Below are 57,671 nucleotides of genomic sequence, written 5' to 3'. Positions count from 1 at the left end.
CTGACCACCAGAAACGATGACAAGATCACCTTTCCAGTTGAAGTGAGCTGTTACTTCTTCGCCACTGTCTTCAAGCATTTCAGCGCCGTCTTCGTCGAGGGTTTCAATTTCGTTGTCTTCATTGACGTACTGCGCACTGCCATACTCGAAGTTTTCGCCGTCAATGTCGAAAGAGTCTTGATAAACGCCATCGATTTGACCCGTCACGGTTTCATCCGTTACAACAGCAATACCATTTTCCTCGGCATCTTCGTTAAAGAAAACAAGGTCGTTTTGCTGGATGTCATCAACAGAAATCTGTTTACCGTTCTTCACAATGAGATGGTCTGAGAGGTCGACTTCATCGGAATCGAAACCAAGTACATAGTTGCCATCTACTTCATTATTAAGGACGCTGTCTTCAAAGTTATAAGCATGAACAGCTTCTACATTGTCATTGTTATCAAAGTAGACTTTAGCGTAGTCGTACTCTGCATCAGCTTCAATATCTGCACTGTCACCATTGAGGTAGAAGTTAAAGTCTTCTTCATCAGCAAGATCGTAAGTGTCGTTGTCTCCATTTGGATTAACAACATCGATTTCATCAGCATCGCTGTTGACTTCAATAGCACCTTCTTCTACATCTTCATCTTCAAACTCATGATCAACAATGTTGTCGTCCTGGTCGTACCAGATGCTGATTTCAGCTCCAAGCGCTTGATAATAATCGAAGTCTTCGGCTTCAACATTATAAGTAGCGCCGCCGGCACTGATTGTTTCATCATCCAGATCAACGTCCGTCACGCGGACTTCATCAGTGAATCCTGGACGGATGAATGTTGATTCCAAATCACCGACTTGAATGTCGTATTCCTGAAGACGTTCAATTTCTGGATCAGCATCTTCGTCAGTGTTGTCAAACAGAGTGACCTGAGCAGTAAGACCATCTGGGGATACGTCTACGCTTTCAACACCTTTGCGCTCTCCGCTGTCACTTTCCGAGATCATAACATCGGAAGGATCGATGTCTTCACGGTACGGTCTAGTGAAGCTTACTTCAAGGACATGACCGTCATCGGTAAGGGCATCTACGTTTGCAATTTCAAGCGGCTCCTGTACTTCGAGAGCACGGTCAAGGAATGTTGCGAACTGAGCACGGTTAACCGTTTCTTTCGGACGGAACATGTTGTTCTCAGTAGAAGTGATTTCATACTGAGCCAGGATTTCGATGTTTTCCTGGTGGCTTGCGTTTGCTTCGTCAAGGTCAGCAACTTCTGCGTCGCTGTCTTCTTTCGCTTCAAGATCAAACGCGCGTACCAGGATGGTAGCCATCTGCTCACGGCTGAGATCCATGCCGGCAGCGAATTGTGTGCCGTCCTGGCGGCCTGTGATGTAGCCTGCTTCGGTTACTGCTTCCGCGAACGGAGTGTAGTAACTTTCATCAGTCAGGTCATCGTAGCTTGTTTCTGCGTCTTGATTTACTTCGAGGTCAAACGCGTTCACAAGAAGCTCCGCTACCTGGCCGCGGTTGATCTCTTCTCCTGGGCCGTATGTACCATCTGGGTACCCGTTGATGATACCTTCGTCAGCGAGACGTTGGATAGATTCCGAGGCCCAGTAATCGTTGGATACATCACTGAAAGATTCAGCTGCATCCGCTTGCTGTACATCCGCAGGTACCGCTGCTGCTGCAGACGCTACGACTGCTGCAGATACGGAAGATGCTAGAAATCTGCGGTAAGACTTAGGTTGATAAGCCATATGCAATATTTCCTCCTTTTGTATGAAGCACTCTACCTCAGTTTTGGTAGAATACTTGTTTCTAACTTTCAGAGACGATATCACGTCATCTGGTTCCTCAACGATCTATCATCGGGTCATCGGAATCATCTATGAAAGCGTCTCCGTCCGTTAGTTTTACATAAATCTTCTAAAAAACTGCAAAAATTATTATACGTGCCAATTCGCAGGCTGTCAATTCATGGTTGGGTAATTATTCCGATGAAAGGCACTGTATAACGCTACTCTCAGATTTCTTCATATTATGACGCTATTTACAAGAATTCTACAACATTTTCCTCAGTATTACTACCCTGATTATATGTTTGTAATCGCATCTTAATAGAATAGTAGGTTTTCAGTCCTTGGATGCCGGATTTTAATCGGCGGGAATACTGAAATCTTCATTAATAAAAGGGGCTGGCGGCTCTTTTCTTACCATATTAAACCATGAATTTTACAGATCTGTCACGGAAATATTTCAACTCTGTTATAAATGTACATAAAAAACCGGCCCTCGTATGTGTACGCGGACCGGCTTTCTTTTATGCAGGGTCTTCGGACATTTCCGAATCATTACCTGATTCCTGTTGTTCCATCTGTTCCTGCTCGATTTCCCTGACTTTTTCCTGGATGTATTCTTCGAGATTTTCTCCTACTTCATTATGGTCTTCGTAACGGACGTTCGTTCGTTCATCAAACGTGCGGAGTTCGCCGCCGAGCTCAAGCGTGAAGGTGAAACGGGTGTCGTAGCCGTTCAGCCGTCTCGTTTCCTTATCAATAAATGCGGTCATTTCGATCCGGTCGAGTTCCATCCCGTTCAGCTGCTCTTCACTCAATCCGTCTTCCGGCATCACCCCGAGCGAGTCCAGTTTCTTTTCGGCGAGTACTTTGTGGCGTTCTTCCGTTCCTTTAAAGGACACTTCATAATAATCGGGAGTGTCTTCGACGTCCGTCACTTCTTTCATTAAAAACTCGTTCTTAAACTCGAGGAAAAAGGAAAGGTCTTCATTCGGGCGGAGCATCGACTGGATTTCTCCCGTGTTTGTATCATGCGCTTCCCATTCTCCGTCCTGGCGGATCTGGATATCCTCCCCGTCGACCCGGATGTCAAGTTCCACCGGTGTATCAAGTTCCACCAGGTTCATGTTTGATTCCATGTAGCCCTGGATGGGATCACTGTAACGCAGCGCGCCTCTTGTGAAGGTGCTGATGCCCTCTTCCGCCGCGTTCAGGGTGTTGGACTCGGTGAAATAGACACTGTCCAGGTTCTCCATCGTTTCCATTGCATCGCCGTACACTTCTTCCGGCAACTCCTGCTCCCCGCATGCGCCGAGGATAAGCAGGACAGAACCCGCTGCTGCGGATGCGGCTTGTTTCCAACTTTTCATATGTATGATCTCCTATTGTTCGTTAGTGTTGGTGTTCCCTGTACATTTTACAGCGGCTGCGGGGAAAAGGCAAAGGCCGGATGGAATGCAGGACTTTAGATTCACAAAATCAGAAAGGTTGCAGGAAATCATGTGAAAAATTTGTGACAATGTTATTCATGTTACATGAATGTTACACGGGGTACCCAGCATTTAACATCCCGTCCATGCGGGATTCCAGACGTTTTTACGTCGGATGGAGTGGAAATAGGACGAACTGTGGCGGGGGAGTTTATAGGTTTTTTGTATCATGTTGTCTTTTAGTTGTTATTAAACTGTAAACTCAAAAGGCGTTTAATCATGCTAGACTATGAATTGTGTTTTCAAGACAGACCACGACATTTCAACCCAAAACACAGCATGACATATGCGCATCCATAAAAAAACATTACATAATGAGAGGGGTGGCCATTTTGGTCAAGAAGAGCATGGCAGCTTTGCTGAGCGCCGTTTTGCTTCTTTCTGCTTTTGCCTTGCAGCCGGGGGCGGCTGACGCGGCAACCGGGGATCAGATTGAAGCCGAAGCAAGAGAGCACCTGGGAACACCGTACCGTTACGGAGGTACGACACCGAGCGGATTTGACTGCTCCGGATTCACCAGTTATGTATTCGCACAGAACGGGGTGGATCTGCCGAGAACGGCTGCAGCACAGTACAACGTTGGAACGCAGGTATCGAAAGGTAACCTTCAGAAAGGGGACCTCGTCTTCTTCTCGCACGGTTCCGGAATCGGCCATAACGGCATTTACATCGGAGACGGACAGTTCATTCATTCGTCCTCTTCCAACGGAATCAGCATCTCGAGCGTGAACGACCCGTACTATTGGGGCGACCGTTACGTCGGTGCAAGACGAGTGATCTCAAACGAATCCGCGGAGGAAGAAAAAGAAGCGCAGGCTTCCGCCGTAAAATCAGAGACATTTGAAGAACTGCCGGACGGTGAGTACCATGATGTCGATGAAGACTACTGGGCGTACGGCAGCATTACAGAACTCGGTAAAGACGGCATCATCAGCGGGTACGCGAACAGCACGTTCAAGCCTTCCGACAGCATTACAAGAGGACAGGCTGCCACCCTTCTGATGAAAGCTCTTGATCTGGAACGCACAGGAAACGACACCGGCTTCAGCGATGTATCTGCCGACCACACACACGCAGCAGCGATCAAAGCTGTAGATGACGCAGGCTACATTACCGGTAACGAAGAGGGGAACTTCATGCCGGACGAGCCGATGACACGCCAGCAAATGGCCGTTGTTTTCTACCGTGCTTTTGACCTGAAAGGGACAAGCTATGACGGATCATTCGCTGATGTAGGCGGAGATCACCGCTACCATACACAGATCCAGGCGCTTGCCGGAGCCGGTATTACAACCGGAAACGCTGACGGCGAATTTATGCCGGGCCGCGAAACAACACGTGCCCACTTCTCCGTCTTTCTCGAAAACGCATTGGAACAATAACACGAAAACCATAAATTCTTGGAAGATCCGCCACGGGGATGGCGGATCTTTTTTATATGGAATCGGGCACGAAAAGAATGGTGGGGGTGGCCATTGGGGAATAACCTTCTCTGCCCGTATCCTTCGTTGTTCCGCTGCCTTTTCGTTTCACAGAAAAGCAGGCACTCCAATAAAATGGGGGCTTTATTATGTCTTTCTGGTTATAGGTATTACCGGTTCGGCTTTCTCTTAAACATTGAAATTAAAAATTTTTTTGGAATGTGAAACTTTTTCCTTCTGGGTGCGTTAAAAATCTGTATGCGCTTCTATTAATCTAAGTTTTCTTCCTTTATGATAGAAGAATGTGGCATTTATTACTAATAGAGAGGATGGTAGGGATGCAGCAGAAGGTACGGAGCGCTGTAATGGCTTGTCTTTTTTTGGCTGCCTGGCCGGCGGGAACGACGCTTGCGGCAGACACAGAGGAACATACATATCTGGTAGGGTTTGAAGAAGAGGTGTCCCCGGAGCTGATTGAAAACGCCGGCGGGGAAGCCGGAGATATGTGGGAACGGATTGAAGCTGGTGAAGCGCTGTTGACGGATGAGGAAGCGGCACAGCTCTCGTCTGAAGAAGGCGTGGAGTATGTGGAACCGGACCAGGACGTCGAGATTCAGGCCGTCGATGATCTCGAGAACTGGGGGCTCGAAGATGTAAAGGTTCCGGATGCCTGGGATGAGAACGTAACTGGTGCGGATGTGGAGGTCGCTGTGGTGGACACCGGCATCAGCACGTCGCATCCATCGCTCGATGTGGCGGACGGCTATTCCGCGGTCTCCTACACCGACTCCTACAATGACGACAACGGCCACGGCAGCCATACCGCCGGGATTATCGGCGCCTATCAGCCGAGTGCAGGACTCATGGGAGTGGCGCCGGATGTGGAGCTGACGGCGGTCAAAGTTCTCGATGAAAACGGCAGCGGCGCGCTCTCGCAGGTGCTGAGCGGGCTGGAATGGGCAATTGAAGAAGAGGTCGATATCATCAATATGAGCTTCGGGACCTTGACCGATTCGAGCTCGATGAAGGCGATGCTGGATGAAGCGTATGAGAGCGGCATTATCGTAACATCGGCCTCCGGCAACCGTGGAGAAGGAGAAGACGAAGATACCGACCGCGTCGAATTTCCGGCCCGCTATGACTCGGTCATTGCCGTTGGTGCTGTTGATGAAAATCACGAACGGGCTTATTTTTCTGCCTCCGGGGATGCTGTGGAACTGAGCGCGCCCGGCGTGGATATCGTCAGTACATATGAGGGCAGTTCGTACGGGCCCCTGAGCGGAACTTCCATGGCCACCCCATTCGTCTCCGGGGCGTTTGCTCTGCTGAAGGAAGCTTATCCGGAAAAAGAGGGGCCTGAACTTCGGAAAATGCTGCAGGAAGAAGCCGTCGACCTTGGCCCTGACGGCCGTGATGACCGCTACGGCTACGGGCTGCTGCAGCTGCCGGACCTGTCGGATGCGGATGTGGAAGAAAAAGAAGATTTCGGGGAAGATAACCGGGAAGCTCCGGTGGAAGAAGATATCGATGAGAATCCAATCGAAGATGACCCAATTGAAACACCAGCCGATGAAAAAGAGCCGGATGTACCGTCCGGCGTAGAGACCGAAGTGATCGAAAATGACGACGGCACGCATGATGTGTATGTGTTCTGGAACCGCTCCGATGAAGAGGTACTGTACCATCAGATCTATCGGAACGGAAAAGCCTACGGCACGAGCGACAACGGCAGGCTGTTCAAAGATGAAGGCGTCCGTGCCGGGACGTATGAATATGACGTGACGGCCGTTTCGGTTGATGACGTGGAGTCCGGGCGCAGCGAAACCGTCGAAGTCGCGATTGAGGAAGAAGGATTTACCTGGCCGGAGGAAGTAACGGTGCCGCCGGATTTTTCGGATATCGACGATGACTACTGGGCGGCGGCTTCGATCCGGGAACTGAGCGCACGCGGCGTGATCCATGGCAGCGGCAGCGAGTTCCGCCCGGGCGAAGCGGTGCGCCGCGGCCAGGCGGTGACGATGCTCGGCCGGGTGCTCGACTGGAGTGACGCCCCCGCCGCGACGTCCTTTTCCGATGTGGACCGGGATTATTTCGGATCCGGTTATATCGCGGAAGCAGTCGATGCCGGTGTGATTGCGGGATTTGCAGATGGAACATTCCGCCCGAATGACAGCATCACCCGCGGACAGATGGCGGCCATTCTCGGCAATGTGTTTGATTTTTCCGGCGGCGAGACGGCGGATTTCCGTGACGTCGATGAAGAGACGACCGGCTCGTCTGCGATTGCCTGGCTTGCGGAGCGCGAGTTGGTGACCGGCTATGACGACGGCACCTTCCGCCCCGGCAGCACATTAACACGTGCCCAATTTGCTCGTATTTTTTATGAATTGGGAGAGCATATGAAAGAATAATGTGAAATGTGAAACGGCCCGGGCGGCGGCATCGCTCCGGGCCGTTTTTTATATCGATTCTCTGAGTTTCTCTATCGATTGGATGATTTCTGCATTGATTCTCGGTGATTTTTGGGATTTATCGATTGATTCTTCGGATTTCTGCATTGATTCTCCCGCTTATTGCGTTGATTCCCGGAGGTTCTGCATTGATGTCTTAGAGACTATCCCCAGTTGCTGCGTTCGTTAAGGTGGAGAAGCCCCGGACCGTTTCTGTATTGATTCTATGAATTTCTCTATTGATCGTAGGATTTCTGTATCGATTCTGCGAAGGTTCAGGGGTTTATCAATCGATTCTCTGTATTTCTGCCTTGGTTCTCTGAATTATTGTGTTGATTCCCGGATATTCTGACTTAGAGATGGTTGCTGTCGGGACTCAGGATGCCATATCCTGGCATACATTCGCGCAGTGGTGGCAGGCTTTGGCGCAGCGCTGGCAGTGGTCGTGTTCGTGTTTGGCGCATTCATCGCCGCACGCCTGGCAGATCTCGGCGCAGACCCGGCAGATGGCTTTGGCGTACGGGCTGTTGCGCTGCATCGCCTGTGCGGCGAACCCGCAGATGTCGGCGCATTCACGGTCCAGCCGGATGCATTCTGCCATCATGTTCACGTCCTGTTCCTGCAGGCACGCATTGTAGCAGTTGTTACACGCCTCCATGCACTCGAGGCAGGCCTGGATACACTCTTCATACGTCATGATCATTGCCTCCTTTGGGGGATTAGGTTTCTGTCTATTGGGATTCCCTGTGATAGGAGATTTCATGCATGAATTTTCAGGTATCACTTTCTGCAGGGAGGGCTGATTTCTGCATTGATTCGTGAGTTTCTCTATCGATTCCCACAGTCATTTCCTTTTTCTTCCTCGATTCTCCGGATTTCTCGATTGATTCTCCATATTTCTGCGTCGATCATATAAAAAAATGCCGGCATAACCGGCAGTTTTATTATGATTCCTGGCTGTTTTTTATAGTTTGAACGGTTTCGTTATCCAGCCCGGTAATCCTGCAGACAACTTCCACCTCAAAGCCTTCCCGCAGCATGGAAGCCGCCACGGACCGTTTATTTTCCATTTTCCCTTCTGCCATACCCTTTTCTATACCTTTCTCCATGCCTTGTTCTATCCCTTTTTCCATACCTTGCTCCATACCTTTTTCGAGCCCTTCTTTTTCCGCATCCTGGACCCGAAGCTCGTATTCTTTATCTTTCGCGGCGGCGTCCATGATCTGCTTCAATCGTCTCTCGTAAGCAATTTTCTCCTCCACGCTGGCACTCAGATATTCCCATTGTTCAAAGGCGCCTTTCAATGATTTGTCGCTCATTGCGATCTCCTCCAATGCATGGTAAATGTCTTCATACATCTTATGATTTCGGCGGTCGACCATCCCAAGAAGCAGCAGCCATCTGGCGAGCAGGTGATGCGTAATGTCGAGCGTGCCTTTCCGCCATTTGCTGATTAACGTCGGTATCTCCAGCATGTGGAGTTCGAGCTGGCTCGTTATTTGGTGGTGATGAGTGCGATTTTTCAGTACGTAGGAGTGATGAAAGTCTGGTGCTTTCTCTTCCGGCAGCGGAAAATTTAGTATATTGATGATAATAACGGGCTGGAGTGTTCGGTACGGTTCTCCTTCTTTGATACGGGCCCGGTACAATCCGGCCCAGTAATAGAGGGATCGTTTGACCATATCATACTCATTTGTAAACTGAATTTCAATGTTAATATATTCCCCTTTTTCGGTGAGAGCCACGATATCAAGCCGCGATTTTTTATCTCCCTCGTGTTCTCCTGCGAATTCGGTGTTTTCGAAGGTGATGTGCTTGATTTCTTCTTCCTTCTCCCGCTGGAGAACGGCATTCAAAAACACAATGGTCAAATCCTTATTCCGTTCCACTCCGAAAAGCTGCTTGAATGCATAATCAATTTTCAGATCCATCAGTTGTTCCGGACGCAACCACTTCAACATACTGCTTCGCCTCTATTCTATTGTATTGGACTGCATCGTTTTATTATAGCATAAAAAGAGAACAAATGTTCTTTTCGTGAAGGTAGATTATCTATTGATTGCGGCATTTTATTTATCGATTTGCGGGTTTCTCTATTGATTCTCCCCCATTATTCTATTTTCTCTATCGATTTTCCACATTTATCAATTGATTCTCCGGATTTCTGCATCGATCTACCATAAAAAGACCCTGCTTCTGCTGAAACAGGGCCTTCTTTCTTCCATTATTTCCGGTAGTCTTTGTCGAGGAAATTCCAGAAATTATCGTGGAACATGGCGGCGATGTCGTTTTCGATGTCTTCTTTGGTGACGGGCCAGCCGGTGCTGCGGACGTCTTCGTATTTTTCGGTGAGAACGTCTTTAAGCACCGTTTTCGTGTGGCGCCATTTGTAGACGACCTGTTCGAGGACACGGGCGTCGGAGTGCTGCGGGATGAAGCTCGTGTTGAGGAGCTCGAGGCGCATGCGTGTCACTTCGTTCACGATGACGGGGTTGTTCATGAACCACCAGCACCCAAAGATCATCAGATGGCGGAATTTACGCGCGAGCACGGCGAGTTCGTGCTGGTTCTCACGCGACAGCATCGTGACGAGAAATTTATTCTCCTGGTTTTCGGCGAGCAGGTTCTCTAGCGCGCGGATGTCGGCTTTGCCGACGAAGTCGCCGGCGTCGATCAGATCCGGGTTGACGCGTTTTTTCACGCCGATCATGAGCGCGAACGGGATGTTATGTTTTTTCGTGACCGGCAGGATGCAGTCGCGGATGACGCGGCCTCGGTCGCTGTCTTCCGGGTAGGCGAAGCTCGGCGGAAGCGACACCGCCATGTAGAGCGGGTTCATGATCTCAATCCAGTCTTCGAGGAAGCGGTTCACTTCCTTGATGGTGCGGCCGTTCCAGTCGTCCTGGATCTCGTATCCCCATCCCCGCAGCTTTTCTTTTGTGTTCTGGAAGTCGTTCAGGAGCGGATCGATCCGGAGCACGGCGTGAAAATCATCCTGGGGGCGGGTGCCCTCGAGCCAGATGGCGCGTTCCTGTTCATCAAACGGGTCGTTGGTCATGACGATATTGGAGACGTTCGCCTGCTTCATGACGGCGCCGACCTGTGAGGCCGCGGAGCGTCCGGCGAATTCTGCGCGGTACGTATCGAGATTTTTCGTTTTCGGATCAATGCCCATTTCCTGCAGGGTTGTCAGCACGCCTCGGGCTGCTTCGCTGACCGGGGTGCGTTCGACGAACAGTTTCTGCCAGATGAGTTCGGCCTGTTCTTTTTTCTCCATTTTCCAGAAGAGCTGCGGATCCATATCTGTCCAGCGCATCACTTCGGCAACGAGGTAGTGATAGGTAAGCAGTTCGTCGATGTCCCACAGCAGGATGTCTCCGAAATTGGGAGAAAACAGATGCGTGTGAATGTCGGTGATTTCCTGGTTCTCAATGGCGTTTTCGACGGTCTCGCGGATTCCTTTTTCTGTCGTTATGGTCATTGGATCTCCTCCTTAATGTTTTGATGAAACTGCTCGAGTGTCTGTACGGCACCGTTCTCGAGGAGCGCATCGACGAAGCCGCTGATCAGGTGCTTTCGGGTCTCATCGGCCGGCAGTTCCCCCTGTCTGGCAAGAAACGCGTCCACCAGCGCGGTAGTGGACAGGTTCCCGTTTCGATGTTCGTTCCATTTGTCATGCATAAACGTAATCATCTCTTCGGATTCGCGCAAAGGGAATTCGCGGCCGAGCGCGGCGCCCTGCACTTTTTCCTGTCCTTTCTCCTGCGGCTGGTAATAAACGATGACAGCCGCGAGGGCGAGAGCAAAATACTGGTTCGCCGGATTGCCGCTGTCCCAGCGCTGCCAGATCGGCTGCACGCGGGTGCCGAATTTCTGGATGGCATTCTGGCCCAGATCGGTGAGCTGGTGGCGCTGGTACGGGTTTTCAAAGCGCTCCAGCACGCCGGCAGCAAAGTGGTCTTTTTCGTCCTTGTCATACGGCAGCACCGGTTTGATGGCGTGATCCATCGCTCCTTCAACAAATGCGCGCACCTCTTTGTCCCGCATGGCCTCATAAACGGTGTCCACGCCGTACAGATGGGAGAGCGCGAACATCATCGTATGAGGGGCATTCAGAAGGCGGATTTTCAGCTCGGCATAGTCTTTTACATCCGCGTAGGCTGCGTTCAGTCCTGCATCCTGGAGGGGCAGAATTTGTTTCGCCTTTTCTCCGCCTTCAATGACAAACAGGTGGTACGGCTCCGCCACGGTGAAAAGGCGGTCTTCATAGCCGAGTTTCTCCTGGAACTGTTCGATATTCGCAGGATAGCCTGTCACAATCCGGTCCACGAGGGTCTGGCAGAATTCGTTATGGTCCGTTACCCACTGCCGGAATTCCTCCCCGAGCGACCAGTCCTCGATTTTGCGGAGAACGATATCTTTCAGTACGTCTCCGTTCCGCTCGACGAGTTCACAAGGCAGCAGTACAAGCCCTTTATCCGGATCCCCGTCAAACGCCAGGAACCGTTCATACAGAAGCTGGACCGTTTTTCCCGGAAAAGAAAGCGGCGCCGCGGCCCGGTTCCAGTCTTCTTCCTGATACACGAGTCCCGCTTCTGTCGTATTAGATGCCAGAATCTCCAGCGTCGGTTCCACTGCAGCCGCTACGGCCCGGTCCCATTCTTCATACGGATTGACCGAGGTGGAAATGGCTGTCACGACATCGGCGCGGTCGACCGTTTTTCCGTCCAGCCGGCCGCGCAGCTGGACCGTATAGGCATGATCCTGCGCCTTCAGATCCGGCAGCTTGCGGCCATGCGGCGTCGGCTGAAGTGCTGCGACACTGCCGTTGAACAGCCCCTGCCGGTTCATGTGTTCAATCATCCAGTCGAAAAAACCACGCATGAAATTCCCTTCGCCGATCTGCAGTACTTTCACCGGCAGACCGGTCTGGTCCCGCACCTGCTCCGGATCCTTTGTTTTCAGATAATCATAGGATAACCTCTCCATCATCTACCTCCTTTACAGAATAACGCCGTCTTTGAAAATCGCGATCTCCTTGAAGTTGTACATTTCATTGCGGGTCTGTTTCGTGCCGGATGCCCAGGCGATCATTTCCTCCATGAATTCATCGGTCAGCGTCTCGAGCGGTTTGCCCTCAACGAATTCACCGGCGTTAAAGTCGATCCAGCGTTTTTTCTTTTCAGCCAGGGCGGTGTTCGTTGAAATTTTCACCGTCGGCACCGGTCCGCCAAACGGGGTGCCGCGTCCGGTCGTGAACAGGACGATGTGGGCGCCTGCCGCGGCGAGATTCGTGACGGACACAAGATCATTGCCCGGTCCCTGCAGCAGATTCAGCCCTTTCGTTGTCGCGCGCCCGGCATATTCGAGCACATCGACCACCGTCGCGTTTCCGCCTTTCTGCACGCAGCCGAGCGACTTTTCCTCCAGCGTCGTGATGCCTCCGTCCTTGTTGCCGGGCGATGGATTCTCATAGACGTTCTGGTCATGATCGAGAAAGTATTGCTTGAAATCGTTGACGAGTTTCACCGTGTTATCAAACACTTCTTCGTTTTCCGCGCGACTCATAAGCAGTTTTTCGGCACCGAACATTTCCGGTACTTCGGTGAGAATGGTCGTGCCGCCGTGGGCAATCAGACGGTTGGAAAACGAGCCGACGAGCGGGTTGCCGGTAATGCCGGAAAAGCCGTCGGAGCCTCCGCATTTCAGGCCGACTTTCAGCTCGGACACCGGAATCTGTTCACGCTTGAACCCGTTCGCGTACTCGGTGAGCTCTTCAATCAGACTAAGGCCTTCCTCGATTTCATCCTCTACATCCTGCGCGCCGAGGTAGACGACTTTCCCGTTTGTCTTCTCACCAATCATCTCCTGAAACGACTTGATCGTGTTGTTTTCACAGCCAAGGCCCATGACCACGACGCCGACTGCGTTCGGGTGCAGCACGAGGCTGGAGAGGACGCGCTGGGTATTGGTCAGATCATCGCCGAGCTGCGAACAGCCGAACGGATGCGGAAAATGGAACACGCCGTCCACTTCATCGCCGTCCCCGAGTTCCTTGGACGCCATATCGGCAAGGAGTTCCGCCGATTTGTTAATACAGCCGACCGTGTTGATGATCCAGATTTCATTGCGGATGCCGACTTCTCCATTCGGGCGCCGGTACCCCTGAAAGGTAAGCTCTTCTTTCGGCTTTTCGGTCTCCACAGGCTCTCTTGGCTCATACGTGTAGTCGAGCTTGCCGCTCAAATTTGTCTTCGTATTGTGGGAATGCACCCATTCGCCGGTGTCGATGTCTCTTGTCGCGTGGCCGATCGGATTGCCGTACTTCAGGATGTCCCCGCCTTCTTTGATCGGCTGAAGCGCCACCTTATGCCCGGCCGGGATAGTTTCAAGGGGGGTGACAGAAATGCCCCCGGAGGTCACCCCCTGTCCTCCGGCCGCTTCATCGATCGCCACAGCCACGTTATCCAGCTCATTGATACGGATGATCGGTTCCTTCATCGTTATCCTTCCTTCCTTGATTTTTGAAGCGCTTTCAAAAATGACACTGGAGCACATCAGCGCACCGCCACCGTGTCCCGCTCCAGAAAAGCTGGAGCGTATCGGTAGACAGCCGGCCGGACCGCTTCTTTATCTTCATTCATCTGTTCAAACAAAAGCGATGCTGCTTTTTCGCCGATCTCAAACGCCGGTTGATCAATGGCCGTGATCGCGGGATTATAGACACTCGCCAGCGGCATATCATCGATGCTGATAATACTCAGGTCCTCCGGAATGCGCACTCCTGCTTTCTTGCAGAAATTCAGTACCTCCATCAGCGTAAGATCGTTGCTGGCCAAAAGTGCCGTTGGCTGATCTTCCTTCTGAAATTCCTCTACAAGGTATTCCGCCATACCGGATAACGGTTTCTCATAAATGAAGGTGTCGTTCCCACCGAGCCCGTGTTTTTCCATCGCTTTCTGAAAACCAGCCAACCGCTCCGTTCTTGGTGTCATCATCGGCTTCAGCGTAGGAACGGCAAGACCTATCCGGCAGTGGCCGTGCTCCCTGAAATGGTCCACAGCCATGGCAGCTGCCTGCTCATTATCAGTTAAGACTGTACTGACCGGAAGTTCCGAAATGATCCGGTCGACAAATACAAGCGGAATCTCCTTCTCCAGCAGTTCACGGTACATTTCTTCATTGTCCCCCGCCGGAAAAATGATAAAGCCGTCCACCTGCTTGGCCTCGAGCATCTTGACATATTTCTGTTCCTTCGCCGGGTCTTCATCGGTGTTGCATACAATGACATGGATATTCTGCTGATTGCAGGCATCTTCCACCGCCCGGATCACATGGGTCGAAAAGCCGTGCAGAATGTTGGCGACAATGATGCCGATCGTAAATGTTTTCTTCTGTTTCAAGCTTCTTGCGAGAAAGTTGGGGGAATACTCCAGCTCGACGATACTTTCCCGGATCCGCTGCTTGGTTTCCTCCCCCATGTATTCAAATCGTTTATTCAAATACTGGGATACCGTGCTTTTGGAAATGCCGGCGTGCTTTGCTACATCGGATATCGTTATATTTCTGCCGTTTTTCATGGTTGATTCACCTTCGATCGAGGGGAACTAAACCGATTTATCTAGACCGGTTTATCTGCATTTTAATGGAAGTCCGGCTGGAAGTCAATACTCCTTCTATCCGAAGGTTCAATTAACAGTGGTCTTTGTTTACTTCCTCGTTTCGGAGCGTCTGCCGGATTTTTTCATAGAGTTCCTGCGACTGTTCCCTGTCCGAAGCTGTCAAAAAAATGACGCCGCTGGTCACGGGTGAGCACTTTCAGCAGATGGCGGTTTCCCGATTCGTTCAACAGCATGGGAAACCCCTCCAGTGACACCTGTTTCTATGACTTTATCACAGGCAGGAAGACCCGGCACTTAGAGCGCTTATGTTCACTCAAAAAGGACATTGTTTGTTTGTAGGAAACATAATACGTGCCGGGTCTGTTCTAATTCCTGCCGGATAGGTAGAATAACATCAGGTGATACATTCCATGGAAAAACGAACCTTAGGAAATTATGTAAAAGAACTCCGACTGCAGAATAATTTATCCCTCCGCGATCTTGCCGGAGAAACAGATATCAGCTATTCCTACATTCATGCCATCGAAAGCGGCCGGGTTACGCCTTCGCGTGAAGTGGCAGCTGCTCTTGCCGAGGGGCTGCAGGGGGCGCTTCCTGATGAATTGATGCGGCTTGGAGGCTACCTTCCCTCTCCCGATTCTCCGAAAGACCTGGATGGAGCCATCCGGCTGGATGTGTTCGCTTCCCGGCTGCAGAAGCTTATAAGCGATGGAAATTGGGGGCTGGAAGCTCTGGCGGTGCGTACCAATATTGAAAAAGCATCCCTCGGCCGCTGGCTGCATCCCGAGAGCTATAAGACCTCCGCAGACCGTCCTGATGTTATCAGCCTTTATAAACTGGCGTCGGTCCTTCATGTCACCCCGGATTATCTCGCCGGGTACACGGACAGCACCTCAGGTTTTGATGCAGCCGCGCCCCGGCCGAGAAACCTGAGGGATCTGCTGTATCATGAACCGCTCGTTCTTGATCACATTCCGCTGGATGAACAGGACAAAAGGAAGTTAATCGCCATGATTTATGCGGTGTTTGATCCGGAATGACATGATTTTGTTTTTCAGATTGGCAGCAGTCCTTTTTCCTGAAGACGGGTCAGCGATGCGTCCCAGTCTTCGGGATGAAGATAGCCCTTCACCCGGACCAGGCCGGGTTTTTTCGTCTGCATCAAAACGATCAGATCGATGATAAGCGGCGTGGACAGCCTCCCGTGTGCATTGCTGACACCAAGCAGAATCAGCGCTTCGGTTTGATTGGCATAGGAAGACAGGTCAGGGTACAGCAGAATGACATCCGTCGTAAACGCACGCTTAATCTGAATATGGATATGGTACGCTTCTACTTTGCTTAGCACTTCCGCCTTTTCGGGATAATGAACTATGTCATGGGCTTCAAGGTTGTGCAGATACCCGGAAACGTTCCGGTACAGATCCGCCCATTCCATCTGGGTGATGCAGCCCGGCTGCAGATACACTTCCACGGCTTCCAGGTCAAACGGGTACTCCGGTGTCATATCATTACCTCCTGTGGCGAAAGTCTACTGGTCTCTATTATTATATAATATTGTTCATTTGAAAAACACATTCAGGGCTCTTTTTTCCCGGAAAAACAGAAATTCCCGTGTCATAAAAAAAAACAGTCCGGAAGCTCCGGACTGTCTAATAACGTTTGGCACCGATATAACGCTTCTCCCAATAATCATCCGTTTTGTCGCTGACCGTGACGCCGGTCGAGGTACCGGCGTGAATGAACTGATCATTTCCTGTATAGATGCCGGCGTGGGAAGGACCGTCCTTATACGTTGTAAAAAATACGATATCGCCGACCCGCGGCTTTTCCACCGATTCTCCTTCCTCGTAGATCTCCGAAACGGAGCGGGGCAGTTCCACCCCGTTTTCCTGGAAAACATACTGAAGAAATCCGCTGCAGTCGAATCCGGATTCCGACGTGCCGCCCCATACGTACGGCGTTCCGATATGTTCGGCTGCATCGGCAACGAGATTCGTCGCATTGACCTTCTGATTGGAAGACTCTCTGGCGGCTGTTTCCTGGTCCGGCTCGTCCTCACTGTCCGCATCCCCCTGCAGTACAGCTTCCATCTTTTCCATTGTCCGCGGGCCGGCGATGCCGTCAGCGGTCAGATCATGATCTTTCTGGAATGATTTTACCGCATTCTCCGTCACTTCCCCGTAAACTCCGCTCGGCTCCATTTTCATATAATCCAGTTCGCGCAGATCTTCCTGAAGGGTCGTAACCTCATCACCGCTGGACTCGTAGCGGAGCATCTCTGAGGAGTCGGAAGCCGGCCCGGCTGCTTCTTTTTTTTCAGCTGCTGAGGACGCCGGCACCGGATCGCCGCGGAGCGCATTGAACGTCTTCGGTCCGGCGAGACCGTCTGTGGCAAGCTCCTGCTTCTGCTGAAAACGGCGGACCGCTTCTTCGGTCATCGGTCCGTAAACACCGGTCACGTCTTTTTTGTAATAGCCGAGGTCTTTCAGCTGACGCTGGAGCAGCGACACTTCATTTCCTTTATCTCCGCTTTCCAGAATGCGGAACGTGGATCCGGATTTCCGGCTGGATGACTGATCTCCAACCATGGCCGCTGCAGCCGAACCAATGACGCCGTGCATAGCGGCAAACGTCTGCGGTCCCGCTATGCCATCCACCGTGATGTCGGCCCCGGACTGAAAGCTCCTTACCGCCCTGGCGGTTTGGCGTCCGTAATAGCCGTGCTCCTCTCCGCTGTAAAATCCAAGAGCCTTCAGGCGGCGCTGCAGCTCTTTCACTGCCGGGCTTTTTTCTCCGGTCTGCATCATCGTCGTCGAGCCAAGTCGTTCTTCCTCTTGTCCGTTATCAAACGATCCGGACGTTTCGGAGGCAGGCTCCGATTCTTCGCGCAGCAGAGCGCCGAACGTTACCGGTCCGGCAATGCCGTCCACCGTGAGCTGATGGTCACGCTGAAACGATTTTACAGCTTCTACCGTTGCCTCATCGTATGTTCCACTCACGGTTTCGTATGTATAATGACCCCGCTCCTTCAACAGTTCCTGCAGCTGTTCCACCTCGTCGTTTTCCATGCCGTGCGAGAGGACGTTGTCGCCGACTGCCGCATCGGCTGCCGCCGGTACAGCGACGAGACCCGCGGCAGCTGCCGACGCTGCCACAATTTTTTTCGTATCAGCTGTTGCATCGAACACAGTCATTCCCCCTGATTCTGCATATCTTGACACACCGATTGAATATTCTAACTATTATTGTACATGCTTCGCCTTATTTCTGCCATCCTTTTTCACTAAATCGAACAATATTTTATGATTAAAGGGCTGAAAAAAAAGGTATTCTGTAGTATTGCAGTATTATTTCAGGAGAGAGAAAGGGTTTAACAAATATGAGACGACAAAAATGGTACGTGCACCTGCGGGAGAAATTCTGGTTTCTTCCTTCTATATATGGTTTCGCCTCTCTCTTGGCGATTGCCCTCTTCACCTATTTAACTGGTCTCGTTCCGCAGACATGGCTCATCCAGGCGCCAAGCCCATTTCCGATCAGTACGACCACCGCCAATTATCTCTACAGTTCGCTGGTAACAGCACTGCTTACCATGACCAGTGTGAGTTTTTCCTCAGTCATGGTGGTTCTGACCACCTATTCGACCCAGTTCACGCCGCGTGCGCTGCAGGACTTCATGCAGAGCCGCATCACCCAGCATGTGCTCGGTGTATTTACATTCGGATTTATTTTTTCGCTTGTGAACCTTCTGCTCCTGGCTCCGTCTGAAACCACTCATCTGTTCATGCCGATTCTCATGATTGGCGTTTCCATCGCCTGCCTGGGTGCTTTCATTCTGTTTATTTATCATTCGACCAAGTATGTCCAGGTCAATCATTTAATTGGAAAGATCCGCACTGATGCATCCAAGGTGATTGAAGACGCGTATTACCTGCCGCATCTTACCGCTTATGCAAATTGGGAAAATCCGATCCCGGATGAGGAGCCGAATGTAATTTACGCGCACAAATCCGGGTACGCGCAGCTCCTTGAATTCGGCAATATCGTCAACTGGGCATCCCGTCACGATGTCCGCGTGGAAAGCCTGATTCATGTCGGTTACTACGTGCATAAAGGAGAACCGATTTTCCGGTACTGGCCGGGCGATGCCGAGCCGGATACAGCGGAGCTGCGGGAGTACCTGCTTGTCGGCAATGAACGCAGCAACGCCCAGGATATCGAATTTTCGATGCAGAAACTCGTTGATATTGCGATACGGGCGATTTCCCCGTCCACCAATGATCCGCACACCGCGCTGAACTGTATCAACCGCCTGGCCGCCCTGCTTGCAGAAATCAGCATCCGCTATCAGGCGCTGACCTACTTCACCGATGAGGAAGAAAATCTGCGTTTCATTCTGTATCCAAAATCGTTCCGCTCCTACCTTCACGGCTGCTTTTTCCAGATACGGATGTATGGGAAAAACGACATCTCCATTATCGGCGGCTGTATAGACGCGTTGACCGTCGTGGCCCAGACCGGCAAGAATACCGTTCACGAAGAGCTGCGCTCCTTTTTTGAATATATGAAAGACGCCGTCGATGAGGACGAGTTAAGCGAATGGGATTATGAGTATTGGCAGGAACGCCTCCGCCGCTTTGAAGCGGAGCTGGAAGGGTAAAGGGAAGAAATAAAATCTGCAGGACAGGGGCTTGGGGACACTAGAGAAGTGAAATCTATCCGAAGTGGGTTCCGGGCGGATGCCTGGAACCACTAAGCACCCATAATAGAGTCTTAATGTCTTCCAGGACAACTTCCATAGACACTAAAAGTCCCGCGGGAACATCCAGTGTCCTCCACCCCCATAACCCCTGGTGCATAAACCGTTTTCCTATGTCCCCACCTCGTTTCACCCATCCTGCTCGAGGTAGCGCCGGGCGCTGTGGTAGCTGCCGGCGTATTCGGATTCGGTAATGGTGACTTTTTCGACGGTGCTGTCTGAATTCGGGGAATGGATCATGCGGCCCTCGCCGATATACATACCGACGTGATGAATCTCCCCGGTGCCGCCGTTATACGCGAAAAAGACAAGATCACCGGGCTGGAGGTTTTCACGCTCCACCGCTGTTCCGCTGCGGGCCTGATCCTTTGAATCACGCGGGATGGTGATACTATGGGCTTTATAGATCGTGTGGGTAAAACCGGAACAGTCAAATCCAAATCCGGACGTTCCCGCCCACAAATAAGGAAGATCGATGAACATGTCCGCCGTTTCCAGCAGATCCTCCGCCCCCGGCTCCGGTATGGCCTCTTCGTCTTCATAGATCGAGACATCTTCTGCGTCCATCCACTTGTTGCCATCCGACGGTGTCGCGACAAGCAGTTTATCTTCTTTTTCAAAAATAACCGGCAGCCGCGTGTTAAAACTGACTTCAAGACTTTCCGTCTCGAGTGCCCGCTCCTCATACAGATGGGCGGTCGGTTCCGTGACGGACGCTGTTTCTGCATGCTGGAGCAGTTCAAACCTCGGGCTTTCCGTAATCTGGTCTTTCGGCACCCAGCCCGGATAGCCCGCTTCATTGCGCGGTGTCTCCTGTTCTTCCACCGCTATCTTCGCCCAGTCTCCCTCTTCTTGCAGCACTTCCACTTCCATGCCGTACAGCGCCTGGGTGTCGAGGTTACCAAGCAGCCCCCGTTTTTCGGAAGGGGACATGGATTGTGTCCATTCCCACGGCTGTACCGGGTTGGTCAGGGCCGGTGCATCCATTTCTCTCGGCGCTTCCGGGTCCGACCATACCGACATCACGGATACATCCACATAATGCGAATAATCCTGCGGCAGAGCGTCTGCCTGCTCCGCCGCTTCCACTTTTTCAGCAAAAGGATGCGGCAGCATCAGGCCGGCTAACGTTAATGCAGTAATAGGTCCAGAAAAAATAAACGTCCTCTCCTTTATCCCGTGATCTCCCTCTTTGATCTTTCTCCTATTCTATCAGAATAAAAAATTTTTAAAAAACTGAATCGCAACCGGATCCTGTTCCGTATATCTTTTTTGAGGAAGTTGTTAGTTATTTATGGAAATACCAGACAGTTTCATAGTATACTAACAATGGCAGGTTACACTATTTCAATTTTTTCCAGGAGGGTACTACATGAAAAAGTTTTACGGCATTGCTTTATCAGCAACGCTGGCTGCTTCGCTGGCACTGCCGGCAGCAGCTGGAGCACAGGATTCTTTCAGCGACATCGGGGAAGATTTCTGGGCAAAAGATGCGATCGATTATCTTGAAGGCGAAGGAATCATTAACGGCTATGAAGATGGTTCGTTCGGTCCGAACGACAAAGTGACACGCGGCCAGGCTGCGTTGATGCTGACTTCGGCATTGGAGCTGGAGACAGCCGACCGTCCGGATCCCGGCTTTTCAGATATTGAAGACGGCACCGAGCTCGCCGGAGCTGTAGCAGCGGTGGCGGATGAAGGAATCATTGAGGGGTACGAGGAAGAATTCCAGCCCAACGATGAGTTGACCCGCGCACAGATGGCGAAAGTCCTCGCCGAAGCGTATGACCTGAATGGAGAAGGAAGCAGTGAATTTTCCGACGTGACGGACGATTTCTGGGCGTATGACCACATCGACGCTCTTGCTTCAAACGGCATTTCCACCGGCTATGAAGACGGTTCGTTCAAACCGGGCGCTTCCACGACAAGAGCTCAGTTTGCAACCTTCCTGTGGAATACCACAGAAGACGAAGCACCTGCTCCGGAAGTTGATGAAGAAATCGCCGGAGTGCTCGAAGATGTGATGGAGACCCAGCAGAACCTGGACAGCTATACCTTTGACGGCAGCGCAGGAATCATTCTGGATGTTCCGATGGGAGACGAGGAACTGTCCGAGGAAGAGCAGCAGATGCTCGAAGAATCTATGAACATGGAGATGGATATCCGCGGTACATTCCAGAAAGATCCGATGCTTTCAGAAGTCATCGTTGAACAGAACATTCCGCAGTTTGATGAGACGGTCGAGAATGTATCGCTTTCCACCGAGGAAGCAAGCTATCAATATATTAACGACGCCGCCTTCATGGGCTACCCGGAAGAGTGGCAGGGCAAATATATTGAAATGAACTATGATGACCTTCTGGGCGGTCAAAGCTCCGGAAATCCTTTTGATATGGAGCAGCAGCAGGAAATGGCTCACGAAATCTATGATGTATTCATCGAAAACTTCGGCACGGAGTACTTTGAACTGCAGGAGAGTCACGCAGCCATTCCGGACGATGTAGACTATGAGCAGGTCCTCAGCTTCTCCCTGGAACACGAAGACCTCAGTGATGTCATGAACATCCTTGAAGAAGATGTCATTCCGGAACTTGAACCGATTCTTGAAAATCCGGGTGCCGCGTCAGCTCTTGCCAGCGTTACCGGCTCCAGCTTCCAGGCTCTGAATGACGATGGAAACATGCCGGAAGGCGGTGTGTCTGAAGAAGAGATCAACGAGGTTCTGGAGAGCTTAACTCTCGAAACCTTTGAAATGCATCAGGCCATCAATGAAAACAACCAGGTCGTGTATGACGCAGGTGAAGTGGAAGTCAGCTACACCGATGAGCAGCAGGGCGATATGTCCTTTGGCTTTGACTACGGCGTTGCCTCCAGCAACTTCAACGAAGACGTTTCGTTTGAATACGGCCTGCCGGAAAGCGACGAGAACATCATTTCCTATGATGAGCTGATGGATTGGCAGGAAGAGCAGATGCCAGACTTTGAAGAAATTGATGAAAAAGAGCTTCAATCGGTTGAATAATACCTCTTCATCGAGCCGGCCCTTTACAGGGGCCGGCTTTTTTTCATACATCAACCCTTCTTTGTACATTTGTTATTCAAATATTCGTTTGAATATTGACTTTCCTGTTTTTGAACCATACACTAAGGAATAACAATCAAACGATTATTTGAATGATATATAGGAGGAGAATGTATGAGCCACGGGAAAAAAGAAAATGAAACAACCTGCTGCACCGAGGATACACAGCCAACGATGATTCCCATAAAAACTTCCTCCGGCAGCGAAATACAAAGCAGCAGCAAGCTGGAATACAAAATCAACGGGATGGACTGCCCGTCCTGCGCCGCAACGATTGAAAAAGGATTAAAAAAGAACGGCAGCATTCAGTCCGTAGAGGTGCATTATGCCGCGGGGAAAATGACTGTCGGCGCCGAAGATTCTTCCGTTTATGATGACATTCCAGGACAGGTGCGGAAACTGGGGTTTGAAGCGGAGCCCTTGGCGAATGACACGAACAAAGAAACGTATCATGTGGAAGGCATGGACTGCGGGAACTGTGCCGTGACCATTGAAAAGCATCTCGGTAACGTCCAGGATGTGCAGCACGTTCAGGTAAATTTTTCTACGGGGAAGATGCAGGTCCATCACTCCTCCAGTCCGGAAAACATTATGAAAGAAGTGCGGAAAGCCGGCTTTGAGGCAATCCCGGATACCGGCTCACAAAACGATGACAGAAAGAAAAAACGGTTTCCCTCCACAACTCTGTCAGGACTCTTTCTGGCTCTTGGTTTCGCGGGTTCCTTCACCGCCCTTCCCGACCTTCTCCTTACCGCTCTATACGCCGCCTCCATTGCTGCAGGGGGATACAAGCCGGCGAAAAGCGCGTTTTACGCTCTGAAGAGCAGGGCGCTCGATATGAATGTGCTGATGGCATCTGCCGCCATCGGTGCCGCGTTGATCGGAGAATGGTTTGAAGGTGCGATGGTGGTATGGCTGTTCGCGCTGGGAACAACGCTGCAGAACCGTTCCCTGGAGCGTACGAGAGCATCGATCCGCAGCCTGATGGATCTTGCTCCGGCTGAAGCCGTCGTCCTTTCCGGCGGACAGCAGGTTCGTAAAGCTGTCGAAGAAGTGGGGGTTGGAGATATTGTCCTCGTAAAACCAGGCGAAAAAGTTCCACTCGACGGCGAAGTCGTGAGTGGAACCTCCAGCATCAACCAGGCTCCCATCACCGGTGAATCGATACCTGTAGACAAACAGGAAGGAAGCACGGTGTACGCCGGAACGGTAAATGAAAGTGGATCGCTCGAGATCAAAGTAACCAAACTGGCGGCGGACACGACGATTGCCGGAATCATTCACCTCGTCGAAGAAGCTCAGGAGAAAAAAGCACCAACCCAGGCGTTCATCGACAAGTTCGCTGCTGTCTACACGCCGGTTGTATTCGCGCTTGCCGTCTCCGTCATCTTGTTTCCTCCCCTTCTCGGACTCGGTACCTGGGGAGAATGGTTCTATAAAGGGCTGGCGCTGCTCGTTGTCGCCTGTCCGTGCGCGCTCGTCATATCCACTCCTGTCGCCATCGTTTCCGCCATCGGAAATGCCGCGAAAAACGGGGTGTTGATCAAGGGAGGAACATTTCTAGAAAAGGCCGGTATCATCGATACAGCAGCGTTTGATAAAACAGGAACGCTGACCGAAGGAAAACCGAAAGTGTCAGAAGTCCACGCTTTTCATGGCAGCAACGAAGAGCTCCTTGCTGTTTCGCGGACCATTGAGGAACATTCCACCCACCCTATCGCCCGGGCGGTAATGATGTACGCAGAAGAACACGGAATTGCAGCAGAGCGGGGAAGCGACTTTCAGTCGGTGGCCGGCACAGGGGCCAAAGCTTCCATCCATGGTGTTGAATACTTTGCCGGGAGTCCGGCGTGGTTTCAGGATATGGGGGCTGCTCTGGATGAATACAGGGAGCTCATTCATAAACTCGAACAGCAGGGAAATACGCTGGTCGTCGTCGGTACGCGTGCTCGTATTCTCGGCGTTATTGCCGTTCGGGATACCATCCGGGATAGGACCGTCCACTCCATCCAGGCATTGAAAAAAGCAGGCATATCAGACACGGCGATGCTGACCGGGGACAACCGCGGAACAGCAAAACGGATCGCCGGAGAAGCCGGTGTCGACCGCTTCTTTGATGAACTGCTTCCCGAAGACAAAAGTTCGGCTGTAGAGACCCTTCAGGCCGAAGGAAAGCGTGTGGCTATGGTGGGGGATGGTATCAACGATGCGCCGGCCCTGGCCGTTTCCGACCTCGGCATCGCTATGGGCGGGGCAGGAACCGACACGGCAATGGAAACCGCCGATATCGTGCTCATGGCCGATAATCTGGAGCAGCTTCCGCACACGATCCGTCTCAGCCGCAGAGCCCTGACTATCATAAAACAGAATATCTGGTTCTCGCTGCTGACAAAAGCAGCCGCGCTGGTTTTAATCTTCCCGGGATTTTTGACGCTGTGGATGGCTGTACTGAGCGATACCGGCGCCGCCCTGCTCGTTATTCTTAACAGCATGAGGCTTATGAGGGCACAATAGATTGGATCAAAGGGAGAATCGATGCAGAAATGCATAGAATCGATTGGGAAATGAGTAGAATCGATAGAGAAAACAATCATCACCGCGGGAATCGATCGAGAAATGAAAGAATCAATGCCATCAAGCTCGGGGTGGATACAAAAACCCGCCCGCTTCAGAGAGGAAACTCGCGCGGCTTGTAACAGACAAAAGGAGAACCCCGGCCTTAACTAGGTAAAACGCTCCCGATTATCCCCAGGATATGCCGGTAGCGTTTTGTTCTGTTCCGTACCTTTTAAGCAGCAGAGGTCCTGCGTATGGCAGCGTAATACCCATAAGAGCCGTCTTGTGGATACTATGGTGTTGAAACAACGCCGCAGTGGTCTCAAGCAGAACGTCTGAGAAGACTAATCGCCCGACATGGAAACTCAGCGTCTTCCGGAACCTCCTTTGCGGACACTAAAAGCGTCATGCGGAACTCTTTTATCCTCAAGCCCTTGCCCCGGAAAACGACGGCAGGCCGCTGTCATACGAAAACCCCGGACAACGGGTTTCTTCCAGCAGCGCGGAAACCTGTTGTCCGGGGTTACTATCATCCCTGTTTTTTGTCTCAAGTTCCTTTTCTGTTTTCCCATGTCATTAGTCCGAGCAGAATGGCGCTTGACAATATGCTTCCAACGACCGGCGCGATAATGTGGGCCGGTTTAGGATTCGATGCGCCGAGCAGCGAACCGATAAGTGTCATGATAATCAGGACTATGGCTCCAATCATAACGGCTTTCACCGCGACGCCCTCCTTTTACTCTTCCGGATTCTGTATCGCAAACATCAGCTCCAGCTCACAGACGACGGTGTCTCCTACTTTTGCCGTACCTTTTCCTTTTCCGATGCTGCCGCGCAGTCTGGTGATTTCGGTTTCCAGCGTCAGCTGATCGCCGGGTTTCACCTGGGATTTAAACCGGCAGTTTTCGACACCGGCGAAAAACGCCAGCTTCCCCTGGTTTTCCTCTTTTTTCAGAATGGCAACGGCTCCGGTCTGTGCCAGTGCTTCAATAATCAGCACACCCGGCATAACGGGATAGTCCGGAAAATGACCATTAAAAAATTCTTCGTTCGCTGACACGTTTTTCAGGCCCACGGCCCGCTCCCCTTCTGTTATCTCCGTGATCCGGTCGATTAAGAGAAATGGATAGCGGTGCGGAATGATCTCCTTGATCTCTTCGGTAGAGAGCATGTCTCTCCTCCTGTCCATCGTTACCTTATATTCAACTTATTCCTTATGGTTGTGTACCATCCGATCGGGAAAAAGGAGGCGGCGGCATTATTCACCCTGAATAAATTCGATCAGCCGCTCCCAGTTTCCCCACCGCAGCACTTCAAGCCCATTGCCGTCCCCGACAAGGGCATAACCTGTTAAAAGTCCGCCAATCAGGCTCAGAATCAGCACGGCCAGTACAATGACGAGCCTCGCCCAGATCGGGACCATCCGGACGCGTTCCCGTTTTCGTCCCTTTTTGCTGGCGGAATGCTCGTTGTTCTCTTCATTCTTCTTTTCCTGCCTGCGTTCCTGTCTTGACTGGGGGTGGGAAGTTTCTTCATTATAAGTCATTATTATAATCTCCGTTATTCAAAATCAAGCGCAGTCATCCTCTTAAACTGTTAATCAGCCCCATCATCTGGTCTCCCTGGGTGACCGCGCGGGCATTAAACGAATACTGGCGCTGTGTCGTCATCATGTCTGTCATAGCCTGCCCAACATCAACGTTCGACTGTTCCAAAGAACCCTGCTTTACGGCTTCCTCTGCTCCGGGATTGAATTCAAGCACATCGGCTTCAGCAAGGCCCAGTTCATCCAGATCCGGCAGAGAGAAATTATTGCCGCCGGCATTTTCAAGCAGCTGCGGTTTGGTGACGCGCGCAAGCTCCAGCTGTCCGATTTCTATCTCTTCCCCGTCCTGGGTTACTGCTTCCAGCGTGCCGTCCTCCTGCAGGGAAAAGTCCTGGGCACCAGCCGGGATATCCATTCGTTCACCGTCTTCGCCAAGCAGATAGTCCCCATTATTATTAACGAGTGTCCACCCTTCCGGCTCTTCCGGATTCTCCGACAGATAGAATGAACCATCCCGGGTATACTGTGTTTCCGCTTCTCCGTCTGCCATGGATTCCACCTGGAAAAACTGATCTTCTTCCGTGATAGCAAAATCCAGTTCCCGGCCCGTTTCCTCGAGAGAACCCTGTTCCATCCGAAGGGCGGTCTGGGCCGCAGCAGCACCGGTTCCGGTGCGGATACCGTCGGGTGTCAGGCGTCCGGCTTCGTTGCGCGGGTCACGCATATTGTTCGTCTGCTGAAAAAGCATGTCAGAAAAAGTTGTTTCGCGGCGCTTATAGCCGGGGGTATTGCTGTTTGCAAGATTATTGGAAATGCCGTCCAGCTTATGCTGCAGCTGTCCCATCGTATTGGCCGATGATAATGCGGATCCATACATGATGGCTGTCCTCCTCTATAGGGTAAAACTTGTTATCTTAAACTTCCGATCTCATTTGCCGCCCGCTGCATGCTCTGGTCATAGGTGCGCAGCATCCGCTGGTTGGATTCAAAGATCCGGTAGGAATTCATCAGCTGCGTCATTGTTTCACCGGGATCCACGTTAGAACGTTCCAGCGATCCCTGGTTAATCGTATAATCAATTCCGTCCGCTCCAATGGCGGTGGGAAGCACAGCGCCTTCCTCGTCACCTTCCAGACGGAGAAGACCGTTTCCTTCTTTCACCAGTTCATTAGCATCTTCGGCATAGGCTACCGCAAGCTGGCCGGCTTCCTCTCCGTCTTCATCAGTAATAACGCCGTTTTCGTCCATCTCAAAGTTATTATTACCCACTTCGATCGGATCACCGTCTTCTCCCAGTACATAATTCCCCTGACTGGTCGTCAGGAAGCCTTCACCATCCACGGTCCAGTTACCGTTTCTCGTGTAACGTTCTTCACCGTCGGCATCTGCCACCCGGAAGAACAGTCCTCCCGGTTCCCCGTCTTCTCCTTCGGGCATCTCCTCCTGCCAGATCGCGGCATCTGTTGCATTTCCGGTCTCACGCAGATCTCCCTGGCTGAAGTTCTGGGTTCGGTCCTGCATGTAGACACCGGTCGCAAGCTCCCCTATCGGCGTCGAACGACTGCCGGGAACCTGCCCCGCATTCTGCGCTTGTATTAACATTTCGGGAAATGTGCGGTTCGAACCCTGGTCCTCTTTGTAACCCGGGGTATTGATGTTCGACAGATTATCCGACAACATCTCTGTCTGCCGCTGCTGGGCAAGCATACCGGAAGCTGCGCCGTAAAAACCTCTGAGCATATTTCGGACTCCTTCCTATATCTTGACTTTCTTGTTCGACATCTTATCAAGATTTTCCAGAATAATTCCCGTTCCGTTTGCTACACAATTCATTGGTTCTTCCGCAATAATGACCGGCACACCAAGTTCATCACCGAGCAGTTCATCAATACCGTGCAGGAGGGCACCGCCTCCGGTCAGAATGACGCCGCGGTCGATGATATCTGCCGACAGTTCCGGCGGTGTCTGTTCCAGAACATTTTTCGCCGCATGGACAATATGGTTTACCGATTCGGTCAATGCCTCGTATATCTCCTTCGAGTTAATCGTAATAGTCTGCGGCAGGCCGTTCACCATATCCCGTCCGCGGATCTCCAGCTCATGGTTGGCACCGTTTGGAGCGACGGTCGCCACCTCTTTTTTCACTGTTTCGGCGGTACGATCGCCGATGAGGAGCTTATAGGTCTTTTTGATATAATTCAAAATATCGAGATCAAACTGGTCGCCCGCCGTTTTAATCGAATCAGCTGTGACGACGGACCCCATAGAGAGCACCGCAACGTCTGTTGTGCCGCCCCCGATGTCAACGACCATATTCCCGCTCGGCTGGAAGATATCCATGCCGGCGCCGACCGCTGCCACTTTCGGTTCTTCTTCAATGAATACATTCTTGCTGCCGCTTTTTTCCGCCGCTTCAATGATAGCTTTCTGTTCAACCGACGTAATATTGGTCGGGCAGCAGATTAATATCCGCGGCTTGGACATCATGCTTTTGGCATTCACTTTTACAAGAAAATGGTTCATCATCGCTTCCGTATGATCAAAGTCGGCTATGACTCCGTCTTTCATCGGCCTTGTTGCCACAATATTCCCCGGCGTACGACCCACCATCCGGAAGGCTTCCCCTCCGACAGCCATCACGCTGCCGCTCTTTTTGTCAACGGCTACGACGGAAGGCTCATCCAGTACGATCCCCTGTCCTTTAATATGTATCAATACGTTAGCCGTTCCCAAATCTATACCGATATCCCTGCCAAACATGCCGTATTCCTCCTCATTGTTTCTATGCCGGACCTTATGAAACGATGGCTTTCTCTGTAGTATGACAACAAAAGACATCGTTCATGCTCTTCTGCGTTAAACGTTCATCTAGCGTACTATTTTATCATATTTTTTTAAAATGAGGAATATATGACAAGGTTCTTCCGGACGGTTTTTTAAAGACTGTCCAAAAATGGGTTTATTCTTTTCAGACAGCCTCTCTTCAGGGGGAGAAATTTAGAGGGAAGGTTCGGTTTCCAGACTCTGCCGGTCCTTTTCGTATTTCGTGCGGGTCGCCTCCCCGCCGCGCAGGTGACGAATGGATTTGTGATACTCCAGGACATATTTCACTTCTTCGGCCAGCTCCGGATTAATATCCACCAGTCTTTCTGTTAAATCTTTGTGGACTGTGCTCTTGGAAACGCCGAATTCTTTCGCTATCACCCGCACCGTTTTGCGGGTTTCGACAACATACCGTGCCATCCTGATCGTTCGTTCTTTGATGTAATCATGCACACCACTCGCCTCCTACTGCAATCTTGGTGAATTAGTACAGTTTATTAAACAAGGGCGGTGGATATACCAAAAAGTCTGATAGGACAAGGGTTGAAAAGGGGTTGCGGAGTACGGGGAGGGGACAGAAGCCAGCGGGTGCGCGGTTGTACGTTGCTTTTCCGAAATCAGGGTATCAGCCTAAAAGCCGCCGTATGCGACAGAATGGAGGGACGTAAGATGCAGGATGCCGCCGCAGATCCATAATGATCTGTACGACAGTTTTCTATTATATCCAGAATATCAGTCGTTTCCACATGGTTTATGCGGTGTCGGCCGGCGGTGCTGCCTGTCAGTGAAGCTGGAAGGGGATCAGGTATTTACCTGCTTGTCCACCTCCCGTTCGTCCTCCTGAATTAATACAGAGCTGGATTTCCCGGTGACTTCCGGGTGATTTCCATCATATCACCCAGTGTATATCGATTACGGTCCTCCAGATACCGGCACAGCTCCACAAACAAAGATGCTGTCGTTTTGGCATCACCGAGCGCGCTGTGGCGCTCATACATATTCGCTCCGAACTGCCGGGCATAGTGGGTAAGATCGCGCATATCCCAGGAGGGGGTCAAGTATCCGATAATATCCAGGGTATCAATATACATCGGTTCATCCATGGTGCACTGAAACCGCTGCAGTTCTTTTTTCAGCACCATCATATCAAACGCCAGGTAGTGACCAATCCATCCGTCACTGCGGTTCTCTGCTGCAAAACGGCAGAACGATTCGACCGCTTCGAGAGCATGAGGAGCGCCGTCCACCTGTTCCTGACGGATGCCGGTGAGGGATGTTATTTCCCGGGGAATATTGCGTCCCGGATTAACATACGTCTGAAACGAGCGATCTGTCACTTCCAGCGCTTCCACCTGGACGGCCCCGATTTCAATCATCCGGTCCCGGCTCCCCACCGCAAAGCCGGTTGTCTCCGTATCAAAAACAGTGAATGACAGCTCTTTCAGAAGCGTATTCAATGGAAGAGCGCGGGACGGTTCATAATCCAGTTTTCTTTTTTTCCAGAACATAACAGAAACGCTCCTTTTCACATGATGCCGAACATGGTCAATACCCGCGACTGCAGCGAACGAAGGGATTTCATGGAGAGGATCAGCGCTTCTTTATCCCTGGTGCTCATCCGGGTGAAATAAATGTCGCTTCCATTCCCTTCATTTCTCTGAAATTGATCCCAGGACTGCTGCATTCGAATCCGCATGATTGTCTCATAAGCAAAACGCAGATCTTCAGCAAATGACGGTTCCCAAATATGCTGTTCCACCAGGGCGTCCATCATTTCCAGCGGTGTTTTCCCAAAAATATGATGCTTCGCAGCAGCAATCTGCAGGCAGTGGTGAAACGGAAATAATGCATCTTTTTTGATATCAATATGGTTTCTTTTCACACCGAACAGCGCCCGTACCGGATGATCCAGCGTCGGAACCGGGTGCTCTTTCTGCTGGGCGGCGGCGCGGTAGAGAAAAATACGGGACCGTTCAAACTGATGGCCGACAGCTTGAAGAAACGCATGATGGAGCGCGTCATCTCCGTAAAGAAATCGAAACGCAAGAAAATTGTGGCCGAGCAGAATATTCTGGTTTGTTGCGCGCAGTCCCCATATCCGGAGACGGTCCCCCCAGTCCGAAACCGTACCGCGCCAATTCGATTCACTGGCCATCATGTTTCCATCACAGCGTTTGTATCCGGATTTTTCCAAATGGTTGACTACAGCATGTCCGAGAGCACGGAAATACGTTTCGGCTTCTTTGCGCTGCTCATCATTCTGCGGTTCCCCGTAAACGAGGAAGTGATCCTGATCCGTCAGCATAAACTGTTCTTGGCGGCCTCCGCTTCCCATCAGATAAAAGGCAAACGGCAGAGGAGGATCGCCGTGTTTTTCCCGGATTTCCTCCTGTGCTGTTTCCAGGCACCGGCGGATGAGACGGTCATACAGCCCGGTTACGATATCCAGCGTCTGTAGCGCTGGTATATCATCCTGAATCAATGTCGCCAGCACATCATAGATCGCTTCCTTGATCTCCGGGAGGGTATCCCATCCGGCTGATTCAATCTTCCGGAGAATATCAAATTTGCCTCGGTTTTTATATTTCAGGAGATCGGACAGTGTGATGATGCCTGCAACCTTCTCGGTCTCTCCTTCTTCAAGGACCGGCAGATGTTTGACTCCGTTCATTAAAAAGGCGGACATGGCTTCGTAATAATAGGCCTGTCTGGAGATCACAAACGGCCGGCGCGTCATAATATCCGCCACAGATACGGTTCCCTCTTTTTTCGCAGCAATAATCCGCTGGACAAGATCTTTTTCGGTGATGATACCGCTTAAGGTTCCGGCTGCTGATGTGACAACAATGGAACTTGCCTTTTCCTGCACCATTTTTTCGGCAGCCTCGGCAACGGGAACATCTTCAGCTGCAGTCACCGGAGGGGTTTTCATGATATCCTGCACCCGCTGGATAAACGGATCGCTTTCACCCCATCGACCGGCAAGATGAACCTGTTCCGCAAGCGAAGTGTAAATGTCACGAAGACGGACCGACACCTGCCGCAGCACATAATCACGGACTTCCTCCCGGTCCCAGACGTTCTGCAGCACATCGTTTGGCACATGAAGGCACACTGCCTTTTCGACGGCCTGGACTTCCACCGTGTAAGGATTTTCCCGTTCGGCAGGTTCCCCGAGAAAGTCGGCCAGACTGGAAAAACCGATGATATCTCCCGCTTCCAGGACTTCCAGCACCTCCTTTTCCCGGCGCCGGTCGTGAAACGACACATAAACTTCGGTCACTCCGTCCAGCATTAATAAAAATCCGTCTCTCGGACTTTGGGAATAAAGCACCTTCTCGTCTTTCTGAAACGTGCGGAACGTGCATAAAGCGATGAGATCTCCAAATTCAGCGGCACTGGTGCCGCTGAATATGGGATGATATCGTACCTGTTCCTGATAGGGATTAGTTTCCTGTTCCATCGTTCATCCAAACCTCGCCGTCTTTGTACGTCATCTGTTCCGGATAGCGTAGATCAATGACATCGTCCTGTAGATGCTGCGGCGGTGCCGGTGTATTTTTGGACACGAGCACACAGACGAGGAAGTTGATCGGTACGCCGATCAGGCCGGCTCCGGTATCCTGAATGCCGAACAGCGTAACACCGCTCATGGCAAGGAAAATATAACCAAGGGTACAGCCCAGTCCGGCGAGCATTCCGGCGATGGCTCCCTGCGTATTCATGCGCTTCCACCATATACCGAGGAAGAGGACCGGGAAAAACGTTCCGCCCGCCAGCGCAAACGCCCAGGCTACAATCTGGGTGATAACTCCCGGCGGATCGAGAGCGACAAGTCCGGCTACGATAGTTGAAATCAGAATCGCAATCCGGCCGGCGCGAAGACGTTTCTCATCCGTCGCATCCGGTCTCAGAAGACGGTAATAAATATCGTGGGCAAAGGAAGAAGATATCGTGATTAACAGACCACCGGCTGTTGAAAGAGCCGCTGCCATCGCTCCGGCTGCCACAAGACCGATAACAAACATGCCGAGGTTGGCAATTTCAGGCGTTGCCATCACGACTATATCCTGACCGACGGACAGCTCTGTCCACTGCAGGACGCCGTCCCCGTTCTGGTCCGCGGTCTGAAGCAGTCCGGTATTGATCCAGTTATCCGTCCATCCCGGCAGGTCATCCATCGGGCTTCCGGCCACCTGCGTCATCAGAATGAAGCGGGAAAACGCCGCATAGGCGGGAGCCGACAGGTATAGAATACCGATGAAAAGAAGGGCGAACGCACCGCTCCAGCGTGCCGCTTTCATCGTACTGACCGTGAAGAAACGGACAATAACGTGAGGAAGGGCGGATGTACCGACCATCAAGGTAAACAAGAGCGCAATGAACTGACTTTTGTCACTCTCAGCAAATGGGGCGAAATATTCCGACAATCCGAGTTCTCTGTCAATTTCTCCAATCCGATCGACAATTCCGCCGTATGTCAACCACGGCAGCGGGTTGCTTGTCACCTGCAGCGACATGAAGACAATCGGAATGATGTAGGCAATAATAAGTATCATATACTGCGCCACCTGCGTCCAGGTAACCCCTTTCATTCCCCCGAGCGTCGCATAGATGGCAATAATTACGACGCCGATCATCGTGCCGTACGCTGCCGGTATGTTAAACAGCCGGCCGATAACCACACCTGAACCGGATAACTGCCCGATAATGTAAGTGAAACTGATAATTACCGTCGCAATCGCGGCAATCAGCCGTGCGGTGTTACTTTCAAACCGGTCCCCGATAAATTCCGGCACGGTAAACCGTCCGTATTTACGAAGCTGCGGAGCAAGCAGAAAGGTAAGAAGCAGGAAGCCTCCTGTCCATCCCATAATATAAGCGAGGCCGTCGTAACCGAGAGCCATCATTGTTCCCGCCATTCCAATGAATGACGCGGCGCTCATCCAGTCACCGCCGATCGCCATTCCGTTCCACATCGGCGGAATACCGCGGCTCGCCACATAAAAGTCCGATGTTGCTTTTGCCTGATTGTACACAGAGATACCGATATAAAGAGCAAAAGTCGCTAAAATAAGGCCTAACGAAACAAGCATTTGCGGATCCATGCAATCATTCCCTCCCGTAATTTACGTTTTGTGTTTTATTCCTGGTTATTTTTCTGGTCACTGATCGCAGCGTTTGCTGAATCATCTATGCCGTATTTTTTATCAATCCGGTCACTTAACGCGGCATTCAAAAACAGGCACAAAATGAAGACAAGCACTGCTCCCTGTGAGCCCATGTAATAATGGAATTCCACACCCAGAAACTTAAATTGGGAGAAAAACTCCGCAAATGCCGCCACGCCAAACGATACGAGAAATCCGATGCTTAAAAAAATAATTACCAGCCTTGTCCTTGTCCGGAAATACGCATCTGCTGTCGCTTTATCAACTTTTTTCAACGTATACACCTCCGTTTAGTGTGTTTTTATCCCGTATGGATGGTTACCCCCGTACCAACCACACCACCTCCTTTTATGTAATCGCTTTCAAATAAGCCAAAAAAATTTACCGCATTCCAATAATCATTTGCACCGTCTCCCAGAATGGAAGCGGAACCAGGATGATCTGGACGAGGACATACAGACCCATAGCGGCAAACGGTACCGTTAAAAGCAATGGTTTTTTCCACTTGATCATGCCGACAATGGAAGCAATCGCAAGGACCCAGAAGGCAATAAGAATACCCACAGCGTTCCTCCTTTCCTAAGACTAAGGACTGTGTAGTTTGATTGAAATTCCATCTGTTCAACCGCAGTTTTTAGTTTGTTATAATACACATTATTTCAAATGTTACGCGCCTCCGTCAACTAATTTTTTCAAAAAATTTCACAAAAAATTCAACTTGTTGTCATACCGTTGCACCTTCTCTGTGTCGATTCCCGGCTGTTGATGTACACAGCTGGAGGGGGTGCGATCCAGGCGTTCATCGGGCTTCAGATATTCATGAACTTCCCCAAACAAAACGCTCCCCATTATCCTTTATGATAATCGGGAGCGCTGTTTTATTCTTCCCAAACCGTTATCGCACACACTTTTTTTCCTGTATTATTCATCATCGTTTTCTTCTTCGTCATCATCTCCGCCTTCCAGAATAGGGAATTCCTCGAGACTGGATGAGTCTTCGTCTTCTTCGGCATCGGTTTCGTCATCTTCTCCCTGCTGCGCGGTACGATCCTCTTCTTCTTCTGCGTCTTCGCTGCTTAACGCGGTGAGCGATTGATGAAAGGCATCGTCCGGATTCAACGGATCCCCGTTTCTGCGTACTTCAAAATGGGCATGAATCCCTGCGTCTCTGTTATACAGATTTTCAGCGGCCATTCCGAGCACCGATCCCTGCGTAATCGTATCGCCTTCCACCACTTCCACATCTTTCAGACTGCTGTAGGAGGTGACGATATCATCGGTGTGTTTCACATCCACAACCTGTCCCAGAATTTCGTCATCTTCCACATTCACTACTTCGCCTGTAGCAGCTGCCGCCACGGCAAAGGATTCTCCTTCTTTGCCCGCAATATCGATGCCTTTGTTCTGATAGTACATATTATTGTAGTATACAAGAGCATCTTGTTGTTCTTCTGCTGCAGCATCATGATCGTAATAATACCCAATAATATCTACATTCTCTTCATCTGTCACAGGCATCTGCATCGTCTCGTTGCCGGAAGCAGCCGGCATGCTGTCTTCGTCTTCCACTGTGCCTTCCTCTGCACTTTCTCCGTCTTCTTCCATCTGGGAAGGCTGATCTTCTTCCGCTTGATCCGTACCCGCCGGATTTTGAATGAGAAAGTACGTGCCAAGCAGAATAGCGCAGGCACTCAGGTAGGCCGCAGGCCAGAACCATTTTTTTCTTGACCAGCTCCTCAGTCTGCCACGCATTCCTTTGGTTTCCCGTGCTGCCGACTGTTGTTTTTCCTTATTTTTCATGTTTATCACCTCAGCACCCATTCTGATCAGGTACGAGGTAAATTATACCTTTGCGGTTGAATTTTTTTTAGCGTCAGGAAAGGCTGGATATTTCCACACCCCGGTAATAATGCTTCAAAATCTCATCGTATGTTTTTCCTTCCGCGGCCATACCGTCCGCTCCGTACTGGCTCATACCGACGCCGTGACCCCAGCCTTTTGTGGAAAAAATCATGCTGCTTCCGTCACGGCTCACGGTAAAATCGGTGGAGTCGAGGTCAAGTTTTTCGCGGATCTCGCGCCCCTCAAAGGTTTCTCCGCCAATCTTCATTTCTTCCACCCGGCTGCTCTCTGTCCGGCTTACAATCGTGCCGGTATCGCCATTCTGAAGCGAAATACCGAGAGCTTGTTCCACTTCTGCCACAGGAATCCGGATACTGTTTTTATAACGGGGTGATTCTTCATCCCAGGGACTTTCCACACTTTGCAGATACGGCTCCGGGTTCTGCCAGTAATCTTCGGCATTTTCCGTGTACCCGTTGCTCGTGGAGAAAAAAGCAGCTGTAATTGGCTTTCCTTCATACGTTAACACCTGACCTTCTGTCGCGCGTACCGCTTCTTCCACCTTATCCATTTTCCACTCAAAGTCTTCGCCCCACGCTTTTTTCAGCTCCTCTTCACTTTGATAAACCTGATGCATCGTTGTGTCGGTAACGAGGGCTCCTTCGGGAAGGTCGATCTTCGAGGGGGAGGCGAGCTGTTTGGCTGCATAGGTACGAGCCGTCAGCGCCTGTGCTTTCAGCGCTTCCATCTCGAATTCCGCCGGCATTTCTGACGCAACAACCCCTGCTACATATTCTTCCAGACCGGTTTGTTCCACCGTTTCTGTTTCACTGCGGAACACCGGGATGCTCCGATCTGACTCCTCATCAAGCTGGGCAAGCGGCTGTTGATCCCCGCCGCCGGTGGACGGAGCTGCTGTATCTGTACCGGATGACGGAGGGGAGCCCGTAAGACTGACAAACAGCACCGGAATAAGAAAAAACAATGTGAAAAGACAAACGGAGACCCATATTCCTTTCTTCATGCCTCCACTGCCCCCTGTTCCTTTCGTTTTGGCGCACACTCTCTATATGTATGCGGCATGTCCGCATGGTATGATCAGAAAAAACAGCAGAACATGTTCCCATGGTGTCTTCCTCCATATTTAAAAAGAGTCTGGGACAAAAGTAAAATAGGCAGAAGAAAACACGAATGTCTTGTATCGCTATTTAGAAGCCACATCGTAGCGGAGCCAAAATGCTTCGACTCCTGCTCAAAACAGCACGAGTCTCAAGACCCCGCAGGAAGGGCTTTTCTTCCGAGGGCCCGCAGGATGCGGGTCAGGTCGGCGTTGGCACAGGACGTGCCGCTCTTAGCCGATCTTCCTCTATTTGAGCCGTGCCCGCGGAAAGCGAAGGATTTTGGCGCAGCGGTTTATCTTAGGAACGAAAAATGCCGAACGATTTTTTAAAATCGTTCGGCATTTTTCTATTTTATAAAGGTTTTGTCCCAGCCTCTTGGTTCTTAATTATTAACAGTCCGGAGCACTTCCTCTTCTTTTGGAGGATCGGCTTCCATTTCTTGTTCTTCGACGCGTTTCACCCGCGCTCCGAGTCCCTGCAGTTTCTTGTGGAAATCCACGTAGCCGCGGTCAAGATGCCTTAGTTCGGTCAGAGCCGTTTCGCCGTCCGCCACCAGTCCGGCGATAATCAGGGCAGCGCCGGCGCGTAAATCCGTGGCGGCGACTTCTGCTCCCTGCAGACGGGTCGGCCCGCTCACTATCGCGGCTCTGCCTTCAATTTTGACATCCGCGTTCATACGTCGGAATTCCTCTACGTGCATAAAACGGTTCTCAAACACGGTTTCGGTGATAACCGCAGTGCCTTTCGCCTGTGTCAAGAGAGCCATGAACTGGGCCTGCATGTCTGTCGGAAAACCGGGATGCGGCATCGTTTTCAGATCGACCGGGCGGAGAATGTCCGGTCCGATTACTCTCATGCCGTTATCCCCTTCTTCAATAATGACACCCATTTCACGGAGTTTGGCCACAAGCGGGCGGATATGCTCATGAATTGCGCCTTCCACAAACACATCGCCGCCGGTAATCGCGGAAGCAATCATTAAAGAACCCGCTTCAATACGATCCGGAATAATGGTATGCACGGCGCCTTTCATCTGGTCGACCCCTTCAATCCTTATCGTTCCGGTACCTGCTCCGCGGACTTTTGCTCCCATGGCATTCAGGTAATTCGCCAGATCGACAATCTCCGGCTCTTCCGCCACATTCTCCAGAATGGTGGTTCCTTCGGCAAGAGTGGCCGCCATCATGATGTTTTCCGTCGCCCCTACGCTCGGAAAGTCCAGATAGATCCGGGCACCCTGCAGGCGGTCTTTTACTTTTGCCTCAATATAACCGTTTCCGATCTCCACGGTGGCACCCATCGCTTCAAATCCCTTCAGGTGCTGGTCAATCGGCCGGGAACCGATAGCACAGCCACCCGGGAGCGCGATATGCGCACAGCCTTTTCTCGCAAGCAGCGGCCCCATGACCAGAAAAGAAGCCCGCATTTTGCGCACATATTCAAACGGCGCTTCTGTTGTCAACGCACCGCCAGCATTGGACGTGAATACCCCGTCTTCAAAACTTACATCTGCGTCCATATAGGTCAGTACATTTTTCATTGTAAATACATCTGCTAAAGTCGGGACATCATATATAGTGCTCGTTCCTTCTTCAGCAAGGAGGGAGGCGGCAATGACCGGGAGCACAGAATTTTTCGCGCCTTCTGCCTTCACGGTTCCTTTAAGCCGCTTCCCTCCTCGTACTAATATTTTTTCCAACGTATTCCCCTCCGCGTCCGTTTATAATTCTATATCGTCTCGGTAATTGTCATGACGATCCCGCCCTGATTTCGTGCAGGCAGGAGTAGTCATCTCTGTATTATGGATATTCAGTCGTTCATTTAGGCGTGCCCTGTCCAAGGAAGAAACGGGTGCCCATTCTTGTCTCGTGTCTGTGTTTATTTCATATTCACTGCGTCATTTTGTCGTCGGAACAGGCAGCCGCGTTACACCTTTTCAAATAAAAAGGATTCAGCAGCCTCCCGTGCTGATGACACGATTCCCTGCTGTTTTCTTTTTCAATCTGCTTTTTTCGACAATATCGGATGTCTTCACAAGGTGCAGTTTCTTCCATCTATGGAATATCACGGCATCTTTCCACGCGGGGTGCCTCTATTCCTCATTTTCACCGCAGGCTCTGAGGACATACATGGAAGTTGAAGGGAGCTTTTTAAAAAAGATACCGAAGTGTCAACGATCCCTGTAAGTATTCTATAAAAAACGAACTGACAAGGTGGCTCAACGCAATAGTGACAAGCACCATGAACAGTTTCGCTTTCGGCCCTTCCGGATTACGCAGAAAAACATCGAACCGGAAAGCCTGCAGACTCCACCATACAATAACCAGAAAAATAAGGTTAATAGTGATATGTAAGACCGCTTCCTGCCCCTCTGGATTCATTGCTGAAAACTCCTTAACAGCCCTTTTTAACAATCCGAAAAGTATAATAGGGCATTTTGCTGAAAGTAGAAAGAGCCCTTCTGCCTATTCGACACACACCGCTTTAGTATAACATATCTGAGGGTTTTCGACAGTGCAAAAAGACGTTTTATTGTACAGGATCGACAAATTCAGCAAAATTTTGACCATCTTTACCAATATACAAAAGATATACCACTATTATAATAAAATAAAACAGTTTTTTGTAGGAAAATTTTATTATTTTTAAATTTACATTACATTCGATAAGAAAGTTGTAATCAAAGTGTAAAGTTATAAACGAACAAGATAACAACTGAACCTACTGCAACAGCGGTATTTTTATCCATTACAATCAATTGTTCGTAGGTCAAAAGTCACTATAAAGGAGTGGGAGGCTGGTTGGAATAAGTTAATTCTGCACGTATAGCAAAAAGCTGCGCCGAAAAATATGGGCGGCCTGTAAGTATGGCGTGATGGCCGGAGGGGATTGGCATTACAAAGCATTATCGAGACGAGCGGGGAAGCTCGATGATACTGCCTCTGTCACATGCTTTCTGTTGGAGCTCCGGGAAAAAACGGCAGGCCTTATGACCGCCGGGGATGTATAAATACATTGGAACAAATGTGGGGATATGGAAAAAAAGACGCGGAACCGGAAGAAAAAGAAAGGTTTCAGCATCTGCTCCAGAAAACCTCACGCCAACAAAGGAACTTACTTGGAAAGAGCCAGACCTTTTGTCAAACTGTCCAATATTTTATGGAATGAGACATTTTGGGGTGTGTCCTTTGTTATTCTGTCCACTAATCTTACATACTGGACTTTTGAAGGGGATTGCATGCTGAAGGTGTCTCTTACGGCCGTATAATGGACAGAATGGGACCAAATGTGTCCACAACCATAACCGCAGCCGGTCTGCCAACTCAGCCAAGCCTGCCATAGAAGAAAAAGGCTGTTCTACCTGTGTAGAACAGCCTTTTTCTTATCCACCGGCTACCTCTATCCGGGTGACGGCGCGTTTCAATGCGAGCTGAGCCCGCTGATAATCGATTTCTTCCTGGGTGGCACGGTCGATACGATCTTCGGCCCGCTCTTTCGCTCTACGAGCACGCTCGACATCGATCTGAGACGGATTTTCGGCCGCTTCAGCGAGTATCGTCACGCTGTCCGGGCGGACTTCTACAAAGCCGCCGCTGACCGCGACAAGATTTATTCTTGATTCGTGTTTGAGGCGGACGGCGCCTACCGAAAGCGGTGCTACCAGTGGAACGTGTCCAGGCAGAATGCCCAGCTCCCCGCTCTGGGAACGGGTGCTGACCATTTCCACATCCCCTTCATAAACCGCGCCATCAGGAGTGACAACATTGACATTAATCGTCGACATGATTCCTCCTCCTTACCGCAATCCCGCTTAGGACATGGCCTTCGCTTTTTCGGTGACGTCTTCAATCGGACCACAGAGACGGAACGCATCCTCAGGCACATCGTCGTGCTTGCCGTCGAGAATCTCACGGAAGCCGCGTACGGTATCCTTAACCGATACGTAGGATCCCGGCTGGCCGGTGAACTGCTCCGCTACGTGGAAGTTCTGTGAAAGGAAGAACTGAATCCGGCGTGCACGGTGCACAACCAGCTTGTCATCCTCCGACAATTCATCCATACCGAGAATGGCAATAATGTCCTGCAGCTCCCGGTACTTCTGAAGGGTCTGCTGGACTTCCTGGGCGACTTCATAATGATCGTTCCCGACAAATTCCGGAGCCAGGGCACGGGACGTGGAATCAAGCGGATCCACTGCCGGATAAATACCCATTTCTGTTAAACGGCGCTCCAGGTTGGTCGTTGCATCCAGGTGGGCGAATGTCGTCGCCGGAGCAGGGTCGGTATAGTCGTCGGCCGGTACATAAATCGCCTGAATGGATGTAACCGAGCCTGTCTTGGTCGACGTAATCCGTTCCTGAAGCTGCCCCATTTCGGTTGCCAGCGTCGGCTGATAACCAACGGCAGAAGGCATGCGGCCGAGCAGGGCGGACACTTCGGAACCTGCCTGGGTGAAACGGTAAATGTTATCAATAAAGAGGAGTACGTCCTGACCATCTACATCGCGGAAATGTTCCGCCAGTGTCAGACCGGTCAGTGCCACACGCATACGGGCACCAGGCGGTTCGTTCATCTGACCAAACACCATGGTTGCCTTATTGATAACGCCGGAATCCTGCATTTCAAAGTAAAGGTCGTTCCCTTCCCGGGTTCTTTCTCCTACCCCGGCAAATACAGAAATACCACCGTGTTCCTGTGCGATGTTGTTGATCAATTCCTGAATCAGAACCGTTTTACCGACACCGGCACCGCCGAAGAGTCCGATTTTACCGCCTTTTACATACGGTGCAAGCAGGTCAACAACCTTGATTCCTGTCTCAAGAATTTCGGTCTCTGTAGACAGCTCATCAAACTGAGGCGCTTCACGATGAATCGGGTCCCTCTTCACTTCCGGGCCTACCGGTTCTCTTTCGTCGATGGTCTCACCGAGAACGTTAAACACCCGGCCCAGGGTTTCTTCTCCGACCGGCACGGAAATCGGACCGCCTTCATCAATGACGTCCGCTCCGCGGATCAGTCCGTCTGTTGAACCCATAGCGACTGTACGAACAGTATCATTTCCCAGATGCAGTGCTACTTCCAGAGCCACTTCGACATCTTTAATGTCGTCGGAATGCCCTTTCTGGGAAACAGTGAGCGCGTGATTCAATTCCGGCAGTTCGCCGCTTGGAAACGCAACGTCAACAACCGGACCCATAACCTGGGTAACGCGTCCATTGCTCATATTTTTCCCTCCTAAAACTGAGTCTTAGCCTTATTCATGTTATTCCAGAGCAGCTGCGCCGCCGACAATCTCACTGATTTCCTGGGTGACTGCAGCCTGTCGTGCCCGGTTATAGGACAGAGTGAGGTTGTCTATAATGTCGTCGGCATTATCGCTTGCCGAGCTCATCGCTGTCATTCTGGCGCCAAATTCACTTGCCTTGGCATCCAGCAGCGCTCCGAATATTAAACTTTCCGCATACTGCGGCAGGAGCTGGGCGAGTATTGCTTCTTCAGATGGTTCGTATTCGTAACTGTACACTGTTTCAGATCCTTCCGAAAGGTCCGTCAGTGGCAGCAGTTTCGTTTCGGTTACTTCCTGCTGGATGGCACTGATAAAATGGTTATACCAAATGAACAGCTCATCGATTTCTTCATCCTCATACATCTTCACAGCCAGCCGTGTAATGTTTTTAATATCCTGAAAGGACGGTTCATCCGGAAGCCCCGTGATTTCATCCATGACCGGAATGCCCCGTTTTTTCAAAAGGTCTCTCCCGATCCGGCCCAGTACAATTACACCGTATTCATCGGTGGAATTGTGGCGCTGTTCAACCTGGGACATGAACGACCGGAGCAGATTAGCGTTATATCCGCCCGCCAGTCCACGGTCGGAAAACACCATGATATAAGCTGTTTTTTTCACGGGCCGTTCTTCGAGCATCGGGTGGGAAGCTCCGGAATTCCCGGAGGCAATACCTGCCACCACTTCCCGGATTTTTTTCGTATATGGTTCATAAGATTGCGCATTGGTCTGGGCACGATTTAATTTCGCCGCGGACACCATTTCCATTGCTTTGGTGATCTGCTTCGTTTTTTTCGTCGAGCCAATACGGTTCTTAATCTCACGTAAAGAGGCCACTTGGTTTCACCACCTTTTTTTCACACCGGTAATTTAAGCCTGCCGGTGTTTGCGCTTATTTGGAAACGTTGAAGCTCTTCTTGAAGCCGCCGATGGCGTTGTTGAAGTCTTCGGTCTCCGGCAGCTGCCCGGTTTCCCGGATCGAATCCAGCAGTTCTTTATGATTCGAGTCCAGATAGACAAAGAGTTCAGACTCAAAGCGCTGGATATCGTTGATCGGAATATCATCCAAAAATCCACTGGTCAGCGCATAAAGAATGGACACCTGTTTTTCAACCGGCTGCGGCTGGTTCAGTCCCTGTTTCAGCACTTCGACGGTCCGTTCACCCCGGGCAAGTTTCGCTTTTGTCGCTTCATCCAGATCCGACCCGAACTGAGCGAAGGCTTCAAGTTCACGGAAGGATGCAAGGTCAAGACGCAGAGTACCGGATACTTTCTTCATCGCTTTGATCTGCGCGGAACCACCTACACGGGAGACGGAAATACCCGGGTTAACGGCCGGGCGCACACCGGAGTGGAAAAGGTTCGACTGCAGGAATATCTGCCCGTCTGTGATCGAGATCACGTTTGTCGGGATGTAGGCACCGACATCGCCTGCCTGCGTTTCAATAAACGGAAGTGCAGTCAGGGAACCGGCTCCTTTATCATCGCTGAGCTTGGCGGAACGTTCGAGCAGACGGGAATGCAGATAGAAAACATCTCCCGGAAATGCCTCACGTCCCGGCGGACGGCGGAGAAGCAGGGAGAGTTCACGATACGCCGCTGCCTGCTTGGTCAGGTCGTCATATACAACGAGGACGTGCTTTCCGTTGTACATGAATTCTTCACCCATGGACACGCCGGCATACGGAGCAAGATACAGCATCGGCGCCGGGTCTGACGCCCCTGCGTTAACAACGATGGTGTAATCAAGTGCACCTTTTTGGCGGAACGTTTCCACCGTTCCTGCGACGGTGGATTCCTTCTGGCCGATGGCCACATAAATACACAGTATATCTTCATCTTTTTGGTTCAGGATGGTATCCACCGCGATGGAAGTCTTCCCGATCTGGCGGTCCCCGATGATCAATTCACGCTGGCCGCGGCCGATCGGAATCATGGAGTCAATTGCCTTGATGCCGGTCTGGAGCGGTTCATGTACCGACTTACGATCCATGACGCCGGGTGCCGGGCTTTCGATAGGACGGGATTTTGTCGTTTCCACCGCACCCTGGCCGTCGATTGGCTGGCCGAGCGGGTTAACAACGCGTCCCAGCAGTTCTTCTCCGACAGGAACTTCCATAATGCGGCCGGTCCGTTTCACTTCGTCCCCTTCGCGGATCCCGGAGTCCGGGCCGAGAACGATAATACCGACGTTGTTTTCTTCCAGATTCTGCGCCATTCCCATTACGCCGTTGGAGAATTCAACCAGTTCCCCGGCCATGACATTCTCCAGACCATGAGCGCGCGCAATACCGTCACCGATCTGAATAACGGTGCCGACTTCGTTTGCTTGTACATCAGACTGAAAATTTTCAATCTGCTGTTTGATCAGCGAGCTAATCTCATCCGATTTAATGCTCATTAACGTTCACCCCTATCCTCTATCATTTTCCGGAGACCAAATTACGTTGCATCCGGTCGAGCTGGCCTTTAATACTGCCGTCAAAAATCATATCTCCGAGGTTCACCTTGAGACCGCCGATAAGCTCAGGGTCCAGTTCGTTTCTGATATACAGCGTATCTTTGCCGGCTTTTTCAGCGAATGTTTCTGCAATCATGTCCCGTTCTTGTTCAGTTAGTGGTTTCACGGTGGTTACCAGAGCGTGCCCCACTTTCCATTCTTCATCCACGAGTTCTTCGAACATTTCAATCATGTCAAATACAAGGTCAATTCTCTTTTTTTCCAACATCAGCAGAAGGGTTCTCTGCACAGTGCTGCTGACTGCCGTTAACCCTTCCTGCACCATGGTTTCCTTCTTTTCACGGGAAACCTTCGGGTGTTTTAACAGTTCGAAAAACTCATTGTTTTCAGTAAGAGCCTGCTTTACAGCTTCCAGCTCCGAGCGGATATCTGCGAGCATGTCCTTTTCTTTTGAAAGTTCAAACAGGGCCTGGGCATAGCGGTTTGCTGCTGCTGTCGTCATAGCCGGCCGCCTGCCTCTTTGACGTAATCTTCAATGAGCTGTTCCTGTTCATTTTCATCCAGCTCTTTTTCGATAATTTTCGATGCGATCATTACAGAAAGAGTCCCGACCTCTTCGCGCAGTTCGGCGATGGCCTGCTCCTTTTCGCGGGCAATGTCTGCCTGAGCTGTCTCTTTCAGACGTTCCGCTTCGGCCCTTGACTGGGCAATGATATCCTCACCCTGTTTTTCACTAGTTTTCTTTGCGTTTTCGATAATGGTCTGTGCTTCTTCGCGCGCACGTTCCACTTCCAAACGCTGTTCTTCGACATACTGTTCCGCTTCTTTACGGTGTTTTTCAGCATTTTCTATTTCAGAGGAAATATGTTCTTCCCGCTCTTTCATCATGTTCATGATCGGTCCCCACGCGTACCGGCGGAGGATCAAGAGAAGGATAATGAATGTAACCAGCGAGAATACAACGTCTCCCCAATAAATGACCTCTGGCACAGAATTCACTCCTTTCGGTTATTCTACAAAAGGAATGGCGAAGCGTGGTTCTACGGACTTCGCCATTGGCATTAACGATTGGACGGTGCCGCTTCTAGCCTTGTCCCAGTGTAATGAACGCGATAACGATTGCGATGATCGGAAGGGCCTCAACCAGGGCGATACCGATAAACATAAGTGTCTGCAGTGTTCCTTTAAGTTCCGGCTGACGGGCTACCCCTTCCAATGTACCTTTTACGATCAAACCGTTACCAATACCTGCGCCGATTGCTCCCAAACCTGCTGCAATTGCTGCTGCTAATAATCCCATTAAAATATCCTCCCTTAAATATAATTAAATGATTGTGCCGAGCATGGTTAGTGTTCATCTGAAACTTTGTGCGAGAGATAGACCATCGTAAGCATTAAAAAGATAAAGGCCTGGATGGCACCGATAAATATACTGAATGCCTGCCACGCAATCATAGGAAGCCCTGCGCCAAATGCACCGAGAAGACTGGCTCCCCCTACACCTGTCAGCAATGTCAAAAGGATCTCTTTTGCATACAGGTTCCCGAAAAGACGCATTCCCAGCGTCAGTGTGTTCGCGAACTCTTCCAGAATATTAAGTGGTAAAAGAAACGGCACGGGTCTTAGATAATCTTTGCCGTATTCTTTCATGCCTTTCATTTTCATGCCGTAAAAGTGAGTAAGAACGATGACCATCACAGCGAACGTCATGGTAATCACCGGATCTGCTGTCGGTGACTTCCACCATAATTCATGCGTTTCCGGGTTTACGTACATAAACGGAATACCAAGCATGTTCGCTACAAAAATCAGTAAAAATATTGTGATTCCGAGTCCGAAAAACCGTTCCCCGGTTTTCCAGTCCATGGTGCTGTTCACGGTGTTCTTAACAAAGTCGATGACCCATTCAAATGCATTTTGCATGCCGGATGGCTTCATCTTCAGGTTCCTGGCGCTGAAAAAGCCGATGCAGAAGACAATAAGCGAAGCTATTGTCAGCATAAGAACGTTCGACAAGTTAATGTGAAACCCTGTAATCCCAAACAGGTCATAGACGATTGGAGATTCATGGTTCATTAAATCTTCCCCCCCTTACTGTATACTAGACTGCTGATTTCCTGCCCTGTTGCCGCTTCTTCGCTCTTTGTTTCCATGCCCGCTGCCAAAAGACCCGGCCTGTCAGACCGCCTTTTTTTTAAACAAGGAGTGAAGAAGAATCATAATGTAAGGTGTCATTATGCCGGTAACAAGTCCCACCAGGTGGAATTGTTCAGGAAAGCGCAGAAAAAGGACTGCTGCGAGCGCCCCGGTAGCCAGTCGTGCTGCCATGCCCGTTGTAAAAGCTTTTCTCTCCTGTACGGCCGCGTCTCCGATTCTTTTGACATCCCGGTACATGCTCCAGACATTAAAAAGGCCGGCGGCAACACCGAGGATGGCACTTAAAAAAAACACGCTGTACGGGGTGAATCCCCATCCAAGCACATACAAAGCTGATACATACAAGGACAGCTGGACACAGCGTCTCGCCTCTGCTGCAAAAGTCTGCTTCATTTCCGGTCGTCCCCGTTCCCAAGATATCGACTGAGCAGACGGACCAGTCCGTATATTCCGGCGGCCATTCCTGTCAGAAGACCGATGAGCATAATAAAAGGGGACGTCCCCAATTTGTCATCGAGCCATCTTCCTGCGAAAAAGCCGATTAACAGGGGTCCGACTAAATAAGAGAGTACGGCTGATGTTAAAGCCGCAGACTGGAATGGTTTTGAAGGCTTCTCTTTGTCCGCCATGTCACCCTCCATTCACGGTAGTTCAGGGCTCCGCCGAAAAAAGGACGGCGCTTTTAGGATGGAGCTGGCAGCCTGAATCTTTCTGCTGATTCTACAGAAATCGATCCCGGCCTGTCATTTGATCCCATCATTCAACAGCCGTCACCGAAATATGTAAACCCTCTCACATACCCTTTGTCATCGTACAATAGAGGACCCCTTCTGTCAATCCTCCACCTTGAAAAATTCCTTGTCACAACAGGGTTTTTCCCGATTTTTCTTTTGTGTCAATTAAGTGACAATTCCGGCATTGAAAAAGAGGACTGCCGCCGGATCTATCTGTTGGTTCGGCAGTCCTGTTATGCCTTGATTCATGTCCGTGGTTCAGCCGGCTGTTCCACTCTTTTCTGCTCCAGGTGAACGATGGTTTCCAGCGTCTCTTCTTTTGTTCCGGATGCTGCGTGAATGACGGCGCGGTACACTCCCGGTGACACCGGGAGGTCCTCCTGCTCCAGTGTTTTTCGGAACAGACCGGCTTCGACATTCTCCTGTTCGTCAAGGACGCCCAGAAAAGCGAAGGTATCTGGATCATAAAGTCTGATCTGAAACGTATCAGCGCCGCCCGGCATATATACTTCATACCGAAAGCCGTCTTTCCCCGGATCCGGCTGTAGTTCAAACGCACTGATTCTCGGGTATTCCGGTTCGTTTATAAACAGCAGATAAGGCAGAGTGACCGGCTGCGTTCCTCCTTTTACCGTGATGGTGCCGTGAAGTTCCTCCGCTTCCACTGCACCAGGTGCCAGCTCCGCCCGAACCATCACTTCTTCTGCTTCACCGGGTGGTACGACAATCGAATCCGGCATCTGCCAGTGAAGACCGAAAAATGGTTCGCTGTCAGCCTGAAATGTATACGTACGGGGGCGTTTTGAGTGATTTTCCACCCGGATTGTCTGCTCATAAAGAGGATTGGATCCGCTGACAGAACGGGAACCGAGAGACAGCGTTCCCGGGCTTACGATCGTTTCGGTCTGCAGTGCTTTGGCGATATCGACCCGGCCCGCTCCCTGGACGAACGGCGGATACGTACTGCCTGTATCATCGGTGAGCGAAACGGCTGCGTTCATCAGCGCCGCCTTGATCTGCTCCGGCGTCCAGTCCGGCCGGGCCTGCTTTAAAAGTGCCGCAGCTCCGGCAATATGAGGGGCGGCCATGCTCGTTCCATTCAGTGAAAGATAGCCTTTCGGCACAGTGCTGCCTATATCCACACCAGGCGCCACGATGTCCGGTTTGACAGCCCAGGATTCTGTCACAGGACCCCTTGAACTGAAAAACGCCATATGGTCTGTTTCTTCTTTCAATATCGTGCGCAGAGTAGGGGAGAAATTGTCCTTGTTTTCCTGCACCGCTTTTTTCAGGTGTTCCCCGTCCTCTTTTGATATGGTAATGACGGGAAAGGGCTGTTTTTCCTTTGTGGCGGCAGCGAACGTTCCGGCTATGTTGTTGTATAGAATGACAGCATCGGCCCCCGCTTTTCTGGCATTAGCCATTTTTCTCACCAGTGGAATACCGCCGCGTTCAATTAACACCGCTTTCCCTTTTACCGCCTGCAGGTCCTCCTTCAGCCCAAGACCTCCGAAAACGAGGGGAAGATCGCGTCGAAATTCCCACGGAGGAGAACCTTGAACCGGTCTCAGGTCAATGGAAAGTTCCGGTTCTTCCACAAGGGTAAGCTTCGGCATCTTAAGGGGAGGAATCGAAGCGCCGACCGATATCGCCTTTTCTGATGTGCCGGGAGAGCCTACGCTCCACATCGCAGGACCGCTGTTTCCGCTCGACGTCACGGCCACTATACCTTTTTCCGCTGCTTTGTCAAGCGCTTGGCTCGTCGGCCAGTCCGGACCGTTGATCGGACTGCCGAGCGATAGATTCAACACGTCTACATCATCTTCGATCGCTTTTTCCACCGCTGCAAGGATTTGTTCTGTTGATCCCTGTCCTCCCGGACCAAGGGCACGGTACATGTATATTTCCACGTCCGGGGCGACACCCTGGATGAACCCGTCCGCCGCAATAATGCCGGCCACATGGGTGCCGTGAATCGTCGGTTCTCCGTTTTCTCCCGCTTTTCCTTCCAGCGGGTCCGCGTCCTGGTCGACAAAATCATAACCGCCTTTGTAACTGCTTTTCAGATCGGGATGATGATAGTCAATCCCAGTATCAATTATCCCGACTTTTATTCCTTTGCCGGTAAGCTTCATGCCCTGTTCATCCAATTCGCTGCGGACCACATCCGCCCCGATAAACGGCACGCTTTCATCAATTTTTGTTTCATATACAGCCGCCTCATCGGTCCGTTGAATCCCGTTCATGCGCTGCAGCGCGTCCTGCTGCTTTTCAGGCATCGTTACTGCAAACCCGCGGAACCCTTTTTCATAGGCCGCTTTTATACGTAAGCCGGGGATCGAGTTTTCCATCCGGCGGCGCAGGTCTTTCAGTGAAGCCTGCTCGGTGGCTGCTGCAATATAAGTCGGCTCCTCTGCCGCTTCGAGAGACCGGACGTCTGTCATCCATACCGCTGCCGTGATAACAGCTGCACAGCACAGGCTGATGATTGTCTTCCCCGTTTCGGATGTCATCGCTGTTCCTCCTATTCTCGTTTTAGGTTGCAGCAAACAGCCTGTTTTATGCAGAGACACACAGCATAAAAAAAGCCCCAGCGCGCGGCTGAAGCTTCATCGTGCTATTTTGTTCCGAAAAGGCGGTCTCCCGCATCTCCCAGTCCCGGGACAATGTAGCCTTTTTCATTTAATTTCTCATCGAGCGAAGCCAGATAGATATCAACTTCCGGATGAATCTTATGCACTTCTTCGACACCCTCCGGTGCAGCGATCAGACACATCAGTTTAATGTTGGAGGCTCCCCTTTTTTTGAGGCTGGATATGGCATCTGCAGCGGATCCGCCGGTTGCAAGCATCGGGTCCACCACGATAAATTCGCGTTCTTCCACATCACTGGGGAGTTTTACATAATATTCCACCGGCTTTAACGTTTCCGGATCCCGGTATAAGCCGACATGTCCTACTTTCGCTGCCGGAATGAGCTTCAGAATGCCGTCCGACATACCAAGACCAGCCCGCAGAATCGGAACCACTCCGAGTTTTTTACCTGCCAGCGCATGAGACTGGGCCGGTCCTACTGGTGTTTCCACGGTGACTTCCTGCAGCTGCAGGTGACGGGTGATTTCAAAGGCCATTAAGGTAGCCACCTCATCCACCAGTTCCCTGAACTCTTTTGTCCCTGTGGAGACATCCCGGATATACGTCAGCTTATGCTGAATCAATGGATGATCTAATACATGTACGTTTCCCATAACGTGCACAGCTCCTTTGTGCCGGGTTCTCTCCCGGAATATGATGATTGTGGCAGCAGGCACACAACTCTGTTCTTTTGAAATTCTACAGAAAAAGCCCAGCCCCTTCAAGAGCTCTGGAAAAGAGCTGCGATTCTGATTTTTTGCGAAAAAACACTGCCTGCCGCTTTTATGTAGGAGGTGTACCAGCCAAATGTTTGCATTTACCCGTCAAATGCACTGCAATACCAGCCAACGCGTGTCGCAAAAGACTCTCAAAGGCCGGGAGTATCAGGCATCTGCCGTCCGTGGCATGAAAAAGAGGAGCGCGGGCATTTTCCCACGCTCCTCTTTTAGGACAAGGTTCCCCCTCTATTACAGTTCCGGATACATCGGGAACCTGGATGTAAGGGCGTCGACGCGGCGGGCGGCTTCTTTGAGCTTTTCTTCGTCATCATGGTGCTTCAGCGTGAGGGCCATCACCGCTCCTATTTCATCCATTTCTTCTTCACCGAAGCCGCGGGATGTAACGGCAGCGGTGCCGATACGGATGCCGCTCGTGACAAACGGGCTTTCCGGATCAAACGGAATCGCGTTCTTGTTCGTCGTTAGGCCGACTTCGTCGAGCGCTTTTTCCCCGACCTTACCGGTAATACCCAGGCTCTGCAGATCGAGAAGGAGCAGGTGGTTGTCCGATCCGCCGGAAACAAGATCGATTCCGTTATTCTGCAGCGCAGCACCGAGACGCTTTGAATTTTTTACAATATTCTCGGCATAGGTCTTGAATTCATCCTGGAGTGCTTCTCCAAAAGAGACCGCCTTTGCCGCAATCACGTGCATGAGCGGACCGCCTTGAAGACCCGGAAATACGGCTTTATCAATCTTCCTGGCAAACTGCTCTTCACAGAGAACCATGCCGCCGCGAGGACCGCGCAGGGTTTTATGCGTTGTCGTGGTTACAAAGTGCGAATGCGGCACCGGATTCTGATGCACACCGGCGGCAACCAGTCCTGCGATATGGGCCATATCCACCATCAGATAGGCACCGACTTCATCGGCAATCTCCCGGAACGCTGCAAAATCAATTTCACGCGGGTAGGCGCTGGCTCCGGCGACAATCATTTTCGGCTGATGTTTTCGGGCCGCTTCCCGCACAGCTTCATAGTCAATGACCTGATCTTCTTTCGTCACACCGTATTCCACGAAATTGTACTGGACACCGCTGAAGTTAACAGGACTTCCGTGCGTCAGATGTCCGCCGTGGGAGAGATTCATACCGAGCACGGTATCTCCCTGCTCGAGCGCGGTGTAATAAACCGCCATGTTCGCCTGCGCGCCGGAGTGAGTCTGAACGTTCACATGTTCGGCACCGAACAGTTCTTTGGCACGATCGCGTGCGAGATCCTCCACGACATCCACGTGTTCACAGCCGCCGTAATAGCGCCGCCCCGGATAGCCTTCCGCATATTTATTGGTAAGTACCGAACCCTGCGCCTCCATGACAGCCTGGCTGACGAAGTTTTCGGATGCTATAAGTTCAATCTTGTCGCGCTGACGCTGCAGTTCATCCTGCATGGCCGCGTATATACTGGGGTCCTGCGTTTTGATGGTTTCCATTCAGAGGTAACTCCTTTCTTTTCCTCACACTCTCTCATTCGTTTTTTAACGAATAAATTCTTTTCACGGGCTATTGTAACATGAATTTTTTTGCTGAATCCGTAATTTTTCAAAAAAAAATGTTAAATTATTAAGATTCCGGATAGCGGGCTCTGGCTCCGCCGATAAGCTTCGGGCGTGTAACCGCCATCGTGACATGCGCACCGCCGATTGACGTCACACGGCTTCGGACCGGGACGGCAACATGCTTCAAATGCATCCCGATAAAGGTGTCACCGATATCAATGCCGGCATCGGCACGGACATGCTCCACGACAACGGGATCGGAAAAAGAAGAATAGGCGTGGGCGGCCATGGCGCCTCCTGCGCGGCGGTGGGGGACCGTCACCACTTCCTCGAAGCCGAACCATTCCGCAGAAGCACGCTCCACCACAAGCGCTCGGTTGATATGCTCACATCCCTGAAAGGCAAGATGAACGCCGGTCTCCTCCTGAAACGACGACAAGATATCATATAACGCTTCCGCGGCTTCCTCCGATCCGGCAGACCCAATCCGGCTGCCGGTGACTTCACTCGTACTGGCACCGATCACGAATACGTTCCGCTTATTAAAAGTCAGCCGCTCCTGCAGCACATCCAGGCAGCCCTGCAGCGAGGTCTGCCACTCCTTGATTTCATGATTCATGCCGATCACCTCTTTTTTCAGGATATCACACATCGCCCTTTCCGAAAAAAATAACGGAGCCGGCGGCCCCGTCTCCGTTATTTTTCCTCCATCGCCATCATTTTACCGACACGGTCAGCGTGGCGCCCGCCTTCGAAGTCGGTTTCCAGCCAGGCCTGTACAATCTCTCCGGCAAGTCCCGGCCCGAGAATGCGTTCTCCCATCGCGAGAATATTGCTGTTATTGTGGGCACGGGAGGCTTTGGCGCTGAACACATCGTGGCAGAGCGCAGCACGGATGCCGTTGATTTTATTGGCGGCAATTGATATTCCGATACCGGTGCCGCAGATAAGTATGCCTTTATCTGCATTGCCGGCAGCTACGCTTTCAGCAACCGGAAGGGCATAGTCGGGATAATCCACCGACTCTTCACAGTTGCAGCCGTGATCTTCTAATTCAATATCCATATTCTGCAGTACTTTTTCAACTTCGATTTTCAGTTTGTGACCGGCGTGGTCCGATCCGATTGCGATTTTCACGGTATCTCCTCCTGATTTTATGATCCCGGACTTGTCAGGCTTTTTCCAGCTGTTTGAGTACCTTTTCGATCAGCACTTCAAGCTCGTCCGCCATCGTGCGGTAGGTGTCGCGCGATTCACCGATAGGATCCATAATGTCACCCGTACCGCCTTCCTCTTGCGCAAATTCCTTGATGGTAAACACTTTATCCGCCGCCTCAGGGAACTGCTTCGCGGTCATGTCGTGATGATTTTTTGTCATCGTCAGAATAAGATCCGCCCATTCCACCCGTTCTTTCGTCAACGGTCTGGCAGCATGGCGGAGCTCTATATCCCGTTCTCTGAGAACCTCAACCGTATCTTTAGAAGCGGACATTCCCGGCTGAGCCGCCAACCCGGCGGACTGCACCTCGATATCTTCTCTTCCTTTTTCCCGGAGAAGCGCCTCCGCCAGCGGACTTCGACATGTATTACCAGTACAGACAAACAATACGTGGGTCATCCGTGGTTCCTTCCTTTTGTTCGTAATGTATGTTCTATTTTATCACAGATATGTTCATTAAAGAATCAGCTTTAAGCCGAGGATGAACAGAATGACACCGCCGGCAGCCTCTCCGGCATGGCCGAACATGTGCTGAAGTCTTCCGCCTAATGCAAGGCCGGCCCAGGTAAACATCGCACTAAAAGCGCCGAACAGAACGAGGACTTTGAACCAGGATGTCTGTAGAATGCCAAGAGAGATGCCGATTGAAAAACTGTCCAGGCTGACAAGCACCGCAAATATAATAATACCGGTTCCATACGGCAGAATCGCCGTGCCGTTTTCTTCTTTTCGGACTGCTGACCAGATCATCTGCAGACCTGTCACAAGCAGAAGAGCTCCCCCCGCCACGAGGGCCGCCTTTTCAAACGATTCTGCGATCCATCTGCCGCCGAACAATCCGAAGCATGGCATCATCATATGAAAGAAACCGACGGCTGCCGCTGTTTTGAAACGATGGATCGGCTTTGACTGATTCATGGCGGCAGCCAGTGACATGGAAAAAGCATCCATGCTTAATGCAGCCGCGATACCGCACAGTACAATCCAGCCTTCCATTCCGAGCTCCCCTTTCCGGACATGCTTATACAAGGTATGCATGCCGGAAGCGGAACATTCAGGATCCTGAAGCGGCTTTTTCGAGACGATTCATAACCGCCTCTCCGATTCCATCTGCCGGAAAAGTCTCGCAGAAAATCACGTCCACGCCGCTTTGATCGGCACGGCGCAGATTATCATACAAATGGGCGGCAACCGCCTGAAGGTCGTCTCTGGAACCAAGTGGAATGAATACATCACAATCTTTTTCCAGCTTTCCCCGGTGTTCATCCACCGCCATTACACCTACTGTTCTTCCATCCTGCCGCGCCTTTTGGACAGCTTCATGGACGCTTTCATCCACAAGCACCAGAGGAGAGGACGGAGCATAATGGCGGTATTTCATGCCGGGTGCTTTCGGTGCCTCTTCCTTGACCGATGCAGCCGGGGATGCCACGTTTTCGGAGCCGAGTACGCCGGCCAGCTCGTCTCTTGTGATACCGCCTGGGCGCAGAATGACGGCCTTATTCCCTGTGCAGTCCACCACGGTGGATTCAAGGCCGTACCCGGCTTCACCACCCTGAACAATACCGGCAATTCTGCCGTCAAGATCGTGCCATACGTGCTCTGCTTTTGTCGGGCTCGGCCGTCCCGAGCGGTTTGCGCTGGGCGCTGCGACAGGAACCCCGGCCCTGTTGATAAGCGTCCGCGCCACATGGTGCTGCGGCATCCGGACGGCGACGGTCGACAGTCCCGCCGTGACTTTTTCAGAAACGGCATTGCTTTTTGGCACGATCAAGGTTAACGGTCCCGGCCAGAAAGCATCAGCCAGTTTTTCTGCCATGTCCGGAATCCGGTACGCCAGGTCCTGCCACTGCGCCCGGCTGCCAATGTGGACAATCAGCGGGTTATCCCCCGGCCGGCCTTTTGCTTCAAAAATTTTATCCACTGCTTCATCTCTTGAAGCATCGGCACCCAGTCCATATACCGTTTCTGTCGGGAAAGCCACCGTTTCCCCTTGTCTTATACACAATCCGGCCTCTTCTATCTCAGGGGGTGAAGGTTCTTCTCCATCCCACTTATCCACATACCAAACTTTTGTCTGTTTATAACTCAACGTTCCTCCCCCTTATCACCGTTCCGTTACCCCCTGTCATTATAAGAAAAGATCCTTTATCCAGGCAAATATAAAAAAGATACCCACAACCTTGTTGAAAGTTGTGGATAATAAAATAACCTTGATATGACAGTACAGAAACCGATGTTTAACTCTCGTCCCCAAACCAGATTTTCCATTTTTCCACAACAAAGAATTGATACTCTTCTTTTTCATCCACAGAATCCTTCTGTTTTTCCACATTTTCTCCCTGTCTGTCCTCTTCATCCACAATATCAGAGGTGTTATCCACAGATTCTTCCGACTGAAGAAAACAGAGCGGAGGAAACAGTACACACCACCAGTTGTCTCCTTCTCCTTTTCCGATCGTCACGACAAGTGCTTCATAGCTGCCGGCGGGATAGACAAGGGGGCCGTAAATTCTCGTCGGAAAATCGACGTTTGATTTCAGGGCGATCGAGAAATCCCGATCCTGCATGTCCCGGGAAGCAAGAATCTCCTCCACCGTTGTCTCAAGATCCGGCAGGGCTTCCTGCAGCCGTGTCCGGGCCTCGTCTTTCTCAATCTCCACGGTTATTTCGCTTTCGATCTGCTGATTTACAGCGTCCCGGACTTCCGTTTTGAGGAGCTGTTCCTCCGGCGAATTATCGTGGGCAAGAATACGGAGCCTTATGGCTTCTTCCGGTATCGCCTGTACACCCGCGTCAGAGGCTGCCGCGTTCTGCTGCTGCTCCATCTGCAGCCAGCACAAAAGAACAAAAAAACATACAAAGATAAGAGCTTTATAACGCATCAACCTGACACCGTCCTTTCCTGAATCATTGTGGACAGTGCCCGGCTTTTATAAACGATGAACCCTTCGACATCTTTTTTCCGTGCTACACATCGATTCTTTCACAAAATACCATGCGCGGTTTTTTGTTCAAATCATGCCGCCATTCTATGTCAGCCAGCGGCAGCTCCTTCTGCAGAAGAGAGGTGACAGCTTCTGCCTGCCGGTCCCCGATTTCAAATGCGGCGAGGCCCCCCGTCTGCAGCAAAGCCGGTAGATGAACTGCCATATTCCGGTAGCAGGCCAGTCCGTCCTCTGCGCCGACAAGCGCCTGCTCCGGCTCATGGTCCCGGACGAGCGGATCCAGTGCCTGCC

At 51.1% G+C, this 57,671-nt stretch carries 55 protein-coding genes (2 of these 55 running past the window's edge); 8 read left to right on the top strand and 47 right to left on the bottom strand.

The features are described from left to right. Both ACW9JV_RS01460 and ACW9JV_RS01455 read right to left on the bottom strand, forming a co-directional pair. Positions 1–1,740 carry the start of an S-layer homology domain-containing protein gene (locus ACW9JV_RS01460; RefSeq protein ID WP_457330632.1) on the bottom strand. The gene continues 2,346 nt to the left of window position 1, outside the view, so the window shows 1,740 of its 4,086 coding nt (coding positions 1–1,740); it begins with the start codon at positions 1,738–1,740; its stop codon lies beyond the left edge, outside the window. Between the two features lie 563 nt (positions 1,741–2,303). Continuing rightward, complete coding sequence (locus ACW9JV_RS01455; protein WP_457330631.1) at positions 2,304–3,149, bottom strand: DUF6612 family protein; 846 nt, start codon at positions 3,147–3,149, stop codon at positions 2,304–2,306. A gap of 452 nt (positions 3,150–3,601) precedes the next feature. On the opposite strand from ACW9JV_RS01455, the gene ACW9JV_RS01450 reads away from it, so the two are divergent. Continuing rightward, on the top strand, positions 3,602–4,651 hold the full coding sequence (locus ACW9JV_RS01450; protein ID WP_457330629.1) for a C40 family peptidase: 1,050 nt from the start codon (positions 3,602–3,604) through the stop codon (positions 4,649–4,651). A gap of 377 nt (positions 4,652–5,028) precedes the next feature. Continuing rightward, complete coding sequence (locus ACW9JV_RS01445) at positions 5,029–7,101, top strand: S8 family serine peptidase (RefSeq protein WP_457330627.1); 2,073 nt, start codon at positions 5,029–5,031, stop codon at positions 7,099–7,101. A 415-nt stretch (positions 7,102–7,516) separates the two neighbouring features. On the opposite strand, the gene ACW9JV_RS01440 is transcribed toward ACW9JV_RS01445, so the two are convergent. From ACW9JV_RS01440 to ACW9JV_RS01415, 6 genes are all read right to left on the bottom strand, one after another. Next, a complete protein-coding gene (locus ACW9JV_RS01440; protein WP_457334525.1) occupies positions 7,517–7,843 on the bottom strand; it encodes a four-helix bundle copper-binding protein in 327 nt (108 codons plus the stop codon). Positions 7,844–8,084: 241 nt separating this feature from the next. Beyond that, positions 8,085–9,101 carry an Rpn family recombination-promoting nuclease/putative transposase gene (locus tag ACW9JV_RS01435; RefSeq protein ID WP_457330625.1) on the bottom strand — a complete coding sequence of 339 codons (1,017 nt, stop codon included), beginning with the start codon at positions 9,099–9,101 and terminating at the stop codon, positions 8,085–8,087. A gap of 263 nt (positions 9,102–9,364) precedes the next feature. After that, positions 9,365–10,621 carry a glucuronate isomerase gene (locus tag ACW9JV_RS01430; RefSeq protein ID WP_457330623.1) on the bottom strand — a complete coding sequence of 419 codons (1,257 nt, stop codon included), beginning with the start codon at positions 10,619–10,621 and terminating at the stop codon, positions 9,365–9,367. Further along, complete coding sequence (locus tag ACW9JV_RS01425; protein ID WP_457330621.1) at positions 10,618–12,129, bottom strand: tagaturonate reductase; 1,512 nt, start codon at positions 12,127–12,129, stop codon at positions 10,618–10,620. The genes ACW9JV_RS01430 and ACW9JV_RS01425 overlap by 4 nt, the downstream gene beginning before the upstream one ends. Positions 12,130–12,141: 12 nt before the next feature. Continuing rightward, entirely contained in the window at positions 12,142–13,641 is a 1,500-nt protein-coding gene (locus tag ACW9JV_RS01420; protein ID WP_457330619.1) for a UxaA family hydrolase, read from the bottom strand. 56 nt (positions 13,642–13,697) lie between these two features. Next, positions 13,698–14,720, bottom strand: coding sequence for a LacI family DNA-binding transcriptional regulator (locus tag ACW9JV_RS01415; RefSeq protein ID WP_457330617.1), 1,023 nt, complete (start codon positions 14,718–14,720; stop codon positions 13,698–13,700). Between the two features lie 452 nt (positions 14,721–15,172). On the opposite strand from ACW9JV_RS01415, the gene ACW9JV_RS01410 reads away from it, so the two are divergent. Further along, the gene (locus tag ACW9JV_RS01410; RefSeq protein ID WP_457330615.1) at positions 15,173–15,802 is read left to right on the top strand and encodes a helix-turn-helix domain-containing protein; all 630 of its coding nucleotides are present in this window, start codon (positions 15,173–15,175) and stop codon (positions 15,800–15,802) included. A 14-nt stretch (positions 15,803–15,816) separates the two neighbouring features. Here ACW9JV_RS01410 and ACW9JV_RS01405 read toward each other — a convergent pair whose 3' ends face one another. Beyond that, entirely contained in the window at positions 15,817–16,269 is a 453-nt protein-coding gene (locus tag ACW9JV_RS01405) for a hypothetical protein (protein ID WP_457330613.1), read from the bottom strand. Between the two features lie 145 nt (positions 16,270–16,414). Then, a complete protein-coding gene (locus ACW9JV_RS01400) occupies positions 16,415–17,953 on the bottom strand; it encodes a C40 family peptidase (protein WP_457330611.1) in 1,539 nt (512 codons plus the stop codon). 191 nt (positions 17,954–18,144) lie between these two features. Here ACW9JV_RS01400 and ACW9JV_RS01395 point away from each other — a divergent pair, with 191 nt between their 5' ends. Then, positions 18,145–19,425 (top strand): DUF2254 domain-containing protein, encoded by a 1,281-nt coding sequence (locus ACW9JV_RS01395; RefSeq protein ID WP_457330609.1) that lies wholly within the window; start codon positions 18,145–18,147, stop codon positions 19,423–19,425. 228 nt (positions 19,426–19,653) lie between these two features. Here ACW9JV_RS01395 and ACW9JV_RS01390 read toward each other — a convergent pair whose 3' ends face one another. Further along, a complete protein-coding gene (locus ACW9JV_RS01390; RefSeq protein ID WP_457330607.1) occupies positions 19,654–20,640 on the bottom strand; it encodes a C40 family peptidase in 987 nt (328 codons plus the stop codon). 256 nt (positions 20,641–20,896) lie between these two features. Here ACW9JV_RS01390 and ACW9JV_RS01385 point away from each other — a divergent pair, with 256 nt between their 5' ends. The 3 genes from ACW9JV_RS01385 to ACW9JV_RS01375 all read left to right on the top strand — a co-directional run bounded on the left by ACW9JV_RS01385 (position 20,897) and on the right by ACW9JV_RS01375 (position 25,302). After that, positions 20,897–22,546, top strand: coding sequence for an S-layer homology domain-containing protein (locus ACW9JV_RS01385; RefSeq protein ID WP_457330605.1), 1,650 nt, complete (start codon positions 20,897–20,899; stop codon positions 22,544–22,546). Positions 22,547–22,720: 174 nt separating this feature from the next. Beyond that, positions 22,721–25,120, top strand: a complete 2,400-nt coding sequence (locus ACW9JV_RS01380; RefSeq protein WP_457330603.1) for a heavy metal translocating P-type ATPase — start codon at positions 22,721–22,723, stop codon at positions 25,118–25,120. 29 nt (positions 25,121–25,149) lie between these two features. Then, the gene (locus ACW9JV_RS01375; protein ID WP_457330601.1) at positions 25,150–25,302 is read left to right on the top strand and encodes a hypothetical protein; all 153 of its coding nucleotides are present in this window, start codon (positions 25,150–25,152) and stop codon (positions 25,300–25,302) included. A 407-nt stretch (positions 25,303–25,709) separates the two neighbouring features. Here the strand turns inward: ACW9JV_RS01375 and ACW9JV_RS01370 are convergent, their stop codons facing one another. The 16 genes from ACW9JV_RS01370 to ACW9JV_RS01295 all read right to left on the bottom strand — a co-directional run bounded on the left by ACW9JV_RS01370 (position 25,710) and on the right by ACW9JV_RS01295 (position 40,046). Then, positions 25,710–25,883, bottom strand: coding sequence for a hypothetical protein (locus ACW9JV_RS01370; RefSeq protein ID WP_457330600.1), 174 nt, complete (start codon positions 25,881–25,883; stop codon positions 25,710–25,712). 15 nt (positions 25,884–25,898) lie between these two features. Beyond that, the gene (fabZ, locus tag ACW9JV_RS01365; protein WP_457330598.1) at positions 25,899–26,333 is read right to left on the bottom strand and encodes a 3-hydroxyacyl-ACP dehydratase FabZ; all 435 of its coding nucleotides are present in this window, start codon (positions 26,331–26,333) and stop codon (positions 25,899–25,901) included. A gap of 87 nt (positions 26,334–26,420) precedes the next feature. After that, complete coding sequence (locus ACW9JV_RS01360; RefSeq protein WP_457330596.1) at positions 26,421–26,708, bottom strand: DNA-directed RNA polymerase subunit beta; 288 nt, start codon at positions 26,706–26,708, stop codon at positions 26,421–26,423. A 34-nt stretch (positions 26,709–26,742) separates the two neighbouring features. Further along, positions 26,743–27,585: a flagellar hook-basal body protein gene (locus tag ACW9JV_RS01355; RefSeq protein WP_457330594.1), complete on the bottom strand. Its 843-nt coding sequence runs from the start codon at positions 27,583–27,585 to the stop codon at positions 26,743–26,745. 32 nt (positions 27,586–27,617) lie between these two features. Beyond that, positions 27,618–28,448: a flagellar hook-basal body protein gene (locus ACW9JV_RS01350; protein WP_457330592.1), complete on the bottom strand. Its 831-nt coding sequence runs from the start codon at positions 28,446–28,448 to the stop codon at positions 27,618–27,620. A gap of 15 nt (positions 28,449–28,463) precedes the next feature. Beyond that, positions 28,464–29,468 carry a rod shape-determining protein MreB gene (gene mreB / locus ACW9JV_RS01345; protein ID WP_457330590.1) on the bottom strand — a complete coding sequence of 335 codons (1,005 nt, stop codon included), beginning with the start codon at positions 29,466–29,468 and terminating at the stop codon, positions 28,464–28,466. Between the two features lie 237 nt (positions 29,469–29,705). Then, on the bottom strand, positions 29,706–29,984 hold the full coding sequence (gene spoIIID / locus ACW9JV_RS01340; RefSeq protein ID WP_457330588.1) for a sporulation transcriptional regulator SpoIIID: 279 nt from the start codon (positions 29,982–29,984) through the stop codon (positions 29,706–29,708). A 392-nt stretch (positions 29,985–30,376) separates the two neighbouring features. Continuing rightward, on the bottom strand, positions 30,377–31,039 hold the full coding sequence (locus tag ACW9JV_RS01335; protein ID WP_457330586.1) for a 3'-5' exonuclease: 663 nt from the start codon (positions 31,037–31,039) through the stop codon (positions 30,377–30,379). A 17-nt stretch (positions 31,040–31,056) separates the two neighbouring features. Continuing rightward, a complete protein-coding gene (locus ACW9JV_RS01330; protein ID WP_457330584.1) occupies positions 31,057–32,994 on the bottom strand; it encodes a DUF294 nucleotidyltransferase-like domain-containing protein in 1,938 nt (645 codons plus the stop codon). Next, positions 32,978–34,639, bottom strand: a complete 1,662-nt coding sequence (locus ACW9JV_RS01325) for a sodium:solute symporter family protein (protein WP_457330582.1) — start codon at positions 34,637–34,639, stop codon at positions 32,978–32,980. The genes ACW9JV_RS01330 and ACW9JV_RS01325 overlap by 17 nt, the downstream gene beginning before the upstream one ends. Positions 34,640–34,674: 35 nt before the next feature. Next, positions 34,675–34,977: a DUF4212 domain-containing protein gene (locus tag ACW9JV_RS01320; RefSeq protein ID WP_457330580.1), complete on the bottom strand. Its 303-nt coding sequence runs from the start codon at positions 34,975–34,977 to the stop codon at positions 34,675–34,677. Between the two features lie 106 nt (positions 34,978–35,083). Beyond that, on the bottom strand, positions 35,084–35,266 hold the full coding sequence (locus tag ACW9JV_RS01315) for a hypothetical protein (protein WP_457330578.1): 183 nt from the start codon (positions 35,264–35,266) through the stop codon (positions 35,084–35,086). Between the two features lie 357 nt (positions 35,267–35,623). Further along, a complete protein-coding gene (locus ACW9JV_RS01310; RefSeq protein ID WP_457330576.1) occupies positions 35,624–36,502 on the bottom strand; it encodes a peptidoglycan DD-metalloendopeptidase family protein in 879 nt (292 codons plus the stop codon). Between the two features lie 73 nt (positions 36,503–36,575). Beyond that, positions 36,576–37,568, bottom strand: coding sequence for a stage II sporulation protein D (gene spoIID / locus ACW9JV_RS01305; RefSeq protein ID WP_457330574.1), 993 nt, complete (start codon positions 37,566–37,568; stop codon positions 36,576–36,578). Positions 37,569–38,047: 479 nt separating this feature from the next. Beyond that, positions 38,048–39,364 (bottom strand): UDP-N-acetylglucosamine 1-carboxyvinyltransferase, encoded by a 1,317-nt coding sequence (murA, locus tag ACW9JV_RS01300; RefSeq protein WP_457330572.1) that lies wholly within the window; start codon positions 39,362–39,364, stop codon positions 38,048–38,050. Between the two features lie 451 nt (positions 39,365–39,815). Continuing rightward, positions 39,816–40,046 (bottom strand): DUF1146 family protein, encoded by a 231-nt coding sequence (locus ACW9JV_RS01295; protein ID WP_457330570.1) that lies wholly within the window; start codon positions 40,044–40,046, stop codon positions 39,816–39,818. 568 nt (positions 40,047–40,614) lie between these two features. Here ACW9JV_RS01295 and ACW9JV_RS01290 point away from each other — a divergent pair. Then, entirely contained in the window at positions 40,615–40,833 is a 219-nt protein-coding gene (locus ACW9JV_RS01290; protein WP_457330568.1) for a DUF1722 domain-containing protein, read from the top strand. Positions 40,834–41,047: 214 nt separating this feature from the next. On the opposite strand, the gene ACW9JV_RS01285 is transcribed toward ACW9JV_RS01290, so the two are convergent. From ACW9JV_RS01285 to prmC, 20 genes are all read right to left on the bottom strand, one after another. After that, the gene (locus ACW9JV_RS01285; protein WP_457330566.1) at positions 41,048–41,449 is read right to left on the bottom strand and encodes a F0F1 ATP synthase subunit epsilon; all 402 of its coding nucleotides are present in this window, start codon (positions 41,447–41,449) and stop codon (positions 41,048–41,050) included. 27 nt (positions 41,450–41,476) lie between these two features. Beyond that, a complete protein-coding gene (atpD, locus tag ACW9JV_RS01280; protein WP_457330564.1) occupies positions 41,477–42,889 on the bottom strand; it encodes a F0F1 ATP synthase subunit beta in 1,413 nt (470 codons plus the stop codon). Between the two features lie 39 nt (positions 42,890–42,928). Next, complete coding sequence (gene atpG / locus ACW9JV_RS01275) at positions 42,929–43,789, bottom strand: ATP synthase F1 subunit gamma (protein WP_457330562.1); 861 nt, start codon at positions 43,787–43,789, stop codon at positions 42,929–42,931. Positions 43,790–43,844: 55 nt separating this feature from the next. Beyond that, positions 43,845–45,353, bottom strand: coding sequence for a F0F1 ATP synthase subunit alpha (atpA, locus tag ACW9JV_RS01270; RefSeq protein ID WP_457330560.1), 1,509 nt, complete (start codon positions 45,351–45,353; stop codon positions 43,845–43,847). A 22-nt stretch (positions 45,354–45,375) separates the two neighbouring features. Beyond that, positions 45,376–45,915, bottom strand: coding sequence for a F0F1 ATP synthase subunit delta (locus ACW9JV_RS01265; RefSeq protein ID WP_457330558.1), 540 nt, complete (start codon positions 45,913–45,915; stop codon positions 45,376–45,378). Further along, positions 45,912–46,403: a F0F1 ATP synthase subunit B gene (gene atpF, locus ACW9JV_RS01260; RefSeq protein ID WP_457330557.1), complete on the bottom strand. Its 492-nt coding sequence runs from the start codon at positions 46,401–46,403 to the stop codon at positions 45,912–45,914. Before atpF ends, ACW9JV_RS01265 begins: the two co-directional genes overlap by 4 nt. 94 nt (positions 46,404–46,497) lie before the next feature. Next, positions 46,498–46,713, bottom strand: coding sequence for a F0F1 ATP synthase subunit C (gene atpE, locus ACW9JV_RS01255; RefSeq protein ID WP_457330555.1), 216 nt, complete (start codon positions 46,711–46,713; stop codon positions 46,498–46,500). Between the two features lie 47 nt (positions 46,714–46,760). Then, positions 46,761–47,489 carry a F0F1 ATP synthase subunit A gene (gene atpB / locus ACW9JV_RS01250; protein ID WP_457330553.1) on the bottom strand — a complete coding sequence of 243 codons (729 nt, stop codon included), beginning with the start codon at positions 47,487–47,489 and terminating at the stop codon, positions 46,761–46,763. A 102-nt stretch (positions 47,490–47,591) separates the two neighbouring features. Beyond that, positions 47,592–47,963: an ATP synthase subunit I gene (locus tag ACW9JV_RS01245; protein WP_457330551.1), complete on the bottom strand. Its 372-nt coding sequence runs from the start codon at positions 47,961–47,963 to the stop codon at positions 47,592–47,594. Next, positions 47,960–48,199 (bottom strand): AtpZ/AtpI family protein, encoded by a 240-nt coding sequence (locus ACW9JV_RS01240; protein WP_457330549.1) that lies wholly within the window; start codon positions 48,197–48,199, stop codon positions 47,960–47,962. The genes ACW9JV_RS01245 and ACW9JV_RS01240 overlap by 4 nt, the downstream gene beginning before the upstream one ends. Before the next feature lie 350 nt (positions 48,200–48,549). After that, positions 48,550–50,817, bottom strand: a complete 2,268-nt coding sequence (locus tag ACW9JV_RS01235; RefSeq protein WP_457330547.1) for a S8 family serine peptidase — start codon at positions 50,815–50,817, stop codon at positions 48,550–48,552. 104 nt (positions 50,818–50,921) lie between these two features. Further along, the gene (upp, locus tag ACW9JV_RS01230; RefSeq protein WP_457330545.1) at positions 50,922–51,551 is read right to left on the bottom strand and encodes a uracil phosphoribosyltransferase; all 630 of its coding nucleotides are present in this window, start codon (positions 51,549–51,551) and stop codon (positions 50,922–50,924) included. Positions 51,552–51,905: 354 nt separating this feature from the next. After that, the gene (glyA, locus tag ACW9JV_RS01225) at positions 51,906–53,147 is read right to left on the bottom strand and encodes a serine hydroxymethyltransferase (protein ID WP_457330543.1); all 1,242 of its coding nucleotides are present in this window, start codon (positions 53,145–53,147) and stop codon (positions 51,906–51,908) included. A gap of 130 nt (positions 53,148–53,277) precedes the next feature. Continuing rightward, positions 53,278–53,832, bottom strand: coding sequence for a TIGR01440 family protein (locus ACW9JV_RS01220; RefSeq protein ID WP_457330541.1), 555 nt, complete (start codon positions 53,830–53,832; stop codon positions 53,278–53,280). Positions 53,833–53,909: 77 nt separating this feature from the next. Further along, positions 53,910–54,350: a ribose 5-phosphate isomerase B gene (rpiB, locus tag ACW9JV_RS01215; RefSeq protein ID WP_457330539.1), complete on the bottom strand. Its 441-nt coding sequence runs from the start codon at positions 54,348–54,350 to the stop codon at positions 53,910–53,912. Between the two features lie 34 nt (positions 54,351–54,384). Continuing rightward, positions 54,385–54,831, bottom strand: a complete 447-nt coding sequence (locus ACW9JV_RS01210) for a low molecular weight protein arginine phosphatase (protein ID WP_457330537.1) — start codon at positions 54,829–54,831, stop codon at positions 54,385–54,387. A gap of 57 nt (positions 54,832–54,888) precedes the next feature. Then, entirely contained in the window at positions 54,889–55,428 is a 540-nt protein-coding gene (locus tag ACW9JV_RS01205) for a manganese efflux pump MntP (protein ID WP_457330535.1), read from the bottom strand. A gap of 58 nt (positions 55,429–55,486) precedes the next feature. Beyond that, complete coding sequence (locus ACW9JV_RS01200) at positions 55,487–56,524, bottom strand: L-threonylcarbamoyladenylate synthase (RefSeq protein WP_457330533.1); 1,038 nt, start codon at positions 56,522–56,524, stop codon at positions 55,487–55,489. 148 nt (positions 56,525–56,672) lie between these two features. After that, entirely contained in the window at positions 56,673–57,317 is a 645-nt protein-coding gene (gene spoIIR / locus ACW9JV_RS01195) for a stage II sporulation protein R (protein ID WP_457334523.1), read from the bottom strand. A gap of 85 nt (positions 57,318–57,402) precedes the next feature. Beyond that, positions 57,403–57,671, bottom strand: the end of a protein-coding gene (gene prmC, locus ACW9JV_RS01190; RefSeq protein ID WP_457330531.1) for a peptide chain release factor N(5)-glutamine methyltransferase. It continues 595 nt past the right edge of the window; the window shows 269 of its 864 coding nt (coding positions 596–864); its start codon lies off the right edge, out of view; it ends in the stop codon at positions 57,403–57,405.

The sequence above is a fragment of the Salibacterium sp. K-3 genome (assembly GCF_054052005.1).
The sequence above is the reverse complement of the archived record's forward strand: the minus strand, read 5'-3'. Positions and strand labels throughout refer to the sequence as shown.

Coding starts and splice junctions, on each gene's coding strand:
- ACW9JV_RS01455 (WP_457330631.1), bottom strand. CDS start 3,149: ATGAAAAGTTGGAAACAAGCCGCATCCGCAGCAGCGGGTTCTGTCCTG.
- ACW9JV_RS01445 (WP_457330627.1), top strand. CDS start 5,029: ATGCAGCAGAAGGTACGGAGCGCTGTAATGGCTTGTCTTTTTTTGGCT.
- ACW9JV_RS01440 (WP_457334525.1), bottom strand. CDS start 7,843: ATGATCATGACGTATGAAGAGTGTATCCAGGCCTGCCTCGAGTGCATG.
- ACW9JV_RS01435 (WP_457330625.1), bottom strand. CDS start 9,101: ATGTTGAAGTGGTTGCGTCCGGAACAACTGATGGATCTGAAAATTGAT.
- ACW9JV_RS01430 (WP_457330623.1), bottom strand. CDS start 10,621: ATGACCATAACGACAGAAAAAGGAATCCGCGAGACCGTCGAAAACGCC.
- ACW9JV_RS01425 (WP_457330621.1), bottom strand. CDS start 12,129: ATGGAGAGGTTATCCTATGATTATCTGAAAACAAAGGATCCGGAGCAG.
- ACW9JV_RS01420 (WP_457330619.1), bottom strand. CDS start 13,641: ATGAAGGAACCGATCATCCGTATCAATGAGCTGGATAACGTGGCTGTG.
- ACW9JV_RS01415 (WP_457330617.1), bottom strand. CDS start 14,720: ATGAAAAACGGCAGAAATATAACGATATCCGATGTAGCAAAGCACGCC.
- ACW9JV_RS01410 (WP_457330615.1), top strand. CDS start 15,173: ATGGAAAAACGAACCTTAGGAAATTATGTAAAAGAACTCCGACTGCAG.
- ACW9JV_RS01405 (WP_457330613.1), bottom strand. CDS start 16,269: ATGACACCGGAGTACCCGTTTGACCTGGAAGCCGTGGAAGTGTATCTG.
- ACW9JV_RS01395 (WP_457330609.1), top strand. CDS start 18,145: ATGAGACGACAAAAATGGTACGTGCACCTGCGGGAGAAATTCTGGTTT.
- ACW9JV_RS01390 (WP_457330607.1), bottom strand. CDS start 20,640: ATGCTGCCGCATCCTTTTGCTGAAAAAGTGGAAGCGGCGGAGCAGGCA.
- ACW9JV_RS01385 (WP_457330605.1), top strand. CDS start 20,897: ATGAAAAAGTTTTACGGCATTGCTTTATCAGCAACGCTGGCTGCTTCG.
- ACW9JV_RS01380 (WP_457330603.1), top strand. CDS start 22,721: ATGAGCCACGGGAAAAAAGAAAATGAAACAACCTGCTGCACCGAGGAT.
- ACW9JV_RS01375 (WP_457330601.1), top strand. CDS start 25,150: ATGCATAGAATCGATTGGGAAATGAGTAGAATCGATAGAGAAAACAAT.
- fabZ (WP_457330598.1), bottom strand. CDS start 26,333: ATGCTCTCTACCGAAGAGATCAAGGAGATCATTCCGCACCGCTATCCA.
- ACW9JV_RS01360 (WP_457330596.1), bottom strand. CDS start 26,708: ATGACTTATAATGAAGAAACTTCCCACCCCCAGTCAAGACAGGAACGC.
- ACW9JV_RS01355 (WP_457330594.1), bottom strand. CDS start 27,585: ATGTATGGATCCGCATTATCATCGGCCAATACGATGGGACAGCTGCAG.
- ACW9JV_RS01350 (WP_457330592.1), bottom strand. CDS start 28,448: ATGCTCAGAGGTTTTTACGGCGCAGCTTCCGGTATGCTTGCCCAGCAG.
- mreB (WP_457330590.1), bottom strand. CDS start 29,468: ATGTTTGGCAGGGATATCGGTATAGATTTGGGAACGGCTAACGTATTG.
- ACW9JV_RS01335 (WP_457330586.1), bottom strand. CDS start 31,039: ATGTTCTGGAAAAAAAGAAAACTGGATTATGAACCGTCCCGCGCTCTT.
- ACW9JV_RS01330 (WP_457330584.1), bottom strand. CDS start 32,994: ATGGAACAGGAAACTAATCCCTATCAGGAACAGGTACGATATCATCCC.
- ACW9JV_RS01325 (WP_457330582.1), bottom strand. CDS start 34,639: ATGGATCCGCAAATGCTTGTTTCGTTAGGCCTTATTTTAGCGACTTTT.
- ACW9JV_RS01310 (WP_457330576.1), bottom strand. CDS start 36,502: ATGAAAAATAAGGAAAAACAACAGTCGGCAGCACGGGAAACCAAAGGA.
- spoIID (WP_457330574.1), bottom strand. CDS start 37,568: ATGAAGAAAGGAATATGGGTCTCCGTTTGTCTTTTCACATTGTTTTTT.
- ACW9JV_RS01295 (WP_457330570.1), bottom strand. CDS start 40,046: ATGAATCCAGAGGGGCAGGAAGCGGTCTTACATATCACTATTAACCTT.
- ACW9JV_RS01290 (WP_457330568.1), top strand. CDS start 40,615: ATGCTTTCTGTTGGAGCTCCGGGAAAAAACGGCAGGCCTTATGACCGC.
- ACW9JV_RS01285 (WP_457330566.1), bottom strand. CDS start 41,449: ATGTCGACGATTAATGTCAATGTTGTCACTCCTGATGGCGCGGTTTAT.
- atpD (WP_457330564.1), bottom strand. CDS start 42,889: ATGAGCAATGGACGCGTTACCCAGGTTATGGGTCCGGTTGTTGACGTT.
- atpA (WP_457330560.1), bottom strand. CDS start 45,353: ATGAGCATTAAATCGGATGAGATTAGCTCGCTGATCAAACAGCAGATT.
- ACW9JV_RS01265 (WP_457330558.1), bottom strand. CDS start 45,915: ATGACGACAGCAGCAGCAAACCGCTATGCCCAGGCCCTGTTTGAACTT.
- atpE (WP_457330555.1), bottom strand. CDS start 46,713: ATGGGATTATTAGCAGCAGCAATTGCAGCAGGTTTGGGAGCAATCGGC.
- atpB (WP_457330553.1), bottom strand. CDS start 47,489: ATGAACCATGAATCTCCAATCGTCTATGACCTGTTTGGGATTACAGGG.
- ACW9JV_RS01245 (WP_457330551.1), bottom strand. CDS start 47,963: ATGAAGCAGACTTTTGCAGCAGAGGCGAGACGCTGTGTCCAGCTGTCC.
- ACW9JV_RS01240 (WP_457330549.1), bottom strand. CDS start 48,199: ATGGCGGACAAAGAGAAGCCTTCAAAACCATTCCAGTCTGCGGCTTTA.
- ACW9JV_RS01235 (WP_457330547.1), bottom strand. CDS start 50,817: ATGACATCCGAAACGGGGAAGACAATCATCAGCCTGTGCTGTGCAGCT.
- upp (WP_457330545.1), bottom strand. CDS start 51,551: ATGGGAAACGTACATGTATTAGATCATCCATTGATTCAGCATAAGCTG.
- glyA (WP_457330543.1), bottom strand. CDS start 53,147: ATGGAAACCATCAAAACGCAGGACCCCAGTATATACGCGGCCATGCAG.
- ACW9JV_RS01220 (WP_457330541.1), bottom strand. CDS start 53,832: ATGAATCATGAAATCAAGGAGTGGCAGACCTCGCTGCAGGGCTGCCTG.
- ACW9JV_RS01210 (WP_457330537.1), bottom strand. CDS start 54,831: ATGACCCACGTATTGTTTGTCTGTACTGGTAATACATGTCGAAGTCCG.
- ACW9JV_RS01205 (WP_457330535.1), bottom strand. CDS start 55,428: ATGGAAGGCTGGATTGTACTGTGCGGTATCGCGGCTGCATTAAGCATG.
- spoIIR (WP_457334523.1), bottom strand. CDS start 57,317: ATGCGTTATAAAGCTCTTATCTTTGTATGTTTTTTTGTTCTTTTGTGC.